Genomic DNA, 56,948 nt, shown 5'->3' on the forward strand with positions numbered 1-56,948 from the left:
GCGATCGTGATGCCCTGCGTGGATGCCTCGCGGCTCGCGCGCCCTTGGGGGTCCACACCACCGACAACGAGGACACCGGGGATCGTCGCCGGCGCACCGACAACTCCCGTTCCACTCCCCCGGTTTCCTGCCGCTGCCACGACGACAACGTCGTGCTCGAAGGCGTACATGAACGCGTCGTCCCAGCTGCGATCCCAGTCCGGGGTGTTCGTCGTGAACGACAGATTGATGATGTCGGCGCCATTGTCGACAGCCCAATAGATCGCCTGCGCGATCTGCTCGGTGAAGGGGACGGATGCCGAGACGCCGAATCCCACGGAGATCGAGAGGAGCTCGGCATCCGGTGCCACACCGAGCATGCCCGTCACCGGGCTCGTACCGCGGGAGGCGGCGAGGGACGCCACCCAGCTGCCGTGATCGGGATCGCGGGCTCCCACGGGCGTGCGTCCATCTGGTGATCCGAGACCGGAGACATCCGTGCCGCCGACGACTCCCGAGAACTCCACGGGGCCCTTGCCTATCCCGGTGTCGATGATGGCGATCTTGACGCCGGCGCCCGTGGAGGTCTGCCAAGCGTCCCGGATGCCGTAATCGTCGAGCCAATACTCGGCTGCCCGCAGTGGGTCGGAATCAGATGGCGACGGCGAGGGCGTGACGGTGAACCCGGGCAGAGCGATCATGCCCGCGATCGCGAGCGCAACTGCAGCGAGTCGACCGAGCTGGCGGCGGCGATCCGTCGCCACCGCGGCACTCACGCCAGCTCCTCGGATACGGCATCCACCGCGCGCGTCGCAGCTCCCGGGTCGGCGCACACGCAACGATCCGGCGACCAGTCCGACAGCGCGAGCGCCCGGTCCCCGATCGGATTCACCCCCGGGCCCGCCGCGAGGGAGTGCGCCAGCACGGCGTGCAGGCACTTCACCCGCGTCGGCATCCCGCCCGCCGAGATCCCCGCGATTTCCTCCGGGTCTCCGTAGCGAGCTCTGTCGTCGAGGTAGCTCTGGTGCGCGAGGCGGTACGCGTCCGCGATCTCTTCATCTGCCGCGAGCTGATCGGCAAGCTCATGCATGGTGTGGTCAGCCTCGAGCACTGACATCGCCGCCGTCGCACCCGGATGCGTCAGGTAGTAGAACGTCGGGAACGGGGTGCCGTCGGGGAGCCGCGGGGCGGTGGCGACAACCGTGGGGTTTCCGCACGCGCAGCGAGCGGCGATCCCGAGCACTCCCCGAGCCGGGCGACCCAGTTGCTCGCGCAGGACGGCGAGCTCAGCCTCGGTGACGGGAGCAAACGGGGGCCTGGACACTCCTCCAGGCTACCGACCCGCTCCTGAAGTCCCGCTGCGCGTCACGGGGCGACAGCCGACTCCGAGGAAGACGGCTGCGGATCGGGAACCCCGATGACTGGAAGGGCCGCGGTCTTCGCAAGCCCCGCTGCGGTCACCGACCGCACCAGTTGCGACATCCAGTCGGTCGTGGTTTGCACCACCTCGTCGCTCACCGGCGCCTGCTCGGCGGGTATCGCCGAATCGGGCAGGTCGTTGTCGACGAGGTACACGACCTCACCGGGGCGCACGTAGTAGAGCCGCTCACGGGCCTGGGTTGTGATGTAGGCCGGGTCCTGCCACCGGTCCTTCTCGGTCTCGAGGGCAGCGATCTGGTCCTCGGTCACCTTCACTGCCTGCTCGAGCGCAGCAATCCGTTGTCGCTGCTCCAGGTAGGTGCCGACGGTGGGAACCAACACGAAGGCTGCGAGGACCACGAGTCCCAGCATGATCACCATGAAGCCCGAGAGCCGGATGCCGCCAAGCCAGCCCCTTACGTCGACGCGGCGAGGCGAGCGGGACCGGGGGGAACGAGAACGGGGAGCCGGACTGGTCATCACGGCTCCCCTCTCGTCAGGTCAGTTCGAGCGCATCAGCCCTTGAAACGGGGGAAGGCTCCACGACCGGCGAAGACTGCCGCGTCGCCGAGCTCTTCTTCGATGCGCAGAAGCTGATTGTATTTCGCGACGCGCTCGCTGCGAGCAGGCGCACCGGTCTTGATCTGACCGCAGTTCACGGCGACCGCGAGGTCGGCGATCGTGGTGTCTTCGGTCTCGCCCGAGCGGTGCGAGAGCATCGACCGGTAACCGTTCGAGGTGGCCAGAGCCACGGCATCCAGGGTCTCGGACAGCGTGCCGATCTGGTTGACCTTCACGAGCAGAGCGTTGGCGACGCCCAGGTCGATGCCGCGCTGCAGGCGGCTCGGGTTGGTGACGAACAGGTCGTCGCCCACGAGCTGCACCTTCGAGCCGATCGCGTCGGTGAGCGCCTTCCAGGCGTCCCAGTCGTCTTCGGCCAGCGCATCCTCGATCGTGACGATCGGGTAGTTCGCGACGAGGTCGGCGAAGTAGTCGGTGAGCTCAGCCGCCGTCCACGGCTTGCCCTCGACGGTGTACACGCCGTCGGAGAAGAACTCCGTGGCCGCGACATCCAGACCCACGGCGATGTCTTTGCCGGGGGTGAAGCCGGCCTTCTCGATCGCCTTCATGAGGAAGTCCAGGCCCTCGCGGTTGCTCGGCAGGTCGGGAGCGAAGCCACCCTCGTCACCGAGGCCGGTAGCGAAGCCCGCGGCCTTCAGCTCCCCCTTGAGGACGTGGTAGGTCTCGGTGCCCCAGCGCAGCGACTCGGCGTAGGTCTCGGCGCCGATGGGGGCCAGGAAGAACTCCTGGAAGTCGATGCCGTTGTCGGCGTGCTCACCGCCGTTGATGACGTTGAACAGCGGAACGGGCAGCACGTGCGCGTTGGGTCCGCCGAGGTAGCGGAACAGCGGCAGGTCTGCGCTGTCGGCCGCGGCCTTGGCAACGGCCAGGCTCACGCCGAGGATCGCGTTGGCGCCGCAGCGCGACTTGTTGTCGGTGCCGTCGGTCTCGATGAGAATCTCGTCGACGATGCGCTGCTCGCTGGCATCGACACCCTCGAGCGCCGGCCCGAGCTCGTCGATGACGGCAGCGACGGCCTTGAGCACGCCCTTGCCGCCGTACCGGCTCTTGTCGCCGTCACGCAGTTCATACGCCTCGAATGCGCCGGTGGATGCGCCGGACGGGACGGCCGCCCGCTGAACGGTGCCGTCTTCGAGGAGGACTTCCACCTCGACGGTCGGGTTGCCGCGCGAATCGAGAATCTCGCGCGCGCCTACAGCCTCAATCAATGCCACGAAAGGACTCCTTGTTTGGGAGGGTTGTGTCGGAGCGTCGTCGGTCCACGTCGAGTCTAGTGACGACGGATGCCGCGCCACAGGCCCGCTCGGGCGGAGAAAAGCTCAGACCACCACCGCGAGCGCGATCCCATCCCATCCTTTGCGGTCCAGGGTCTGTAGGGCTGTCGCATCGAACCGCGGATCATCGCGCAGCATCTCGAGCCCGCGCCGGGTACCGACGACCTGGCTCGTGGTGTCGTGAGGATCGGCGACCTGGCCTGACCGGCCGATGTTGTCGACGACCACGACGGTTCCCGCACGCCCGAGGCGCGCAGCCCAGTCGAGGTAGACCGTGTTGGATTCCTTGTCGGCGTCGATGAAGACGAGATCGAAGGGGTCCTCCCCCACCAGGGTCGGCAGGACGTCTGCGGCCCGCCCGACGCGAACGTCGACGCGATCCCCGATACCCGCTCGGTCGAGGTTGGCCCGCGCGATGGAGGCGTTGACCGGCTCCGCCTCGATCGTGACCACTGTTCCGGCGCTCGGCACAGCGCGGGCCAGCCAGATCGTCGAATAGCCGCCGAGAGTGCCGATCTCAAGGATCCTGCGGGCGCCGGCGATCCGGGCGAGCAGGTGCAAGAACTTCGCGTTCACGGGAGCCACCTCGATGGCTGGCAGCCCCGCGCGGCCCTGCTCTGCCAGCGCGGCATCAAGCGCAGCATCCTGGTCGACGAGCGTGTCGGTCAGGTAGTGATCGACTCGGGTCCACGCGTCCGGGGTGGGATCTGGCATGGCATCAGCCAACCGTGCCCGGCTTGTGCGGTCAACGGGTCAGCGCGCTGGATCTGATTTCCCCGTCGGATGCCGGGTCGCAGCGCTTGTTTTCCCGTAGCCCAGGGCTCCCGCAACCGCCGGGAGGAGAGCCTCGGCGGTGCGCCGGTAGCCGAGCGGGCTCGGGTGGAAGCGGTCCAGGCTGAACATCTCGTCCGGCTGGGAGATGAAGAACGGTCCCACCGCGTGACGTAGCGACACGGCGTAGGCCCCGGCGCCGACCGCGGCCTCCTCCTGCGCGTCGGCGAGTTGGCGCGACATCCGCGAGCCCAGCGATCGGAGCGGTTGCGGCACCGGTCGCAGCGCCCCGAGGTCTGGGCAACTTCCCACCACGACCTGCACGCCGCGGGCTCGCAGCCGTTCGATCGCCACGACAAGGTGCCGCACGGCGGTGGAGACGGCGACGCGGTGCGTGATGTCGTTGCCGCCGACGATGATGACGGCGACATCCGGCCGATAGTCATCAGCGAGCTCGTCGAGCTGGGCACCCAAGGCCGAAGATTCCGACCCGACGACCGCCGCGGTGCGTAGTCGCACGGGGCGCTTCGCCTTCTTCGCGAGTCCGATCGCCAGACGCGCACCGAGCGTTTCCTTGCGCCGCTGCGCGCCAAGACCCGCCGCGATCGAGTCCCCCAGCACAAGAAGCTCGATCGGGTCACCTTCAAGCTTGCGGCGCCACACCCGATCTGCCTCGAGCGCGTCCTCACCAAGCGGTTTGCCGATCAGTCGCCGTGCCTGCGCGGCCTGGCGGTCGATCAGCGTGCGTGCGGCGAGCGCCGTCGTCGCCACAGCGCCCACCACGGCAGCTCCCCAGAGCACTCCGGTCGTGATCCGGCTCATACGGCGATTTGACCCTCTCGAGCTGAATCGCCGTTGACGCGCCGGTGAACGGATGAGCGCCGAACGAATCAGCCGAGCGGCTTGATCTCGAGAGTGTCGACCGTCGCGCCCGGGCGGACTGCAGCGAAGTGGGTGTACCCATCGGCGGTCGCCCGCTCCAGCAGCGGTTTGAGGTTCTTCGGGCGCTGCTCCAGCCGCACGCGGCTCCCCCGGGCCACCAGCGCTGACTTCAGGGCGATCAGCTCGGCAACCTCGACCTCGCGATCGTGAACGAGCACGACGGCGTGGATGTCGTCATCGGCCGCATCGGTGACAAGGTCGACGATCCGCTCGAAGCCGAGCGAGAATCCGACGGCGGGAACGTCCTGGCCGAGGAACCGGCCGATCATGCCGTCGTAGCGTCCCCCGCCACCGAGCGAGTAGGACACCAGCGGGTGGGCGATCTCGAAGATCGTGCCGGTGTAGTAGCCCATGCCGCGCACCAGGAACGGGTCGAACACCAGCGGAGCCTCTCCCCCGCGCGCTGCCGCGACTGCCTCGCCGATCGCGGCGAGCGCGCCGATCGCATCACCCGCCAGCCCGTCGGGCAGCGCAGCGCGGATCTGCTCGTCGTCGAAACGGCTCACCGTGCCCTTCTCACGCGCCAGGAACTCCGCAAAGGCGTCAACAGCCTCGGGCGCCGCCGAGCGTTCGCGCAGCTCGGTGGCGACACCGGCGGCGCCGATCTTGTCGAGCTTGTCGATCGTGATGAGCACGCCCGGGCGCTCTGCCTCGGGAAAGCCGAAGTGATCGAGCATCGCATCCAACAGGCGACGGTCATTCACGCGAACGATGCCGCCCTCGAGCCCGAGGGCATCCAGCGCGTCGAGGGTCGCGGTGATCAGCTCGGCTTCGGCGCGCGAGGAAGCATCGCCGATGATGTCGATGTCACACTGCACGAACTGCCGGTATCGACCCTTCTGGGGGCGTTCTGCCCGCCACACCGGCGCGATCTGCACGGCACGGAAGACGCCCGGAAGCTCGGCCCGGTGGCTCGCATAGAAGCGCGCGAGCGGCACCGTCAGGTCGTATCGCAAACCCAGATCGGAGAGTGCCGCGGGATCGTCGGCTGCCGCACGGATGCCGTCGGCATCCAGTCCGCGCCGCAGGACGTTATAGGCGAGCTTCTCGTTGTCGCCACCGATACCGGCGTGTAGCCGCTCGTAGTCCTCGACCACCGGAGTTTCGATCTCGTCGAAGCCGTGGGCGCGATAGCGCTGACGGATGACGGCGAGCACGCGCTCACGGCGAGCCTTGTCGGCGGGGAGAAAATCGCGCATGCCGCGCGGCGGGGTGACGGGTGGCACCGGCCTATTCTTCCAGGTCGGCAGGCGCAGCTTCCGCAGCCCGGATCTCTTCCGAGAGTGTGCGCAGTCGCTGGCGCAGTGCGCGCTCCGCATCCCAACCGCGGGCCCGGGCGGCCGCGACGAGGGCGAGGAGCGCGTCGCCCAGTTCGGCTTCGGAGGCAGGCGTGGCGGGATCATCCGAACCGGCCTCACGCGCCGGTGGCACTACGGCTGCCGGCAGCAAGGAGGCCTTCCCCACCAGCTTTTGCGCGAGCGCTAGCGTCGGCATCCGTTCGCTTACGCCATCGAGCACACTCGTGCGGCTGCGCTTCTCTTCGGCCTTCGCAGCGTTCCACAGGACCAGAACCTGCTCGGGCGTGTCGGCGGTCTCGCCGGCGAAGACATGCGGATGCCGACGCACCATCTTGTCGGTGAGGGTGCGGGCAACATCATCGATGTCGAACGGATCGTCGCTGTCGCGCGAGGCGATCTCGGCATGGAAGAGCACCTGCCAGAGCAGATCGCCCAGTTCCTCGCGCAGGTCGGCACGCGTCCCCACCTCGACTGCGTCGATGAGTTCGGCACTCTCTTCGACGAGGTAAGGAACGAGTGCCCGATGATCGATCTGCTGCGTCCAGACGCACCGGTCGCGCACCACTCGCATCGTGTCTGCAGCGCGGCGCAACGGGTCTGCCGACGTCGGCTCGATGGGGTCTGTCATGACGTTGCTGCTTCGCTGGATTCGGTGACGGCGCTTGCCCGCCTGCGGTAGTGACGGGCACGCGCAGACACGAGGATGCCGGCGATGATGACCGAGATCAGCGAGCCCGAGAGCACGCCGAGCACTGCTTCGTCGGTGAGGAGGTCGTTGCCTTCGAACGCGAGCTCGGACAGCAGCAGCGACACGGTGAACCCGATGCCGCCGAGCGCGCCGGCGGCAAGGAGGTCAGCCATCGGCAGTCGCGGCATCGCGGGGTCGTGCGCGACGCGTTGCGAGATCCACCCGAACAGCGATATTCCGATGATCTTTCCGACGGGGAGCGCAATCAGGATGCCGTAGAAGGCCGGCGTGAGTTCCTCGATCGACACCGCCGGAATGATGACAAGCGCCGACGAGAAGGCGAACAGCGGAAGCACGATGACGTTGACCCACGGCTCCATCGCATGCCGGGTGTGAAGAGCCGGCTGCTGCGCCATCGCAAGCCCCAGGGCGACGCCGGCGATCGTGGCGTGGACGCCCGAGAGGTAGACCAGAACCCAGGTAGCGAGGGCGAGCACGAGGAGGATCGGGATGACCGCGGCGCGCGCCCGCGTGTCGAGCTTGCGGCTGAGGTACCCGAAGATCACGACGAGCACTGCCGCTGCCGCAAGGAGCGCGATGTTCACGCCGTCGGTGAAGAGCACAGCGATGAAGATGATGCCGACGATGTCATCGAGGATCGCGAGGGCGAGCAGGAAGATCCGCACGCCCGAGGGAAGGCCTCGGCCGAAGACGGCGAGAACCCCGAGGGCGAACGCGATGTCTGTCGCGGTTGGGATCGGCCATCCGTCAGCAGACTCCGTGCCCCACGCGAACGCGAGGTAGACGACTATCGGAACGATCACCCCGCCTGCCGCGGCGATCGCCGGCTGAAGCGCTTTCCGAGCAGAGTTGAGCTGACCGTTGGTGAGCTCGAACTGCAGCTCGACCGCGACGACGAAGAAGAACAGCGCAAGCAGACCGTCCGCGATCCAGTGACCCACCGAGAGCTCGAAGACACCGGGGATGCCGACATACGTGTGCTGCAGATCTTGCACACTGTGGCCGATCGGGGAATTCGCGATGATGAGTCCCGCGGCGGCTGCAACAAGCAGCATGATGGCGGGAAAGCGCGCAGAGCGAAGCAACGACATGGAGTCCTTTCGGGGATGCGGCAGCCGATGCCGACCAGACTTCCCGGCTCTCCACCCCCTATCCTACCGGCGGGGCTCTTGCGCCTCGAAGACGACTCGGATCGCACCCTGTCAAGAGTCGTCACACGTCACCTTGATGAAACACCTGGCCGTTACGGTGGACTGCATGTACGAACTGACCCGGACCGAAGCCATCGACCTCGTCGGCCGATACGAAGCGGGTCAAGAGATCCCCGAACAGATGCGCGCCGACGTGCGCCTGCTCGGCTCCCTCCTCGGCGAGGTGCTCCGCGAGAGCGGGTCGCCCGGCTTGTTTGAGGATGTCGAGCGCCTGCGCCTCGCGACGATCCAGGCCTACACGGATGAAACACCCGAGGCCTTTGCACATGCCACCGAGGTTGCCGAGTCGTTCTCGATCGAGCGTGCCCACGAGGTGGCCCGCGCCTTCACCGCATACTTCCACCTCGTGAACCTGGTCGAAGAGCACCAGCGGGTGCGGATCGTGCGCGAGCGCGACGGCCGCCCCGACAGCGAGGGCGCAGCCGACTCGATCGAGGCTGCCTACGCGCGCCTTGCCGACGAAATCGGTGAGGATGCCGCGCTCGCCCGCCTGCAGACGCTGCGCTTCCACCCCGTCTTCACGGCGCACCCCACCGAAGCGCGTCGCCGGGCGATCTCATCGAGCATCCGTCGCCTCGCGGGGCTGCTGCAGGAGCACGACGATCGCCTGCGCGACGGCAACGACCCGACGCGTCTGGAACGGCGCATGGTCGAAGAGATCGACACCCTGTGGCGCACCGCCCCGCTTCGCCCCGAGAAGCCGTCGCCGGTCGACGAGGTGCGCTCGGTCATGGCGATCTTCGACGAGACCCTCTACACCGTGGTCCCGGCGGTGTATCGGCGCCTGGATGACATGCTGCAGGGCACGAACGCGGGTGGTCGCGCACCACTGGTGAGCCCCTTCGTGCGTGTGGGGTCGTGGGTCGGCGGTGACCGTGATGGGAACCCGTTCGTGACGGCATCCGTGACGCGCAAGGCCGCGGGCATCGCCGCCGAGCACATCCTGCTGGGACTCGAGCGCACGACGCAGCGCATCGGGCGGACGCTCACCCTGGATGCCGACACGACGCCGCCCTCCGACGCGCTGCTTGCCCTCTGGAAGCGCCTGAAGGCTGCGGACGAAGAGGCGGCTACCGAGATCGCGAAGCGGTCGCCGAATGAGCCGCACCGCCGCATCCTGCTGATGCTCGCACGCAAGATCGACGCGACCCGCCTGCGGGATGCCGACCTTGCCTATCGCGAGCCGAGCGAGTTCCTCGCCGACCTGCGCACGGTTCAGGACTCGCTCGTCGCGGCAGGGGCTGCCCGCCAGGCCTATGGGCACCTGCAGCAGTTGATCTGGCAGGTCGAGACCTACGGCTTCCACCTTGCCGAGCTCGAGGTGCGGCAGCACTCGGCAGTGCACGCGAAGGTACTGGCCGAACTCGATGCGGCTGCCGGATCGACCGGCGAGCTTTCCGAGCAGGCCGACGACGTGCTCGAGGTGTTCCGCACGATCGCCTTCCTGCAGGAGCGGTACGGACCTGCAGCAGCGGGCCGCTACATCGTGTCGTTCACGCAGTCCGCCGAGGACCTCGCGAACGTTCATCGCCTGGCCCGCTACGCGGTCGGCGAGGGCGGGCGGATGCCGGTGCTCGACGTGATCCCGCTGTTCGAGACCTTCGCCGACCTGCAGGCTGCGCCCGGGATCCTCGCCGAGATCGTGCAGCACCCGGAGTTCGCGGATCGCCTGGAGCGCACCGGTCGACGCCTGGAGGTCATGCTCGGCTACTCCGACTCGTCGAAGGATGTCGGCCCCGTCGCTGCCACCCTCGCGCTCTATGAGGCACAGGCCGACATCGCCGCCTGGGCGAAGGACGAAGGCATCGAACTCACGCTCTTCCACGGTCGCGGCGGTGCGCTCGGTCGTGGTGGCGGGCCCGCGAACTCCGCGATCCTCGCGCAGCCGCCGCACTCGGTCGACGGCCGCTTCAAGCTCACCGAACAGGGCGAGGTGATCTTCGCCCGGTACGGCGACCCCGAGATCGCGATGCGCCACATCGATCAGGTTGCCGCCGCCGTGCTGCTGGCATCCGCACCCTCAATCGAGCGGCGCAACAGCGGGGCCGCTCGAAAGTTCGCTGAGGTTGCGGCGACGCTGGATGCGGCATCCCGTCAGCGCTTCTTCGATCTGGTCAAAGCCCCCGGATTCGCGCCGTGGTTCGCGCAGGTCACCCCGATGGAAGAGATCGGGCTGCTGGCCCTCGGCTCACGTCCCGCGCGGCGCGGCCTGTCGGTCGAATCCCTCGCTGACCTCCGCGCCATCCCGTGGGTGTTCGCCTGGGCTCAGGCGCGCATCAACCTCGCGGGCTGGTTCGGCCTGGGGACCGCGCTGGATGCCGTCGGTGATGAAGAGCTGCTGCGCGAGGCCTATGAGCAGTGGCCGCTCTTCAGGACGATGATCGACAACGTCGGGATGAGTCTTGCCAAGACCGACCCACGGATCGCGCGCCGCTATCTCGAACTCGGTGACCGTGACGACCTCGCCGGGCTCGTGCTCGATGAGATGACGTTGACGCGCTCCTGGGTCGTCAGGCTCACCGGCGGCGACGAGGTGCTCGCCAACAAGCCCGTCCTGCAGCGTGCCGTGAAGCTCCGCAGTCCCTATGTTGACGCGCTGTCGCTGCTTCAGCTGCGGGCGCTGCGCGGGCTTCGGGATGCCGCGGCATCGGACGCACCCGCCGATCCCGATCAGCAGCGTCTGCTGTTGCTTTCGGTGAGCGGTGTCGCGGCGGGCCTGCAGAACACGGGATGATCCTGCACGGATCGCGCGTCGCTGCCATCCGTGTCGGTGGGCAGGGTTAGCGTCTGGGCATGGCGATCACGACCACGGAGACCTGCCCGTTGTGCGGCACCGACGACGTCCGCGTCGACGACGTGGCATGGTTTGCTGTCGCGTTCGAGCGCCGCGCCGAGCTGCTGAGTGATGTCGACGTGCAGGATGCCGTGGTGTTCCTGTGCCGCGAATGCGGGGTGACCTGGGACTGAAGTCTCAGTCGAGGCGAACGTCGTCAGCGTGCCTCGCAAGACTCCGTCCGTAGCGCTCCGTGAGTTGAACCATCAGATCCGGCGTCTCACGGTCGAGCCCGAACACGTAGCCCGGGAAGTCCAACTCCTTCTGCGCTTCCCAGATGTCGTCGTGCCGGTCCGGCGAGTACAGGTGCGCCGGATTTCCGACAGCAACCCACGCGATCGGCACGACTGTTTCTGGGGGAAGAACGGTGCGCAGGTGAACGACCGCGTTGATGCGAACCTCGCTGCGCTCGCCGATTCGCGCACCGTTGAAGACGCGCGTGCCCGTGGCGAGGAACACCTCATCAGCCACGGTGGCTCCCGAAATACTCGCCATCGGTCCGACCAGCACGTGGTCGCCGATATGGACGGGATCTGTCGCGCTCGCCCGGATCAGCGCGTTCTCCATCACGATGACGCTCTCACCGATCGTGATCGCACCGCCCTCGGCCGTGATGACCGCGCCGTGCAGGACCTGCGAATGCGCGCCGATCGTGACGTCCCCCGAAATCACCGCGCTCGGCGCGATGACGGCCGTGGGATGGATGCGGGGCTGCGCCCCGAGGTGCTCGAACCGCATCGTTCCTCCTCGATCGGTGTCAGCGTACCGCGTCGGTGCACATCCCAGGCTTGCGCGTTTCGTACATTTGTTCTATACTAATGAGTAGCAGCGCACGTGCCCATGGAGCGCTTCCGGCGGAGCCGTCTGGCTTCACGATTCTCGGAGCAGCATGGGCACCCCCGCATCCCCCGACCGACACCGCGGTCCTTCCGTGTCGTCGCGGGTGCACGGTCGGGTGACCGCTTTGGTGGATGATCTGGTTGCGACGCGGCGGAAGATCGCAGCGTTGCAGGCCCGTGAAGCTCGGTTGCTCGCATACGGAGTTGATCTGGCCCTAGAACGGGCCGCGGAGCTCGGATCCTCCCGGTCCGGGTCAGACCTCGGCATCCGCGAGATCGCTGCCGAACTGGGCGCCGCAATGCGGGTCAGCGACCGCACCGTGCAGAACCGCATGGGCGACGCATCCGCCCTCGTCGGCCGCTTCGCGGGAACCCACACCACCCTCGAACGCGGCGAGATCGACACCGCCCACGTACGGGTCATCGTGGACGCCGGTGCCGGCATCAGTGATGACACGGCGCGGGCCCACTACGAACAGCTTGCGCTCGAGATCGCCCGCCACGAGAGCCCCAACCGACTCCGGGCTGCCGCCCGCGCGATCGCCGCGAGTATCGACCCCGACTCCCCCACCCGACTCAAGCGCCTCGCAACCGACGCCCGCACCGTTCGTATCCAGGACCTCGACGACGGACTCGCCCGCCTGGTCGCCGACCTCCCCGCACCGCTCGCGTACGCCATCCACGATCGCCTCACCCAAACCGCCCGCCACGTCCGCGACACCCGCGACGCGGTGCCCGGCGACGAACAGAACCCGGCCGAACCGGCATCAGATGACCGAACAATGGATCAGCTGCGCGCAGACGTGCTCGCCGACCTTCTGCTGACCGCCACCCCCACAGCCCACGGCGACGCTGATGTCACAACCCGGATCACCGGACGGGTGCAGGTCACCATCCCCCTCCGGTCCCTGGCCGGAGCCACCGACGAACCCGGCATCCTCGCTGGCTATGGTCCTGTCGACCCCGCCCTGATCCGCGACCTCGCCGCCGCTGCGCCCGGCTGGGACCGCGTCTTCACCGACGCCGACACCGGACTCCCCGTCGCCGTCGACCGCTACCGACCCGACGCCGCGCTGAAACGGTACCTGTCAGCCCGAGACGAACACTGCCGCTTCCCCGGATGCCGACGCCCCGCCCACACCTGCGACATCGACCACACCATCGACGCCGCCCGCGGCGGGCCCACCGACCCGTGCAACCTCGCCCACTTCTGCAAACGACACCACACCCTCAAACACGACACCGCCTGGACCGCAAAGCAGCTCCCCGGCGGAATCCTGGAATGGACCAGCCCCACCGGCAGGACCTACAACGACAACCCGGCACCTACTGTGCGGTTCATACCCGATCCCGAACCGACACCTGCACCCGCGCCCTTCTAGAGGCGATCTCGCACGCCGTTCCAGAGGCGATCTCGCACGCCCTTGCGCACGCAACGCCGCAGGCGCGGGGCCGATTCGGCGCAGCGCTGCCCTGCACTGCTGCGAGCGGGCTACCGTGGATGCGATGGCACTTTCCTCCCGAACCACGACACGCGCACCCCGACCGACGATCGAGTTCACCGTGCTCGAGACGACCTGGCTGAACCCGCACCTGGTACGCGTCCGCCTCGGCGGGTCCGGTTTCACTCAGTTCCAGAACCGGCCCGAAACCGACAAGTACGTGAAGCTGAAGTTCACGACTCCCGAACCCGAGCCACACGCCGTGACGCGCACGTACACGGTGCGCCGCGTCGACCATGCCGCGCAGGCGATCGACATCGACTTCGTCATCCACGGCGACGAGGGTCTCGCAGGGCCCTGGGCAGCGACGGTGAAGCCTGGCGCGACGATCAGCCTCATGGGGCCCGGCGGTGGCTACTCCCCTGATCCGGACAGCGACTGGCACCTGTTCGCGGGTGACATGTCAGCGGTTCCCGCCATCGCGGCGGCGCTCGAAGCGCTCCCCGCACATGCAACGGGCGTGGCGGTCATCGAAGTCGACACCGAGGCGGACATCCTCGACCTCGAACACCCCGCCGGCATTGACGTCGTGTGGATCAGCAACCCGGATCATGCCGTTTCGGCGCTCGCCGACGCCGTCCGGACGATCCACTGGCGCGACGGGCGTGTCCACGTCTTCGCTCACGGCGAGCGCGAAGCGATGAAAGAACTGCGGCGCGTGTTCTTCGAGGAGCACACCCTCGAGCGCGGACAGGTGTCCCTGTCGGGTTACTGGGCGCGCGGCCGTACCGAAGACCGGTTCCAAGCCGAGAAGCGCGAGCCGATCGGCCAGATCCTCCCGCCCGCCTAGTCCTGGGCTGCCGGAGCGCCAGCGTCAGCGGCGACAGGCTCGGGCCACAACTGACCGAGGAGCGTGTCGACCCACGCGATGAGGTCGGCATCCGCCACCGCTTCGCCGCCCACCCGTGGCAGCGGCACGACGACAGCCTCGCCACCGGCCAACAGCTTCGCCGCGGGATACAGCCGCTGCAGGCGCACGCGCATCGAATCCGCCAGGCGCGCCGGGGCGATCCGCAGGTTCGGGCCCATCGCCACGACATCCGTCAGGCCTGCGCGCGCAGCGCGGCGACGGAGCCTGGCCATCGACAGCAGCCCGGCGACATCCGCAGGGGGCTCGCCGTAGCGGTCGGTGAGCTCCTCGATGACGGCGTCGATCGCGTCATCCTTCGCGGTCGCGGATGCCGCCGCCGAGAGTTTCTGATACGCCTCGAGTCGGAGCCGCTCGCTGTCGATGTAGTCCTCGGGAATCCGCGCCTGCACGGGCAGTTCGAGTCGCAACTCGGCCGGACCCTCGACGTCCTCGCCACGGAAGGCCGCGACAGCCTCACCGATCATCCGCAGATACAGGTCGAACCCGACGCCGGCGATATGCCCGGCCTGCTCGGCGCCGAGGAGGTTTCCGGCACCGCGCAGTTCGAGGTCCTTGAGCGCGACCTGCATACCGCTGCCGAGATCGTTGTTCACCGCGATCGTCTCGAGCCGGTCTGCAGCGGTCTCCGAGAGTGGCTTCGCGTCGTCGTAGAGGAAGTACGCGTAGGCGCGCTCACGACCACGGCCCACGCGGCCACGCAGCTGATGCAGCTGCGAGAGTCCATACTTGTCGGCCCGGTCGATGATGATCGTGTTGGCGTTGGCGATATCGAGGCCCGTCTCGATAATCGTCGTCGAGACGAGCACGTCGGCCTTGCGCTCCCAGAAGTCGTCGACGACCTGCTCGAGCTGGTGCTCGCCCATCTGGCCGTGAGCAACCACGACCCGGGCCTCGGGCACGAGCTCTGCCAGCTCGCTCGCTACGCGCTGGATGGAACTCACGCGGTTATGGACGTAGAAGACCTGCCCCTCGCGCAGCAGCTCCCGACGAATCGCAGCTGCGATCTGCTTGTCATTGCGGGCGCCGACATAGGTGAGGATCGGATGCCTGTCTTCGGGCGGTGTCTGCAGCGTCGACATCTCGCGGATGCCTGTCACCGCCATCTCGAGTGTTCGAGGGATAGGCGTCGCGCTCATCGCCAGGATGTCGACATTGGTCTTGAGCTTCTTCAGCGCATCCTTGTGCTCGACACCGAAGCGCTGCTCCTCATCGATGATCATGAGACCGAGGTCTTTGAAGATCACCTTCTCGGTCAAGATCCGGTGCGTGCCGATCACCATGTCGACGGTGCCGTCGGTGAGGCCCGCAAGAGTCTCCCTCGCCTCCTTGTCGGTCTGGAATCGCGAGAGCGCCTTGACCTTCACGGGGAAACCGGCGAAGCGCTCCGTGAACGTCTCGAGGTGTTGCTTCACCAGGAGCGTTGTCGGGACGAGCATCGCGACCTGCTTGCCGTCCTGGATCGCCTTGAACGCCGCGCGGACGGCGACCTCGGTCTTGCCGAAGCCGACGTCTCCCGACAGCAGCCGGTCCATCGGGATCGGCCGCTCCATGTCGGCCTTGATCTCGTCGATCGTCTGCAGCTGATCCATCGTCTCGGCAAACGGGAATGCTTCTTCCAACTCTCGCTGCCACGGGGTATCGGGGCCGAAGGCGTGTCCCTTAGCGGCCATCCGCGCCGAATACAGCTTCACCAGCTCGACGGCGATGTCGCGTACCGCCTTGCGTGCCCGCCCCTTTGCCTGCGCCCAGTCGCTGCCGCCCATCTTCGAGAGGGTCGGCGCCTCACCGCCGACGTAGCGCGACAGAAGGTCGAGCTGATCGGTCGGCACCATGAGCTTGTCGCCGGGGTACCCACGCTTGGATGGTGCGTACTCGAGCACGACGTATTCGCGCACGCTCTTGACCGGGTTCCGACCGCCTGACGACACCTCGCGCTTCGCAAGCTCGACGAACCGCCCGATCCCGTGCGTGGCGTGCACGACGTGATCACCGGGCGTCAGCTGAAGAGGATCGACGACATTCCGGCGCTTGGACGCGAGCTTCTTAACGACCCGACTGTCACCACCGATCGTGCGCCCGTAGAACTCGGACTCCGTCAGCACCGCCAGGCGTGCGTCCTCGAGTTCGAAGCCACGCTCGAGCTGGGCCACCGCGAGCAAGACGCGGCCGGGCTCGGGCGCGGCATCCGCATCATCCACGATGACCGCGGCAATCTCGCGGTCGGCGAGCACGTCGCGGGCGCGTTCGACCAGTCCCGTGCCGGATGCCGTGACGACAACGCTCCAGCCTGCGGCAACGCGTTCGCCGACATAGGCGGTGGCTCCGTCGACGTTGCCGTGGAAGGACGGCACCGACCGGGCGGGAATCCGCACGGGTACATCGCCGAGCAGGTCGTCAAGGTCGTCAGCGAGCAGCCCCTCGGCTGCCGCGTCGGCAGCTCCCGAATCGAAGGGACTCAGCGTCCACCACACACCGGCGCGATCGTGAACCGTCTCCCGCAACTGGGCGATCGTCAGGAAGTCGCCTGCGCCGAGATCGACGGGTGTGCTCGCACCAGCCGTGGCGGCGCTCCAAGCCGCTTCCAGGAACTCGTGGTTGGTCTCGGCGAGGGTCCGTGCCCGCGTGCGGGAGCGCTCGGGGTCCACGAGGGCAACGGCGGATCCTTCGGGCAAGTAGTCGACGAGGGTCGCCATCTGCGGCACGAGTGCCGGCATCAAGGACTCCATACCCTCGGCAGGTATACCTTCGGCCATCTTCTCGAGCATCCCCTGCAGGCCCGCGAACTCCCCGGCCAGCTGGCGTGCACGAGCGCGAACGTCGGCAGTGAGCAAGAGCTCGCGACCAGGAAGGAGGTCGACGGCGTCCACCGCGCCAGGCAGGGAACGCTGATCTGCAACTGAGAACGTACGGATCTGGTCGACCTCGTCGCCGAAGAACTCGACACGATACGGATGGTCGGCCACGGTGGGGAACACATCCAGGATCCCGCCGCGCACCGCGAACTCGCCGCGGCGCGAAACCATGTCGACGCGGTGGTAGGCGAGTTCAACCAGGCGCTCGACGATCACCGCAAGATCATGGCCGCGTTCACCGGCACGCAGCCGCACCGGTTCGACCTCGGCAAGCCCCGCCGCGAGCGGCTGCAGCGCCGCACGGACTGACGCCACGACAACGACCGGCTCCGTACCAGAAGAGGCTGCGACGCGCGCGAGCGTCTCCAGCCGCCGTCCCACCGTCTCAGGACTAGGGCTGAGCCGCTCGTGCGGCAGGGTCTCCCACGCAGGGAAGGGCAGCACCGCCGCGTCGGGAAGAAGTGCTCGCAGCGCCGGGATCAGAGACTCAACGCGGCGGCCGGTCGGAGCGATCGCCAGCAACACAGGCGGCTTGCCTGTGTCCCGGCGGCGACGAACGAGAGCGCTCAGCAGCGGGGCATCGAGGCCGTCGACCACCGAGACGTCGGCATCCACGGCAGCCGCCGCAACCACATCCCGGAAATGCTCGGAGCGGTCGAGGGCGCGCGAGATCCCGGGAAAAGCCACCGGACGATTCTAGGCCGCCCGCCAGCCGTCCCGGATCAGGGGCGAGGAGCGTGGTGCACCTGTTGAGCCGCGAGCAGACCCTCATCAACGAGTCGCTCGACAGCATCGGCTGCATCCGAGACAGCGAGAGCGAGTTCCTCCCGGGTAGAAGCAGGGAACTGCTGCAGCACCCAGTCTGCCGGGTCCTGCCGGCCCGGTGGACGACCGATTCCGACGCGCACCCGTGGAAAGTCCGGGGTACCCAGGGCCTTCGCGACATCCCGCACCCCGTTGTGACCGCCGTGCCCGCCGCCGATCTTGAGCCGCACGGCGTCGAAGGGGATGTCGAGCTCGTCGTGCACGACGACCACACGCTCGGGGGGGATCCCGTAGAACTGCACGAGTCCCGCGACGGGTCCCCCCGAGACGTTCATAAAGGTGTTCAGTTTGGCGAGCACGAGCTTCGGTCCGCCCGGACGCAGCCACGCTTCGGCGACGCGAGCGTTTGCCTTGTGGGAGCGAAAACCCTGTCCACGCCGACGAGCGAGTTCATCGACGACGAGCTGCCCGATGTTGTGCCGGGTGCGCTCGTACTGTGGACCGGGGTTGCCCAGGCCCACGATGAGCCATGCGTCGCTCACGGCAGCGCCCCTCCGGCTCGTTCAGCCCGCCGGATTACTCCGAGTCGGTCGCAGCGTCCTCGGCAGCGTCGCCGGCGTCAGCGCCAGCCTCGCCGTCCGCGGCAGACTCATCAGCAGCTGCAGCGGCAGGAACCGAGATGGCAACGACAAGCACCTCGGGGTCGGTGACCAGCACCGCACCCTGCGGAAGGGCCAGTTCGCCAGCGGTGATACGGGCACCCTCTTCGAGGCCCTCGACGTCGACCTCGACGTGCTGCGGGATGTCGGTGGCCGCGACGGCGAGGGAAATGCTCGTGGCGTCCTGGTTGACGATCGTGCCCGAGAAGGACTCGCCGACGACGAGGACCGGAACGTCGACCTGGACCTTCTCACCCTTGTTGATGACGACGAGGTCGATGTGCTCGATGATCTGGTGCACCGGGTCCCTCTGCACGTCCTTGACCAGCGCGAGCTGCGGCTTGCCAGCGATGTCGAGCTCGATCAGCGCGTTTGCGTGGCGCACGAGCAGCAGCATCTGGTGACCGGGCAGCGCCACGTGGACGGGGTCAGTGCCGTGGCCGTACAGCACGGCAGGAATCTTGCCTGCAGCACGCAGGCGGCGGGCGAAACCCTTACCGAAGTTCTCACGAATCTCGGCGTGGACGATGGTCTGTTCGGACATGTGCTCTCTCCTTGGGCGGACACCGGGATGTGTTCTCAGCCCGGACGTAGTGGGACTCGACTCGAACGCGAGCGCGTGAGGAACCCGTGAGGCCGCACACCCTCGTCGATAACGGATGCTTACTGCGGCGCGCTGGGCGCCAGCGAGCATCCCTCGCCGAAGTACAGTCCGCAAGTCTACCAGCGGCCCCGGTACGATGGTGACGGGCCGCGACGGGCCCGCTTTCCCGAGAGCAAGGACGAATGATGGACGCCCAGGTCACCTCGAACATTCTCGTCGCCGTGATCGGCATCCTCACCCTCGGCACCCTCGTCGGTGTCGTTGCGGCCTTCTGGTCGATGGGCCGCTCGGCATACCGCAAGGAGTAAGCCGCGACGTTCCCTTAGGCTGACTGCGGCAACCACCCGCAGACGCCCAGGGAGTGAACGTGACGGATCAGGCAGCGACGAGCACCGCGACAGCGAACATCGGAGTCGTGGGGCTCGCGGTCATGGGGTCCAACCTCGCCCGAAACCTCGCCAGCCGCGAGGGCAACACCGTCGCGATCTACAACCGCAGCGCTGAGAAGACCGAGCACCTCGTCGCGGAGCATCCCGAAGCGGGCTTCGTCGCCACCTTCTCGTACGAGCAGTTCGCTGCCTCGCTCACCGCACCCCGCACCGCGATCATCATGGTCAAGGCCGGTGCCGGCACGGATGCCGTCATCGACGAGCTTCTGCGCGTCTTCGAGCCCGGCGACATCATCGTCGACGGCGGGAACGCCCTGTTCACCGACACCATCCGTCGCGAGAAGGCTGTGCGTGAGACCGGAATCAACTTCGTCGGCATGGGCGTATCCGGTGGCGAGGAAGGGGCCCTCCTCGGACCCTCGCTGATGCCCGGTGGATCAGATGAGTCGTGGATCACACTCGGCCCCATCCTGAAGAGCATCGCCGCGGTCGCCGAGGGCGAGCCGTGCGTCACCCACATCGGCCACGACGGCGCCGGCCACTTCGTCAAGATGGTGCACAACGGCATCGAGTACGCCGACATGCAGGTGATCGCCGAGGCCTACGACATCATCCGTCACGCGACCGGGTACTCCCCCGCACAGATCGCCGACGTGTTCGCCGAGTGGAACCGCGGCGAACTCGAGTCCTACCTGATCGAGATCACCGCAGAGGTGCTGCGCCAGGTCGACAGCGAGACCAACCTGCCGCTCGTCGACATCGTCCTCGACCAGGCCGGGGCGAAGGGCACGGGAGGGTGGACGGCCCAGACCGCCATCGATCTCGGCGTTCCGGCATCCGGCATCGCCGAGGCCGTTTTCGCCCGCTCTCTCTCGTCGCACCCCGAGCAGCGGGCCACCGCCGGCGTTCTGCCCGGACCCGACACAAGCGACGGGGTCGCGCTCATGGACGAGCCCGAGGAGTTCATCGAGCAGGTCCGTCGCGCCCTCTACGCATCCAAGATCGTGGCGTACTCGCAGGGTTTCGACATCATCCGCGCTGGCGCTGCGCACTACGGCTGGAACATCGACCTCGGCCGGGTGGCTGCGATCTGGCGGGGCGGCTGCATCATCCGGGCGCGGTTCCTGAACCGCATCACCGAGGCGTACGCCGAGGCCCCGGATCTGCCGGTCTTGATGACCGCCCCGTTCTTCGTGGATGCCCTCACCGGCGCTCAGAACGCGTGGCGGAACATCGTCGCACTGTCGGCAGCGGCGGGCATCCCCGCGCCGGTGTTCTCGTCTTCGCTCGCCTATTACGACGGGCTGCGCGCGGGGCGGCTGCCGGCTGCCCTCATCCAGGGTCAGCGTGACTTCTTCGGTGCACACACGTACAAGCGCATCGACCGCGAGGGCACCTTCCACACGCTGTGGTCGGGCGACCGCAGCGAGATCGAAGCCGTCGACACCCACTGACCTCACCCGACGCCGAAGGGCCGTGACCGACTCAGCCTCGGTCACGGCCCTTCGTTCGCGCAGTACCGTCAGATCTCGCGGACGCTCCCCTTCTCGAGGCGCAGGCGCCGATGAGCGCGGCGGGCGACTGCCGAGTCGTGGGTCACCACGATGAGGGTCAGTCCGTCCCGGTTGAGCCCTTCGAGCAGCTCCAGGATCTCGTCGCGCATGTGCTCATCGAGGTTTCCCGTCGGCTCGTCGGCCAGGAGCACCCGCGGGCGCTTGGCGATCGCGCGGGCGATCGCGACGCGCTGCTGCTGCCCACCCGAGAGCTCGCCCGGCAGATGGTCGGCGCGCTCGGCCAGGCCGACCTGGGCAAGAGCCTCGGTGACTCGGCTGGCACGTTCGGCGCTGGAGAGCCCCAGGGGTTCCAGGCCCATGTCGACGTTTTCGTGCGCGGTGAGTGTCGGGATCAGGTTGAACCCCTGGAAGACGAAGCCCACCTCGGTCGCTCGGACACGTCCGAGTTTCGCGCTCGAGGCGTTTGCCAGATCGACATCCCCGAGTTTGACGGCACCCGAGGTCGGACGGTCGAGTGCACCCAGCATCTGGAGGAGGGTGGACTTCCCCCCGCCCGTCGGACCCTGGATGGTGACGAACTCGCCCTCGCGGATCTCGAGATCGACGCCCGCCAGGGCACGGATCTTGCGGTTCTTCTGCTGGTACTCACGGATGACCGCCTGCAAGGCATAGATCGGCGAGGGTGTGGCTCCTTCGACTGATGCCGTGGCGGGGTGTGCCATGCTCATGGGGTTCTCCTGTTCGGTCGTGACGGTTTCGTTCGTGACGGTGTTCATGTGCTTGGCGTTCATGCGCCTAGCCCACTGACCGCAGCGCTTCGGCGGGACTCAGCCGGGCTGCACGCCAGCCACCGAAGGCGCCGGCGATCAGGCCTCCGGCGATGGCGATGCCGACCGCCGCAGCGACCACCCAGAGGGTGACGGGCGCGTGAAGAACGACATCCGTCGCCGTTTGCTGCGCCATCCCTCCGAAGCCTCCGCCCATCGGACCGCCTCCTTGGCCGGATCCGCCCTGACCGGTGGTCGAGGACGTCGAGGAGATCGTCGGCGAGATCAGGTTGATGATCCCGATCCCCGCAAGTCCGACAGCCAAGCCGATCGCGCCACCGATCAAGCCCTGGATCACCGATTCACCGGCTACCTGGCCGACGACGCGGCCGTTGGACCATCCGATTGCCTTGAGAGTGCCGAACTCCCGCGTGCGCCGTGTCACGCCCGAGATCGTGAAGAGCACCGCCAGCGCCAGCGCAACGGCGAGCACGAGGATCGACAGCCACGTTCCGAGGTTGGTGATCAGCGACGAGGCGCTCGACAGGGACGACGAGACGGTCGATGCTAGATCGGACTGGGAGCTGACGGTGACGTCCGCGACGCTGCCCTCGATTTCTGCCTGGACCGCCTCGATCTGGTCGGCCGAGGTCGCCTGGACGTAGACCGTCGATACGACGTCCTCGAGACCAGCCAATGACTGTGCGACGTCGAGCGGGATGTACACGTTGGCCGCAGTGTCGGCATCGCTGGATGTCGAGGTGATGATCCCGACGACCTCGACGTCAGAGCCGCCCACATTGATGGTGTCGCCAACCGCGATCTCGTTCGTGGTCGCGTAGGTCGCGTCGACGACCGCCACCAAGGCTCCCGCGTCTGAAGCGTCGAGCGCACGACCCTCAGATACCTCGACCGCCGACAGCGGTCCGACCGCGGTGTCCTCGGGGTCGATCCCGAGGACGGTGAACGAGTTGAGATCGAAGGCGCTGCCCCCGGCGCCGTCGGGACCGCCCGACGGCGGCTCGCCGCCTGCTTCGCCCTGGCCCCCCTGCTGCATCTCTGACCTGTCGGGCATCTCACCGCTGAACGTGATGTTCGTGAGCGATAGCGCGCCAGATGCTGCAGCAACCCCGTGGAGGGATGCGACGCTCTCGATTGTCGAGGCATCCAGTGTGCCCCGCATGAAGTCTGCGGTCAGCCGCGACTGCGACACCGAGGTCGTGCCGTCGGTGGTTTCGCCGGCCTCGCTGTCGAACTCGAAGCGCTGGCCACCGCCCTCGCCCGGCTCTGCGGCGGCCCCCGTGACCGTCAGGTCGGTGCCGACGCCGTACACGGACTCGAGCGCTTGCGCTTGCGCGTCGCGCACTCCCGCAGAGAGGGAGTTGACGACGATGACGAGAGCGATCGCGACGGCGAGGCCCACCGCCACGATGATCGTCTGCTTCTTGCGTCCCGCGAGTTCGCGTCGCAAATAGGTCCAATACATGGGTCTCCTTCAGCTCCTGATTGCAGCCATCGGCACGACGGTAGGGACGGCGCTGATGAGCCCTAAAAGGGATCGCTATGGCGAACCTATGGATCACGCTCCTCACGAGAAGGAGCAGGGAGCGCGATTTTCACAGACGGCGCATAACTTCCTCCATAGGAAACCCATAGCTGGAGCATCACAATGAGTCCATGACATCTCCGGCCCCCGCCCTGCGCCGACCCGACGGCGCGGCTGTCCGCATCCTCGTCGTCGATGACGAGCAGATGCTCACCGACCTGCTCTCGATGGCTCTGCGCATGGAGGGCTGGGATGTTCGCACCGCGGCATCCGGATTCGAAGCTCTGCAGGCCGTCCGAGACTTCGAACCCGACGCGATGGTGCTCGACATCATGATGCCTGACCTCGACGGAATGGCAGTGCTGCATCGGCTGCGACAGTCCGGGAACGACGTGCCGGTGCTGTTCCTGACAGCGAAGGATGCCGTCGCCGACCGGGTCGCGGGACTCACCGCAGGCGGCGACGACTACGTGACGAAGCCGTTCAGTCTCGAGGAGGTCGTCGCACGACTTCGCGGTCTCATGCGCCGCGCCGGAACGGCGACGCAGAGCGAGGACGAGCCGATCCTGCGCGTTGCCGATCTGTCTCTGAACGAAGACAGCCACGAAGTCGAGCGCGGCGGCGACGAGATCGAGCTGACGGCAACGGAGTTCGAACTTCTGCGTTACCTGATGCGCAACCAGCGCCGCGTCGTGTCGAAGGCGCAGATCCTGGACCGCGTCTGGAACTACGACTTCGGCGGCAGGTCCAGCGTCGTGGAGCTCTACATCTCCTACCTGCGCAAGAAGATCGATCAGGGCAAGGAGCCGCTCATCCATACCGTGCGTGGCGTCGGCTACATGATCAAGGCGCCAACACAGTGAGTGATTCTCACCGGGGCGGGTGGCGACCGTGGGGCCTGGAGGGGCGCCTGGTCGTCACGATCGTCGCGGTCGTGGCGCTGATCTTCGCGACGGTCAGCATCGCCACGGGAGCGATCCTCGGCTCGATTCTGCAGTCGAACCTCGACAACGAGGTCACCGAGGCCACCGCGAAGGCGCTGAGAACCGTCCACGATGCGCCCCAGGTTGCCGCGGGCACCGAGGATGCCGCCGCGCTCCTAGCGTCCGGGCCGTTCGAGCCGGGCTTTCTGATCGTCATCGAGTCAGCCTTCGGATCCGTCACGGGCGGGTATGTCGATGCGGCCGGAACCGTGACAACGCTCGAGGATTCGCAGGTCGACCAGATCGTGCAGCAGCTGATCCAGCCGGGCGAGGGTGGCCCCGTCCGCGAGATCACCATCGACGGCGTCGGCACCTACCGAATGGTCGCGCTCGGTGGCGGTAGCTTCGCGATCGCCTCGGGGCTTCCGGTCAGCCAGGTGACGGCGACGCTCGCGCAGATCGCGACGACCGTCGCCCTGCTGACAGCGGGGGGTCTTGTGCTTCTGGGGCTCGCTGTCACGGTCATCGTGCGGCGGAGTCTGCGGCCACTTCGCGTGGTAGCCGACACCGCCGAGCGCGTCGCGAGTGTCCCCATGGCCGAGGGCGAGGTCTCGATCGCTGATCGCGTCCCGGCATCCGAAACCGATGAACGTACCGAGATCGGCAGGGTCGGTCACGCGCTGAACACACTCCTGGATCACGTCGACGCGTCGCTGGAAGCCCGCCAGCGCAACGAGGAGCGGATGCGTAGGTTCGTCGCCGACGCGAGCCACGAGCTGCGCACGCCGCTGGCCTCGATCCGCGGATATTCGGAACTGTCGCTGCGCGATCCGCAGCTGAGCGAGACCACCGAGTCGGCCCTGTCCAGAATCCAGGCGCAGTCGCTGCGGATGACGCGTCTCGTCGAAGACCTCCTGCTTCTCGCACGACTCGACGAGGGCCAAGAGCTCGTCTACGGGGTCGTGGATCTCACACAGCTGGCCGTTGAAGCGCTCGGCGATGCGCAAGTCGCAGGTCCTGAACACGTCTGGCTGCTCGATGTCGACGAAGAGCCGGTGACAGTGCCCGGCGACTCCGCCCGGCTGCAGCAGGTGGTCGTGAACATGCTCGCAAACGCGCGCACCCACACGCCAGCGGGAACCGAGGTCACCCTCTCGGTCGGCCGCGAGGCCTCGCCCACCGAGAGCGAGTCAGGGGCGGATGACGCAGTCATCCGTGTCCATGACAACGGTCCGGGGATCGAGCCTGCCATCGCCGACGAATTGTTCGAGAGGTTCTCGCGCGCCGACCGATCACGCGCCCGGCAAACCGGTGGCACCGGGCTGGGTCTGTCGATCGCGCGGGCGATCGTTCACGCTCACCACGGTGAAATCTCGGTGGAGAGCAGGCCCGGAGACACGACATTCACGGTGCGACTTCCGCTTCCGACACACGCCGACCGGAGTGACCCCGCAACGGGTGCGGTTCAGTAGCCGCTGAAAGCGTCGGTGGTGACCGACTTCGCCCGCTCGAGAGCCGGCGCGAGGTCGGCGATCAGCCGGGGCGGGCCCGAGATTGCAGCATGCCGGGCATGCAGGTCGGGCACGACCTGCAGCAGGCCGGGCGCGTCCAGGCGCACACCGCGCGCCCACTGCCAGTTCGCGGGCAGCGGTCCCGGGTCATCACGCGTGAAGACGATCACGGGCACCCCGGATGCCGCGATGTCGTCACGGAAGGCGAGCTCGGCGGCTTCGGAGGCGACGTAGACCAGAACGATGTCACGCCTCTGCCCGCTCGCGTGAAGATGGCGCAGCTGCGACACGAACGGCGTGACACCGATTCCCGCGGCGACCATGAGGAGAGGGGCCTCGGGCCGGTTCGGCAGGACGAAGTCGCCCCAGATTCCGGTGACAGCCAGGGATGCTCCGGCGTCGACCTCCGCGAGCGCGCGCTTGTAGGAGCTCGGCGCAGGGCCGCCGGAGCCCTCCGGGTACTCCCGGAAGGCGATACGGATCGCGGGAAGATCCTCCGGGGCGGAGGCGATGCTGAACTCGCGGCGCGTACCGCGTGCGTCGGGCCTGCGGTGCGGCACGTCGAGCTCGAGGTACTGCCCGGGAAGGAAGCTTATGCGGCGTTTGGCGGTGAAGGTCAGCATCCGCACCGTCGGGGTGATCATCTCGCGCGACTCAAGAGTCAGCCGGACAGCAGCACGCACCGAGAACGCGAAGGCAACGAGGTTCCCCACCAACAGAGCGCGCTCTTGGCCGAGGGTGATCTCACCGAGCGAGATCGGCCACCCGGCAAAAACGCCGACGACACCCGCGACGAGGAACTGCTGCCAGCGCCGGGGAGGCAGGGTGAGCGGCTCGGACAGCATGAACACACCCAGGAACAGGAACGGCGAGGACCACAACAGCGACCAGAAGATCGTCAGCGCATCGACCGCGAGACCAGCCGTCTGGTACTGGATCGTCGTGCGCACGAATCCGACGGCGACGGCGATCAGCAGGAACACGAGGACGACGCGGATCTTCTCGGTACGCCACAGCACCGCCAGACCGAGAACGACGACGGGGGCCGCGAGCACCGGCGTTCCCACCCACCACGCCGACGCACCGAGCGCCGGAACCCAGATACTCACGATCGTGAGAACCGCAGCCCCGACTGCTGCCGGGTTGAAGATGTGACGGCCACGCCAGGCCAACAGGTACTTGGATGCGGCTGCCACGGCGCCTGCCAGCGCGACGCCCGCCAACGCGACCGGATCCAGTGTGGGTCGCAGGACGAACAGCAAGATGAAGGCCGTGATCACCGAGGACTCGAGCCGGAGCGATTGCCCGATGATCCGGTGCGCGACGATATCAACGACACCGCACGCGACGGCTAGCACCGCAAGGGTGGCGAGCAACTCCAGCGGGCTGGGGGCAACCAGTCCGAAGAACGAGACTCCGAACGCGACGACGGTCAGGGCAAGGAGTGCCAGGAAGACCATGCGATACATCGAGACCTTGCCGAGCACCGCGAACACACGATTCCACCCTGCGGTCAACCATCCGATCATGTGAACAACTCTGCCCTACACCGCTCTGTCCCGAAGCCGGGAGACCACTCGACACGTCCAGCCGTCGTCATCCGCACCCACTCGATGCCCCACCGATGAGCGAGTTCCGCGCCGCCATCGAAGAACAGCGCCGTAGCCGCCGCGTCAGCCATCATCGCGGTGGGGGCAACCGCCCACGTCGCTGCGACGGTTCGCACCGGCATGCCGGTCCGGGCATCGAGGACGTGGTGCAGACCGTCGCCCCACGCACGCCGGTTGGTCGCCGAAGCGCAGAGCGCAGCATCCGTAAGGTCGACCACGCCGATGATCCGCGTCGGATCGTACGGATGCTCGAGTCCGATCCGCTCACGCACCCCCGAGCAGCGGATGTCGCCGCCGGCATCGACAGTAAGGGAGTCCTGCCCGGCACCCTCGAGATACTCGAGGACGAGATCGACGAGGCGACCCTTTCCGATCGCGCCGACATCGATGAGAGCCGGTTGCGAGACCGCTAGAGCGCCCATTCCGGTTGAGACGACTCGACGCCAGTCGCGCGGGGCGCTGATGGGGTCCCCCGGGCGCAGTGAGTACGACGTGTCGTACCCGAGGGCTTCGAGCGAGACCCCCACGAGCGGGTTCACCGCCCCATCCGTTGCCGCGCCGAGGTCGTCGTAGACAGCGAACATCGCGTCCGCATCAGCGGGAAGGGCACGCGAGCCACCCGAAGCCAGCGCGCTCACCGTGGAGTCCTCGCGAAAGCGCGACCACTCCCGATCGAAGTCCTCGATCAGTGCGAGCACGGCGGCGCGCTCCCCGTCCGTGAGCGGATCGTGAGTATCGATCGTCCATTGCGTGCCGATCGCCTCGAAGCGCCAACGCCCCGCCGGCTCTTCGTTCGCGCGGGCCTCGTCGCTCATCACGTCGACAAGGTCAGGCGGCAGCCTCGGACTTGATGAGTTCGACCGCCTGCATGAACCCGCCGCTGGTCAGCGAGGATCCCGACACGCGGCTCACCGAGACGTCGTCAAGGCTCTTGCCCACGACCTCGTCACTGATCCCGCCGATGAACTGAGACTGGTACTGCTCGGACTCGCGCGCCTGCGGGTTACCCGTGACTTCGACATCCGTCACGATGTCGTCGGCGATCGTCAGCGTCACCGTGACCGTTTCCACCGACTCAGGCGTCGCGTAAGACCCCTCCGCCGTGTACGTCCCGTCGGCGTAGCCGCCAGAAGAGCTCGATCCCGAGCCCGCGTCGGCTGTTCCGGCATCCGTTTGCGTGGAGCCGGTGTCGGCTGCCGTGCTGGCTGCGCCGCAGCCCGCAAGGCTCAGAGCCCCGGCGACACCGACGAGGGCGACACCGACGCGTACGGGGCGGGAGGGGGTGCGAATCATGAGCAGTCCTTCCTGGGGATCGTCTCTGCCATCTTCGCTTTCATGCCTATGCATAGGCTTTGAGGCGGCGGCGAAAGCGTGAGGATGTCTGCTCAGGCCGCACCGTCGAACATGCTGGTGACCGAGCCGTCCTCGAACACTTCGCGGATCGCGCGCGCCAGCAGCGGTGCGATCGGAAGCACGGTGAGGGAGTCCCAGCGCTTGCGGTCGGGAATCGGAATCGTATCGGTCACGACGACCTCGTCGATCGACGCATCCTGGAGCCGCTCGCTGGCCGGATCACTGAACACGGCGTGGGTGGCCGCGACGATGACGCGCTCGGCGCCGTTCTTCTTCAGAGCCTGCGCCGCCTTGACGATCGTGCCGCCGGTGTCGATCATGTCGTCGACGAGGAGGCAGACGCGGCCGTCGACCTGACCGACGATCTCGCTGACCGTGACCTGGTTCGCCACATTCGGGTCGCGCCGCTTGTGGATGATCGCGAGCGGCGCACCGAGGCTGTCCGACCACGTGTCGGCGACGCGGACGCGGCCGGTATCCGGCGAGACCACCGTCAGCTTGGCGCGGTCCTCGGGCGAGAGGTTCTCTTCGAAGTACTCCAAGAGCACCGGCTTGGCGAAGAGGTGGTCAACAGGACCGTCGAAGAATCCCTGGATCTGCGCGGCGTGCAGATCGACGCTCATGACGCGGTCGGCGCCCGCTGTTTTGACCAGGTCGGCAACGAGGCGAGCACTGATCGGCTCACGCCCGCGCCCTTTCTTGTCCTGCCGGGAGTACGGGAAGTAGGGCGCGACAACGGTGATCCGCTTCGCGGATGCCCGCTTGGCGGCATCCAGCATGATCAGCAGCTCCATCATCCATTCGTTCACGGGCGGACCGAAGGACTGAATGAGGAACAGGTCGCAGCCTCGGATCGAGACCTCGAAGCGGGTCAGGATCTCGCCGGAAGCAAACGTTCGGTACTCGGTCGGAACGAGATTCGTGCCGAGCGCTGTAGCGACGTCATCGGCAAGGCTCGGGTGCGAGCGGCCGGATGCAACAACCAGGCGCTTCTTGGTCTTGGCGACCAGTCCGGGAGCGATACCGCTATCCCTGTCGAGATCAACCGTCTTGTTCTTGCTCGCCATCGTCCGCTTCCTGTGCGGACCGGGCCCGCGCGGCGACCTCGGCGGCGGCTGTTCCCGGTCTGTTGTTCTCGACCCACCCCTCGATGTTGCGCTGGGGGGCAACGCTCAGAGCCAGCGCACCGGGAGGGACATCCTTGCGGATGACGGCACCGGCGCCGGTCTTCGCACCGTCTCCGATCCTAACGGGCGCGACAAAGACGTTGTGCGACCCGGAGTGGACCTCGTCGCCGATCTCGGTGCGATGTTTGGCGAGATCGTCGTAGTTGGCAGTGATTGCTCCGGCGCCCAGGTTGACGCCGCGCCCGATCGTGGTGTCGCCGATGTAGGACAGGTGCGGAACCTTGCTGCGCTCACCGATCGTGGAGTTCTTGATCTCGACGAACGTGCCGACCTTGCTCTGCGCGTCCAGGGTCGCGCCGGGGCGAAGATACGCGAACGGACCCACCGTTGCGCCTCGTCCGATAACAGCAAGCGTCGCGTCGGTGCGGGTGACCGTCGCGTTCTCTCCCACCTCGCAGTCAACGAGTGAGGTGTCAGGGCCGATCGTCGCCCCGCGCTCGACGGTCGTGGCGCGCAGGACGTACGTGTTCGGCAGCACCGTGACGTCAGGGGCAAGGGTGGCCGTCACATCGATCCAGGTCGTCGCTGGGTCGAGTATCGTCGCGCCTTCAAGCTGCCAGCGACGCACGGTTCGTGCGTTGAGTGTGCGCGCAGCCTCCGACAGCTGTACTCGGTCGTTCACGCCGAGCGCATCCTGTGCCGCAGGGGCCTCGGATGCCGCAACGATCTCACCGGCTCCGCGGAGGATCCCGATGACATCAGTGAGGTACTTCTCGCCCTGGGCGTTGGCCATACCGACCGAGGCAAGGCTCGCCCGCAACTGCGCGGCGCGGAACACATAAATGCCGGTGTTGATCTCGCGCACCGAGAGTTCGTCGGGTGACGCATCCTTCTGCTCGACGATGCGTTCGACAGCACCGTCGGCGCCGCGGATGACGCGACCGTAGCCCGTGGCATCATCGAGCGTCGCGCACAGGAGCGTCGCACACGCCGCCGCGGCACGATGGCGGGCGAGCAACCCCTCGACGACGCTGACTTCGACCAGGGGCACATCGGCGCTCAGCACCAGCACATCCCCGTCGAAGCCGTCGAGTGCCGCGAGGGCCAGCTCCACGGCACGGCCGGTGCCGGGAATCTCGTCCTGGTCGACCACGTCGACTCCCGGGAGCAGGCCAGTGACGGCATCCGCGACAAGATCCCGCTCGTGACGGACCACGACGACAGCGCGCGTCGGGGCCAGCGCCGAGGCAGTACGCAGCACATGGCCGATTAGCGGAAGACCACCGATCTGGTGCAGGACCTTAGGCGTGGCGGACTTCATCCGGGTCCCCTGGCCTGCCGCCAGAATGATGACGGCGACGGGGGTTGGGTTCTCAGCCATGCTCCGCCGCCAGGACTCGAACCTAGACTTCACAGCTCCAAAGGCTGTCGTGCTGCCATTACACCACGGCGGACCGGCGCGTAACGCGGCCGCGTTCCAGTCTGCCAGAGGACGCGTCGCCCGGGAGAATGGCCGCGGCAGTCGAGATAATGGCTCAGTGCCCGCTGAATCCGACGAAGTCGACCGTATCGTCGGTGCCTGGAGCGCCCAACGACCCGACTTGGACTTCTCGCCCCTCGAAGTGCTCTCGCGAGTCGACCGCCTTTCGCGCCACCTGGACCGGGCTCGGCGCGAAGCCTTCCGCCGCTCGGAGCTCGAGCCCTGGGAGTGGGATGTCTTGTCGGCACTGCGACGGGCGGGCGAGCCGTTCCAGCTGAGCCCGAAGCAGTTGCTGCAGCAGACACTCGTGTCCTCGGGCACGATGACCAACCGCATCGACAGGCTCGTGGGCCGGCGGCTCGTGCGCCGCGAGTCCGACCCGGGCGACGGGCGCGGCATCCTGGTGACACTCACCGAGGAGGGACGGACACGGGTGGATGCCGCGATCACGCGCCTCGTGGATGCCGAAGCAGTGCTCCTCGACAGCCTCTCCCGCGCCGACCGCGACCGCCTCGCAGCCCTGCTGCGCAAACTCTCCCTGGGATTCGACACATGACAGACACCGAACGAGCACCTGAGCCGATCGACGAACACCCCCGGTGGCACGCGTGGTTCGACGCGCGGTTCCGCTCCCCCGCAGCGATCTACGGCCTGATCGTGTTCTCAGCGCTGCTGATGATCAGCGCAGACCACGAGGATGACGTGCCGACCGTGGTCCTCACGGCGTCGAGCACTCTCGTCATCTTTTTCATTGCGCACGTGTTCGCCCATACTCTCGCCGACCACGGCAAGCACCGCCTGGGCGTCGCGATCCGCTACGCGCTCTCGCACTCGGCTGGCATGCTCTGGGCGGCTGTCCTGCCGGCGATCGCCATGCTGGTTGCCGGCGCACAGGGGCAGCCGGCCGTCGATGCTGCCGACTACGCCGTGTGGGCAACCATGGCGGTGCTGGCGTTTCTCGGTTACATCGCCTTCTCGCGCACCGGTGCCCACTGGAGCATCCGGATACTTGGTGCGATCGGCACCGCCTTCCTCGGTGTTTTCGTGGCGATCCTGGAGTACGCCTTCCACTGAGCCGCCTGTTCTGCTGCGCTGAGGGATGTCCTCCGCTCCGCGTAGCGTGGAGGCATGACGAGTGACCATGTGAAGTCCTTCCACAATGCGCCCCTCGATGCGGCACTATCGGAGTCTCTTGCGCAGCACGGCCTGACGGTGGCCGCTGTCGACAGCACCTCCCGAGCACAGAACGATCCGTGGTTGTCTGCGGTTGCGCGAGGATTTCTCGAGGAGGAGCCGGGCGAGGTGCGCCGCGAAGCCTTCGTCGGACACACGGCTCACCGCCGTAAGCTCGGCGTCTACGACGCCAGCTCGCCGCAGCCCGAGACTCCGGTCGCGACCTTTGCGTCGTGGCCAACCGAACTCACCGTGCCGGGCGGCACCGTAGCCGCCAGCGCGATCAGCTCGGTGACCGTCGCTCCGACCCATCGGCGGCGCGGCATCCTTCGTTCGCTCATGGCGGGAGAGTTGCGCACCGCCGCTTCGCTCGGCCTGCCCGTTGCCGTACTGACCGTCAGCGAATCGACCATCTACGGCAGGTTCGGGTTCGGTGCGGCAGCAGCGGTGGCGAACTGGGAGATTCGTACGCGCCGGGCCGGGTGGATCGGGCCCGACGCACCTGGACGCGTGGACTTCGTATCCCGCGAACAGGCGCGGGAGGTAGCGGAAGCCCTCCACGAGCGGGTGCGCGTCTTATCGCCCGGTGAGATCTCGCTGCCGGGCGGACACCTCAATCGGTTCTTCGGCACGAGCCCCGATGCCGAGAAGGCGGAGCGCCTGCGCGCTATCCAGTACCGCTCGCCTGCGGGTGAGGTCGACGGCCTGGCGGTCTACCGGGTGGTCGAGAATCACGATGACTTCAGCGAATCCACGCTCGAGCTGTCGTGGCTGCTCGCCGCGACCGACGAGGCCTACGCGGGCCTCTGGCGCTTCCTGCTCGAGATGGATCTCATCGCGCTTCTGCGTGCGTCAGAACTTGGCCTCGACGAGCCGCTGTGGTGGATGATCGCAGACCAGCGGGCAGCGAAGATTACCGTCACCGACCACCAATACGTGCGCATCCTCGACGTGCCGGCGGCGCTCGCGAGTCGCCGCTTCGGCGCCGCCGACACGATCGCTCTCGAGGTGGACGATCCACTGGGGATCGCCGGGGGCACGTTCGTGCTGACGACGGATGCCGAGGGTCGCGCGTCAGTTGAGGCTGTCGATGCTTCTCCGGCCGAGCTTCCGTCGGTACGGCTCGGCGTGCGTGAGCTGTCGTCGCTGTTCCTCGGTGGCGTGTCAGCCGTGACGCTGGCGAGAGCCGGTCGCATCGTGACCGACGATCCGACCCGGATTGCACGCGTGTTCCAGACCGTGGAGGCTCCGCGGTTGAGCTTCTGGTACTGACGCGCGGCTGAACTCCGCGCGGCGCCTAGCCTGGAGGGGATGGCACATCTTCTCGGCGCTGAGGCGCTGCACCTTGAGTTCCCCACGAAAGTGGTCTTCGACTCCGTCACGCTCGGCATCGCGGAGGGCGACCGGATCGGGATCGTCGGCCGCAACGGCGACGGCAAGTCGAGCCTGCTCGCCATGATCGCGGGCCGCCTGCAACCGGATGCCGGCAAGGTCACCGTCCGCGGCGGGACTCGCATCGGTGTCGTCGACCAGCAGGACACGCTCGATGACGACCAGACGGTGGGACGAGCGATCGTCGGCGACCTCGACGAGCACGAATGGGCGGGCGACGCCCGCATCCGTGACGTCCTTGCCGGGCTGGTCACCGACCTCGACTGGGATGCTCCCCTCTCGAGGCTGTCGGGTGGTCAGCGCCGGCGTGTCGCCCTGGCCGCCGTGCTCATCGGCGACTGGGACATCCTGATCCTCGACGAGCCGACCAACCACCTCGATGTCGAGGGGATCGCGTGGCTTGCCGCACACCTCAAGAAGCGGTGGGCGGCGAACTCAGGGGCATTGCTGGTCGTGACACACGACCGGTGGTTCCTCGACGAGGTATGCACCCTGACGTGGGAGGTGCACGACCGGATCGTCGAACCGTTCGAGGGAGGGTATGCGGCCTACATCCTGCAGCGCGTCGAACGCGATCGCCAGGCTGCCGCGATCGAGGCCCGTCGGCAGAACCTTGCACGCAAGGAGCTCGCATGGCTCCGTCGCGGCGCCCCGGCACGGACCTCGAAGCCGAAGTTCCGCATCGACGCGGCCAACGCGCTCATCGCTGACGTCCCCGAGATCCGCAACTCCACCGAACTGCAGTCGCTGGCGGTCACGCGCCTGGGCAAGGATGTCGTCGATCTGCTGGATGCCTCGGTGAGCTTCGACGGCCGCGAGATCCTGCATGACATCGAGTGGCGCATCGCACCGGGCGAGAGAACCGGCATCCTCGGCGTCAACGGTGCCGGAAAGTCAACTCTCCTGGGACTGGTCGACGGCAGCGTCTCACCCACGGGCGGCCGGGTCAAGCGCGGCAAGACCGTGCGCGTTGCGACCCTGACGCAGCGCCTTGACGAACTTGAGGAACACCTGGCCGACCCCGTGCGTGTCGTGATCGGACGACTCCGAACGAGCTACACGATCGGTTCCGGCTCGAAAGCTCAAGAACTCACTCCCGGCCAGTTGCTCGAACGCCTCGGGTTCTCCTCCGCGCAGCTGTCGACTCCGGTGCGCGACCTCTCGGGAGGCCAAAAACGCAGGCTTCAGTTGCTGCTGATCCTCCTCGACCAGCCGAATGTCCTCATCCTGGATGAGCCGACCAACGACCTCGACACCGACATGCTCGCCGCGATGGAGGACCTGCTCGACTCGTGGCCCGGCACGCTGCTGGTCGTCTCGCACGACCGGTACTTCCTGGAGCGCGTCACCGATCAGCAGTACGCGATCCTTCCCGGCCCCGGCGGCGCCGGCCGGTTGCGTCACCTCCCCGGTGGGGTGGACGAGTACCTGCGGGTGCGCGAGCAGACCACGGATGCCGGAACGGAGCGACCGGGCAGCGCGTCGGAAGCACCGGCCTCGTCGGAACCCGGACTATCGGGCGCCGACCTGCGCGCCGCGCAGAAGGAACTGAACGCGATCGAACGCAAGTTGGAGCGGCTGACGCAGCGCACCGCCGACATCCACGAGCGGATGGCGGCGCACGACCAGAGCGACTTCGCGGGTCTGACGCGACTGGGTGATGAGCTCCGCGACGTGGAGACAGAGATCGCATCTCTCGAGGAGCGCTGGTTCGAGCTCACCGAGCTCGCAACCTAGCAGCGAGTTTGCCCACGTTATACCCCCTGGGGTATAGTCTCACTATCTTCTCCCCAAGAAAGTGAGTGCTCCATGCGCATCGTCATCGTGGGCGGCGTGGCCGCTGGGATGAGCGCGGCCGCCCGCGCCCGACGTCACGACGAGTCAGCCGAGATCATCGTTCTCGAGCGCGGCCCGGAGGTGTCGTTCGCGAACTGTGGCCTTCCCTACCACGTCGGCGGCGAGATTCCCCACGAGGGGTCGCTTCTGCTCCACACGCCCGAGACGCTGCGCGCGAGCCTCAACCTCGACGTGCGGACAGGGCACGACGTGACCGCGATCGACACGGCAGCGAAGACCGTCACTGTCGCCTCAGCATCCGGTGTCGACGAACTGGCCTACGACGCGCTCATCCTCGCACCGGGCGCCGTAGCCATTCGGCCACCGCTCCCCGGGCTCGACTCCCCGCGCGTCCGAACCCTCCGCACCGTCTCCGACGCTGTGACCCTCAAGAAGTGGGTCGATGAGGGCGCTCGACGCGGGGTGGTGCTCGGCGCCGGCTTCATCGGCCTCGAAGCTGCCGAAGCCCTCCGCCACCGCGGACTCGAGGTCGACGTCGTGGAGCTTGCCCCGCACGTTCTTCCGCCACTCGAGCGCGAGATGGCATCCGTCGTAACGACGCAGCTGCGAAACCTCGGCATCCGGGTTCACGCGGGAGTTGCCGCTGAAAGCGTCGAGGTCGGAGACGACTCAGATGTCGTCATCCTCGCGGACGGCACGCGCATCCCGACCGACCTCGTCGTCCTCTCGGTCGGCGTTCGCCCCGACACCGCGTTCGTCGAAGCGGCAGGAATCGAGACCTCTCGCGGCGCCATTGTCGTCGACGACCGCGGTCGCACCTCCGCCGATGGCGTGTGGGCCGCCGGTGACGCCGTCATCAGTACGGATGCCGTCACCGGCGTCCAGCGTCCCGTGCCGCTCGCGGGCCCAGCCAACCGCGCCGGCAGGCTCATCGCCGACGACATCTTCGGTATGGCTGGCGGCCGTCCCATCCCGCAACCCGTGGGGACAGCTATCGTGCGGGTCGGCGAGATCACAGCGGCGATGACCGGCGCGAACCGCGCGAGCCTGGACGCGGCAGGGATCGACTATACGACAATCCACCTGCACCCGATGCAGCACGCCGGCTACTTTCCCGGCGCCTCGACCGTACACCTGATCGTCCACATCTCGAAGCGCGATGGGCGGATCCTCGGCGCACAGGCAGTCGGTTATGAAGGAGTCGACAAGCGCATCGACGTTCTCGCGACGGCGATCCGTGCCGGCCTGCCCGCCACCGACCTCATGGATCTCGACCTTGCCTACTCCCCGCCGTACGGTCAGGCCAAAGACGCCGTGAACCTCGTCGGGATGGTCGCTGAAAACGTCGAAAACGGCAGGCTGAAACTCTGGTACGCCGACGAGCTTGACCGGATGCGGGACACCGCGCTGATCCTCGATGTCCGCACGCCCCGCGAATACAACGGCGGCCACATCGAGGGGTCGCTGAACATTCCACACACCGAACTGCGCGAACGCCTCGACGAGGTGCGCAAGGCCGCGCAGGGCCGCCCGGTCGCGGCTCTGTGCGCGGCGGGTGTCCGATCGAACATCGCCTACCGCATTCTGGTGGGTAACGGATTCGAAGCAGCATCGCTCTCCGGGGGCACGCAGACCCTCCGCCAGTGGTGGGGCGATCAGGCCGCCAGCATCCTTGTCAGAGAAGAGGTCCACGCATGATGATCACCGGCACCCCCGAGGAGCAGGCGGCAACGCGCAAGCGCATCACGAACCGGCTCAAGCGTGCACAGGGTCAGCTGAACGCTGTCATCGCGTCGGTTGAGGCTGGCGACACGTGCCGCGACATCGTGACACAGCTCTCCGCCGTCACGAGTGCGCTCGACCGCGCCGGATTCGCCATCATCTCGGCCGCGATGCGTGACTGCGTCGCCGACCCGGACGGCACCGCAGAGGCTGAAGGCCTGACGCAGGAGGAGCTGGAGAAGCTCTTCCTCTCGCTCGCCTGAACCACCTCCCCTGACAGTCATCACCCGGACCGTCGCCGTGACGGACCGCTACTTGTGCTGCCCTGCGCAGCCATCGAAGGAGACATCATGTGTTATCAGACGACGTGCCGGAAGTGCGGCAAAGTGACGTGGGGCGGGTGCGGTCAGCACGTGCAGCAGGCCCTCGCCGGGGTCCCGAAAGCCCAGCGCTGCGCCGGACATGAGAACGAGCCGTCGAAGGGGTTCTTCGCGAGCCTGTTCGGCCGCTGAACCACCGCCCCCGAACTCGGAAGCGGCTGCCACCCTCTCTCGGGCGGCAGCCGCTTCGTTGTCGTCGTGTTGGCTAGCTCAGGCCGTTCTCCTGCAGCCACTGCGACGCGATGTCGGCGGGCGACATCTCGTCAACGGTGCTCTGCACGTTCAGTGCGACCAGACCCTCAGGGGTGAGGGCGGCGCTGACTGCGTTGATGACGTCGGCGATCCCGTCGGCGACATCCGCGTTCACAACGGGGACGACGTTCGAGGCGAGGAAGAGCCCCTCGGGGTCCTCGAGAACCACGAGGCCCGCCGTCTGGATGCGCGGGTCGGCCGTGTAGATGTTGGCGAGGTTGATGGTGCCCGCCTCGAGGTCCTCGAACGTGGTGTCACCCGTGGCCGAGAACCCGACGTCGATCCCGTAGACATCAGCCAGCCCCGTCGGCCCGTAGGGACGCTCGGCGAGCTCCGGCGGACCGCCGAGCGTCAGGGGTTCGGTGACGTTAGCGAGATCGGCGATCGAGACGAGACTGTACTGGTCGGCGAACGCCGACGTGACGGTGTACGAGTCCTGATCGGTCGCGCTGGACTGGTCGAGCACGACGAGCCCTTCGGGAAGCGCATCCGGGAGCGCGGCGTAGACCTCGTCAGCGGTGCGGGCAGTCGTCTCGGGGTCGAAGTACTGCAGGAGGTTTCCGCTGTACTCCGGGAACAGCGTCACCTCGCCGCTCTCGAGCGCCGGGATGTAGGCATCCCGCTGGCCGATGTTGAACTGGCGCTCGACATCGAAGCCGGCGTTCTCGAGAGCCTGCGCGTAGATCTCGGCGATGATCTCGTTGGAGTAATACGCCTGCGAGCCGACCACGATCGTGTCGGACATCATCTCGCCGCTTCCGCTACCGTCGGTGGGCTCTTCGAACGGGTTGCCCGAAGCGCAGCCAGCCAGCAGCAGCGCGGCAGCGCCGGCGAGCGCGGCGGCGCGGAGGGTGCGTGTGGTGGTCATGGTGCCTCTTTCTTTTCTGGTGGTGCGGGGCCTGTGGTGGTGCAGTCAGGAGGATGGGCTAGATGCCGCGGCGCTTGCCACGGGAGCGGGCGTGTCGTCGGACCGGGACTCGGTATCGGCTGGCGGGCGCCGGGTCTTGGTGGCACGCTGCCCGCGCGGCACTGCAGCGCGCTGCAGCAGCGCGAGCAGTCCGTCGAGGATCAGCGCGAGGAGGGCAACGAGAATCGATCCGGCAAGAACCTGATCGAACGCCCGCAGCGGAAGGCCCTGGATGATCGGGAATCCCAGACCGCCGAGGTTCACGTAGGCGGCGATCGTGACGGTTGCGACAACCTGCAGCGTTGCGGTGCGAAGGCCCCCGACCAACAGCGGGAGACCCAGCGGAACCTCGACGCGCCACAGGATCTGCCAGCGAGTCATCCCCATGGCGCGTGCCGCGTCGATCGTGGCCCGATCGATCGCCTGGAGGCCGGTATAGGCGCCGGCCAACAGAGACGGGATGGCAAGGAGGACGAACGTGATCAGCGCAGCTTCCGCACGACGCGTCACGCCGATGACCAGGACGAGAAGAATCAGCAGTCCGAACGAGGGGATGGCGCGAGCCGCGCCCGAGACGGCAACAGCGACCTCGCGCCCCTTGCCGGTATGTCCGATCGCCCAGCCGATCGGCACGGCGATGAGAGCCGCGATTCCAACGGCGGCGAAGGTGTACCCGAGCTGCTCCAGCAGCAGCGTCGGAAGGCTGTATCGGCCGGACCATTGTTCTGGCGCGACGATCCAGGCCCAGGCGTCGATGAGAAGATTCACGCGCTCACCTCCGCCGGAACAGCGGATGAGGCTGAGCGGGGCCGCACTCGCGTTCGGCGTGTCCACGGCATCAGCATCCGCCCGATCAGAACCAGCACGAGATCGATCACGAGGGCGAGAACGACGACGGCGACAACCCCCGCGAGGACCTCGGGGATGATGCGCCGCTGGAGGCCATTGGTAAACAGGTATCCCAGATTCGAGACGCCGACGAGAATTCCCACGGGGGCCAGCGCGATGGTGCTGACGGCTGCAACGCGCAGGCCCGCGAGGATGACGGGGCCGGCCAACGGTAGCTCAACGGCGAAGAACCGGCGCGCACCGGAGAAGCCCATGGCAGTGGACGCGCCACGTACCCCCTCGTCAACCGAGTTGAGTCCGTCAACGACCGACCGCACGAGAAGCGCGATCGCGTAGAGGGTCAACGCGAGAATGAGGTTCAGATCGCTGAACGCGACGTAGCCGAAGACCGCGGGAAGCAGAAACAACAGCGCGAGCGAGGGGATGGTGTACATCAATCCCGTAATCGTGACGACGGTGCCACGAAGAAATCGGAACCGCCAGGCGAGAAAGCCCAGCGGAATCGACAGGACGAACCCGAGCAGGATCGCGATCAGACACTGGCGGAGATGTTCCACCGACAGCTGAAGGATCAGATCGAGGTTGTCCAGAACCCAGGTCACGACGGTACGCCTCGCGCGCTCTCATCCGGATCACGGAGCATCCCCTGCGTGCGCCCCTGCCCGTCAATCACAGCCGTACCGGTCGCGGTCTTCTTCAGGTGCAGCGAGCGCTTCCCTTGGTCGGCGCCGATGAACGACGCCACGAACTCGGATGCCGGGTTCTCGAGAATCTCGCTCGGCGTGCCGACCTGGGCGATGTGTGCACCTTTTTCCAGGATGACGACCTGATCCCCCAGCAGAAACGCCTCGTCGATGTCGTGAGTGACGAACACGATGGTCTTGTCGACCTCGTCTTGCAGCCGCAGCAACTCCTGCTGCAGTTCGGCGCGCACGATCGGGTCCACTGCGCCGAAGGGCTCGTCCATCAGGAGAATGTTGGGATCGGCCGCAAGTCCGCGCGCGACCCCCACCCGCTGTTGCTGGCCGCCGGAGAGCTGGCTCGGATATCGCTTGGCGAACGAGCGATCCAGCCCCACCGTGTCCATGAGCTCGAGACCGCGGCTGCGCGCGGCAGAGCGAGACATCCCCTGGAGCACGGGAACCGTCGCGATGTTGTCGATCACGGTGTAGTGCGGCAACAGGCCGGAATTCTGCATGACGTAGCCGATGCTGCGGCGCAGCTTGACCGGGTCCTTGCCAGCGATGTCCTCACCGTCGATCGTGACGACGCCCTGCGACGGCTCCACCATGCGGTTGATCATGCGCAACAGGGTCGTCTTGCCGCATCCGGATGAGCCGACGAAGACCGTCGTCTTGTGCGCGGGGAGGGTCAGACTGAACCCGTCGACAGCGCGAGTTCCGTCGGGGAACTGTTTCGTGACGTCGTCGAAGATGATCACGGCGGCACCGAGTCAGTCGATGACCGACACGTCCTTCCCGAAGGCGACATAGCCCGAGAAGTCGGCCCCGACGCGATCAAACGCGCTCGGGTACGGCGTCGGGTAGGCCCACGCCCCATCGGAGTGCGTGACTCCATCGGCGACGATGTCGTAGTACTGGCACACACCCTTCCACGGGCACGTGTACGGCGTCGGACTCTCGGCCAGCGCGCCGTCGGCGATGCTGCTCGGCGGGAAGTACCAGTTCCCCTCGATCGAGAGGAGATCATCGCGAGACGCCTCTGCAATGACAACGTTGTCGATGACAGCCTTCATGGTTCTCCGTTCGTCGGGGACCGCCGATTCGGCTTCGAATCACGCTACCGGAGGCCTGGGACACTGGGGCGGTTCTGGCCGAAGCGGAAAGCCGGCGGTAATATCCGCGGCGCGCATCAGGGGCGCCAGCGGCTCGGTCAGATCAGACGCGCGCCGGGCACGGGTCCGTGCGCGTGGAGGGCCGTGTACCCGGCGGCGGACAACGTCACCTGGAGTTCTAAGGCCGACTCGAGATCTTCCGCGAGGAATGCGGTGGTCGGTCCCGACCCCGACACGATCCCGGCGAGGGCTCCCGCCCGCTCCCCCAGCTCGAGCACCTCGCCCAGCTCTGGTCGCAGCGACAGCGTCGCCTCCTGCAGGTCGTTGTGCAGGTGAGCCGCGAGTTCCTCAGGGTTACCTGCCCGAAGGGCGTGCAGCACCCCCGTTGCTACCGCCGGGTCTTCGTCATCGTCGCGGCCCCCAGAAATGCGGTCCAGCGGAATCGCGCCCGTCGACGGATGCCCGGCCGACGCGGTCCGCGCCCGAAGCCTGTCGAGTTCGCCATACACCGCGGGGGTGGACAGTCCGCCATCGGCGAGCGCGATGACCCACTCGAAGCGACCGGTCGCGAGCGCGGGACTGAGCCGGTCCCCCCGGCCGAGGCCCACCGCGGTTCCACCCATGAGGGCGAACGGGACGTCGGCACCGAGTCTGGCAGCAAGCCGCTGCAGTTCGCCAGATCCCACGTCGGTGCCCCACAGCGCATCGCAGGCGACCAGTGCCGCAGCAGCATCCGCCGAACCACCACCCATTCCGCCGGCGACGGGGACGTGCTTGTCGATCGTGAGGTGAACGCCGCCGTCGTAGCCGGTGTGTTGCGCGAGGATACGTGCAGCCCGCAGCGCAAGGTTTCGGTCATCGAGTGGGACCCCTGAGACATCCACCGAGCCGGTGACCTCGAGCCGAAAGTCATCCGCCGCTACGGCCCACACCTCCTCGAACAGCGAGACCGCCTGGTATGCCGAAGCGACGGCGTGGTAGCCATCGTCGAGCAGCGGGCCGACCTCGAAGAACACGTTGAGCTTGCCCGGTGCCCTCACCCGGACGACGTCGGAGCGAAGCGGTGCGGTCACGATGCCGCAGAGCCCGCCCAGATGGGACCGGACGGCGACAGGTCAATCCCGTCGGTGAGTGCATCGATCTGCTCGAGCTCCTCGGTGTCGAATGCCGGCCCTGCGAGCGCCGCGAGGTTCTCGTCGAGCTGGGACGGGCGCGACGCTCCGATGAGCGCCGAGGTGACGACCGGGTCCCGCAGCACCCACTGGATTGCCATCTGCGCGAGGCTCTGTCCCCGCTGCCGGGCGATCTCGTTCAAGCTGCCCAGGAGCGAGCTGCCATGCTCTGACACCCGGTCGGCAGGAACCGAGTTGCGGTTTTGCGCGCGATCAGCGGCCGCACCACTGAGGTACTTGTCGGTGAGCAGGCCCTGCGCGAGCGGGGTGAATGCGATAGCCCCCAGACCCTCCTGACGCAGCACGCCGGTCAAACCGTCCTCGACCCAGCGGTTGAGCATCGAATACGACGGCTGGTGGATAACCAGGGGCGTCCCGAGGCTCCGGGCCACGGCCGCGGCGATCGCGGTCTGCTCTGCCGAGTACGACGAGATCCCGACGTAGAGCGCCTTGCCCTGGCGCACGAGGGTGTCAAGAGCTGCGATCGTCTCTTCGACGGGGGTGACCGGATCCATGCGGTGCGAGTAGAAGATGTCGACGTAGTCGAGACCCATGCGAGCCAGCGATTGGTCGGCGCTCGCCAGGATGTACTTGCGCGAGCCATAGTCGCCGTACGGCCCCGGCCACATGTCGTAGCCGGCCTTAGACGAGATGATCAGCTCATCGCGGTAGCGCGCGAAGTCTTCGCGCATCATCCGTCCGAAGTTCGTCTCGGCAGATCCGTAGGGCGGCCCGTAGTTGTTGGCCAGATCGAAGTGCGTGATCCCGGAGTCGAAGGCGTGCCGCAGCAGCGCCCGCTGGTTGTCGAACGGGATGTTGTCACCGAAGTTCCACCACAGTCCGAGCGAGATCGGCGGGAGGTACAGACCCGACGTACCCACCTGCCGGTAGTCGGTGCTGGAGTAGCGGCTCTCGGATGCCGAGTAGGGGCGGTGGATGTCGTTTCGGCTGCGCGAGAATCGCTGCTCTTCGGTCATGCTTCGAGGCTATCGCGCAGCCGTGGGGGTTGCTCTGGCGATGCGCAGGAACTGCTCGGCCGTCAGCTCCTCGCCGCGGGCAGTCGGCGCGATCCCGGCGCGTTCGAGCGCGACGGATGCCTCGAGCGCGCTTCCGCCGAGCACCGCGGCAAGCGCCTGACGGAGCATCTTGCGGCGCTGCTGGAACGCGGCGTCGATGATGCGAAAGGTCAGGATCCGCTCCTCCTCCGAGCCCAACGGTTCGGAGCGTTCGAAACCGACGAGGACGCTATCGACGTTGGGAACGGGCCAGAAGACCTGACGTGACACCGTCCCGGCAAGTCGCCACGCTCCCCACCATGCAGCCTTGACGCTCGGCGCCCCGTACACCTTCGACCCGGGCGGGGCGGCGAGCCGCTCCCCTACCTCGGCCTGAACCATCACGACCCCCCGGGCGATCGACCGGAAGGTCTCGAGGAAGTGCAACAGCACCGGAACCGACACGTTGTAGGGCAGATTGGCCACGAGCACTGCCGGGTCGCCCGGAAGCTCGGTCACCCGCAGGGCATCCTGATCGATGACCCGCAACGCACCCTCGGGAACGCCGTGAGCGGATGCCGTGGCGGGCAGACGCTCGGCGAGGCGGTGATCGATCTCGACGGCGGTGACCTCGGCTCCGGTCTCCAGAATTGCGAGCGTCAAAGAGCCGAGCCCGGGGCCGACCTCGACGACGTGCTCCCCGGCCTGAACGCCGGCAAGGTGCACGATCTTGCGCACAGTGTTGGCGTCGACGACGAAGTTCTGTCCGAGTTTTTTGGTCGGGGTGACGTCGAGATCTGCGGCCAGCGCCCGCACTTCCGCGGCGCCCATGAGGGTGACGGGCATGGGTTCACTGTAGTTCGCCTCACGCGCGGACTTCGCGAATCGGGTAACCGGAATCCGTCACGCGCCGCCGCGGCGGGAGTACGGTGAGTCGCGTGACATCCTCATCTGACGCGCTCCCCACGGGGACGTTCTCCCTCAATAGTCCCTATGGTCGCCGCGCCGTCGGCCTGTCCATCGCCGCTGCTGTCGGTGGATTCCTCTTCGGCTTCGACTCCTCGGTCGTCAACGGTGCTGTCGAGTCGATCCAGAGCGACTTCGCCCTCAACGACTTCGTCACCGGGTTCATCGTCGCCATCGCGCTGCTCGGTTGTGCAGTCGGCGCGCTCATGGCAGGCAACCTCGCCGACCGCTGGGGGCGCCTCCGGGTCATGTTCCTCGGCGCGATCATGTTCTTCGTCAGCGCGATCGGAACCGGTCTCGCCTTCTCGGTCTGGGACCTCGGTTTGTGGCGCGTGGTCGGCGGTATCGGCATCGGTATCGCGTCAGTTGTCGCGCCCGCCTACATCGCTGAAGTCGCGCCCCGGCAGATCCGCGGCTCGCTCGCCTCTTTGCAGCAGCTCGCGATCACGATCGGTATCTTCGCGGCGCTCCTGTCGGATGCCTGGCTCGAGGGCATCGCGGGCGGCGCCGACAACGTGCTGTGGTTGGGCCTGGAAGCGTGGCGCTGGATGTTCCTGGTCGCCGTCGTGCCCGCGGCCGTGTACGGCATCCTCTCGTTCACCGTGCCCGAGTCACCGCGCTACCTGATCAGCAAGGGCCGCACTGACGAGGCGCGGGCGATCTTCGCGCGCCTGGTGCCCGCCGTCGACCTCGACAAGACGATGAACGAGCTGACGCTTGCCATCGAGACCGACAAGAAGAACGCGGGAGTATCGATTCGGGGCAAGGCCCTGGGTCTTCAGCCGATCGTCTGGATCGGCATCATCCTGTCGGTGTTCCAGCAGTTCGTCGGCATCAACGTGATCTTCTACTACTCGACGAGCCTGTGGAACTCGGTCGGCATGACCAACGCTCCCCTGATCAGCGTGATCACGAGCGTGACAAATGTGCTCGTCACGCTGATCGCGATCTTCCTGGTCGACCGGGTCGGCCGAAAGCCGATCCTGCTCACGGGTTCCGTGCTCATGGCCCTGTCGCTCGGCACGATGGCGCTGGCCTTCTCGTTCGCCACCGGTACCGGCAAGGACGTCCACCTCGACGGCGCATGGGGTCCGATCGCGCTGGTCGCGGCGAACCTCTTCGTCATCGGATTCGGCGCCTCGTGGGGCCCGCTCGTGTGGGTGCTCCTCGGCGAGATCTTCCCGAGCCGTATCCGCGGCAAGGCGCTCGGTGTCGCTGCCGGCGCTCAGTGGATCGCGAACTTCCTGATCACCATGACCTTCCCCGTGATGTCGAGCTGGTCACTGCCGCTGACGTACGGCATGTACGCGACGTTCGCGGCACTGTCGTTCTTCTTCGTGCTGTGGCGCATCCCCGAGACCAAGGGCATGGAGCTCGAACAGACCGAGACGCTGTTCACCTTCAGGGAGAGAGCGACACCTTCTTCGTCGGCTGGCTCGGAGCTCGGCCCCGAGACCGCGCCGATCGGCTCGAAGACAAACACCCTCGCGGTTGTCTCTCTGATCTCCTCGATTCTCGGCGTCCTGATCGTCCCGGTGATCGGCCAAATCATCGGAATCATCACAGGACACATCGCGCTTCAAGAGATTAGGCGAACTCGAGAACCCGGCCACGGGCTTGCGCTTGCTGGCGTCGTCATCGGTTGGGTCTCGATCGCGCTTGCTGCGATCGGAATCGTTATCCTCGTAGCTTGGTGGTCGAGTCTCGCCGGGGCCTTAGGCTAGCCCGTCGCGCCAGCCTGATTGGGCCGCATCAGCGGAAGGCGCGGGCTGCAGCGGCAGCTCGCGCCGCGGTGGGCAGAGCAGCGATGATGCGCTCGAGCGCCCCGTCGTCGTGCGAGGCAGTGAGGAACCACGCCTCGAACGCAGACGGCGGGAGCGAGACACCGGCATCGAGCATCGCGTGGAAGAACGCGCGATACCGGAACGCCTCCTGCCGGACGGCGCTCTCGTAGTCGGACACGCCGGCCGCGACATCCTCGCCCCAGAACACGCTGAAAAGGTTCCCCGCCCGCTGGATGCCGTGAGCGACGCCCTCGCGTGCCAGAGCGTCCCCCACCGCGGCCGAAAGCTCGTCGGCAGCACTGTCGAGCCGCGCATAGACGGCGGCATCCGCGAGTCGGAGCGTCGTGAGCCCCGCCGCCACAGCGACCGGATTCCCCGAGAGCGTGCCGGCTTGGTACACCGGGCCGAGGGGGGCGAGGAGCTCCATGACCTCGGCGCGCCCGGCGACCGCTGCGACGGGGAGGCCGCCGCCGACCACCTTGCCGAACGTGAACAAGTCGGGAGTGTAGGTCTCGCCCGCGGCATCCTGCAGCCCCCAGAAACCCGCGGGGCCGACACGGAAGCCCGTGAGCACCTCGTCGAGAATGAGCAGCGCTCCGTTGTCGTGGCAGGCCCGCGCGAGCAGGGCGTTAAAGCCCGGATGCGGAGAAACGACACCCATGTTGGCGGCTGCGGCTTCGGTGATCACGGCAGCGATACGCCCCGGATGCTGCGCAAATACCGCAGCGAGCGCATCCGGGTCGTTGTACGGAACGACGATCGTGTGGGCGGCAATCGCCTCGGGAACGCCGGCCGAGCCCGGCAGCGCAAGAGTGGCAAGGCCGGAGCCTGCCTGGGCGAGAAGCCCGTCGGAGTGCCCGTGGTAGTGACCCGAGAACTTCACCACGAGTTCGCGGCCGGTGAAGCCGCGCGCCAGTCGCACTGCCGTCATGGTCGCCTCGGTGCCGGTCGACACGAGGCGGACACGCTCGACCGCACCCACCCGGGCGGCGATCTGTTCGGCGAGTTCGGTCTCAGCCGGTGTGCTCGCACCGAATGAGAGGCCGCGGGCAGCGGCATCCTGAACGGCCGCAACGACCTCCGGATGCGCGTGACCGAGGATCGCCGGCCCCCAGCTGGCGACGAGGTCCACGTACTCGCGGCCGTCGGCATCCGTCACGTACGGCCCGCGGGCGGACACGAAGAACCGGGGTGTGCCGCCGACCGAGCCGAAGGCGCGCACCGGCGAATTGACGCCCCCGGGCATCGCTATCTGAGCCCGGGCGAAGAGTTCGTCGTTGTGGGTCATCGCGCACCTCCAGCGCCGTGCCCGTCGCGCAGCAGTTGCCCGACCTCCAGCGCCCAGTAGGTCAGGATCGCGTCGGCTCCTGCTCGACGGATGCCGATCAGGGACTCGATGATCGCGCGATCGCGGTCGATCGCCCCGGCTGCCGCGGCGAGCTCGACCATCGCGTACTCCCCCGACACCTGATAGGCCCACACCGGGATCGACGAGCGCTCCGCAACCGCTGCGAGGACGTCGAGGTAGGGCCCTGCGGGCTTCACCATGACGATGTCGGCGCCCTCATCGATGTCGCGGGATGCCTCCAGCAGCCCCTCGCGACCGTTTGCCGGGTCGAGCTGGTAGGTCTTTCGGTCGCCGACGAGAGTGGATTCGACGGCGTCCCGGAACGGCCCGTAGAACGCCGACGCATACTTGGCCGAGTAGGCCAGGAGCACGACATCCGATCGCCCCGCCGCGTCGAGGGCTTCGCGAACCGCGGCGACCTGGCCGTCCATCATTCCCGACAGGCCCAGGATCTCGGCTCCAGCGTCTGCCTGCGCGAGCGCCATCGCCGTGTAGCGCTCGAGCGTCGCATCGTTGTCGACCCGTCCGTGCGCATCGAGCACCCCGCAGTGCCCGTGGTCGGTGAATTCGTCCAGGCACAGGTCGGCCTGCACGGTGAGCCGGCCCGCAGCTGCCGTGCGGGCGACGCGGATGGCCCGGTTGAGGATGCCGTCGGGGTCGGTGGACCCGGATCCGACGGCATCCCGGGCGAGGGGCACGCCGAACAGCATGATGCCGCCGAGGCCCGCGTCGGCTGCGGCATCCACGACCTGCGGCAGCGTCTCGAGGGTCTCTTGCCGAACGCCCGGCATCGTTGCGATCGGTTGCGGTTCTTCTCGCTCGGTCACGAACACGGGGAGCACGAGGGCGGATGCCGACAGCGCGTTTTCGGTGACCAGGCGCCGCATCGCGGAGCTTTGGCGCAACCGACGCGGGCGGTGGGCAGGAAGGGTCGTCATGCGCGGGTCTCCAAAGATGTGTGGGGAAGGGCAGCGATGAGCGCCTCGATGCTCTGTTCGGGCGAGGTCAGCGACACGATGAGCCCGCGACGCTCGGCGTCCCGGGTCGTGCCAGGGCCGAGCGAGGCGAGGAGAGTGTGCTCGGGGAGCGCGCCGACCTGATGGCTGAGCTCTCGAACGACACTTGTCGAGGTCAGAAGAACGGTGTCGATCCGCCCCGATCGAAGATCATCGACGATCGCCTCAGCGAGGTCGACACCGACGGTGCGGTAGGCGATGCAGACGTCTACCGCGTAGCCGCGAATCTCCAGTTCGTCGCTGACCACCGCCATGGCGAGGTCAGAGCGCAAGACAAGGCACCGCCCGACGCCCGCAGGATCATGGGCCGAGCACCACTGCTGGGTGAGACTGAGCGCCGAGGAACGTCCGGCGGGAATGAAGTCGACGTCGAACCCGGCATCCACGACGGCGCGGGCCGTCGCACGCCCGACCGCTGCGACTTTCGTTGCAGCAGGAATCTCGACACCCGCCGCCCGCAGGTGTTCGAGCGCGGCGGCGCTGGTGATGAACACCCAGTCGTACTCGCCCGCGGCAAGCGCTGCGAAGGAGCGGTCGCGGGCCTCCACGTCACGCGGTGGTGTGGTCTCGATCAGCGGCGCAATCACAGCCACCGCGCCGCGGTCCGTGAGCAGGCGCGCGACGCGCTCCCCCCATGCTCCGCCGCGCGGCACAAGCACGGTGCGTCCATCGAATGGTTCAGTCATCGAGCTCATCGACCCCGCGGTCTCGGAGCGTCCGCACGACCCGTTCAGCAAGCGCCGCCCGGCCCGCCGGCTCGGCAACGACGGCGACCGGCGCGGCATCCTCGACACGGATGCTGCGCGACCCATCACTCCGGTAGACCGTCGCGGCGACCTCGACGCTCTCGCCGCTCTGGACCGCGGAGATACCGACCGGGGCAGCGCACCCGGCTTCGAGCTCGGCGAGCACGGCACGCTCCACGAGCGCGGGGATCGCGGCGGCGGGATCGTTCAGTCCCCGGAGCGCACGCCCCAGCTCGGTCGTCGTGTCGGCGGTGCGGATCTCGACAGCCAGCGCCCCTTGTCCGGCCGAGGTCGGCCAGGACTGCAGGTCGAACAGCTCCGCGATCTCGGCGTCCCGGCCGATCCGGCGAAGGCCGGCTTCGGCGAGGACGACCGCGTCGTACTCGCCGTCCGCGACCTTGCGCAGGCGCGTGTCCACGTTGCCGCGAATGTCGGCGACCTCGAGATCGGGGCGGCGCTGCAGAACCTGTGCAGCCCGGCGTGGGGATCCGGTTCCCACGCGCGCACCGGTGGGGAGCTCGGCGAGGGTCACGCCGCCGCGCGAGCACAGCGCGTCGCGCTGACCCTCGCGCTCAGGAATTGCGATCAGCGTCAGGCCCGGGTAAGCGGCGTTCGGCAGGTCCTTGAGGGAGTGAACGATCAGGTCGCACTCCCCCGCGAGCAGCGCTTCGCGCAGGGCCGTCGCGAACACACCCGTGCCGCCCAGCGACGCGAGAGAACCGGTGGCGACATCGCCGTGGGTGGTCAGCGGCACGAGGTCGACCTCGAGGCCCGAGGATGCTGTCAGCATCCGTGCCACCGTCCCAGACTGCGTCATCGCCAGCGTGCTGGCCCGGGTACCCAAGCGCACGGTCATGGCGTCAACCCCGCGAGTGCCGGGCGGAAGCCCAGCCTGGCGTTCTCGCAGCATCCGGGCCGGCACACGTCGAACCACGGACCGAGGGAGGTCACCCGCGGGCGCTGCGATGCCGGGGTCCCGTTCAGCCGCTCCTCGATGAGGTCAACGAGGCCCGCGACGTAGGTGGGCGATGTTCCCGGGGTCGCGGTGCGTACGGCGACAAGACCGAGCTCGGTGGCGGTCTCGATGGCTTCGGTGTCGAGGTCCCACATGACTTCCATGTGGTCGCTGACGAACCCGAGAGGAACAATGATGACGCCGCGCCGCCCCTGGTCAGGCAGCTGCGCAATCGCATCGTTGACGTCGGGCTCAAGCCACGGCACCGACGGCGGGCCAGAGCGGCTCTGGTAGACGAGCTGCCAGGGGCTCGTGGATCCGAGCTCACGCATGATCTGCGTAGCGACGGCGGCGTGCTGCGCGGCATAGGCACCACCCGGCCCGAAGTCCCGGTCGCGGGGCCCGGAGCGCTCGGCATCGGCGACGGGAATCGAGTGGGTGGAGAAGAGCACCTCGATCTCGTTCGGATTCTCGATGCCCCGCTCCCGCAGCTCTGCGAACCCTGCGCGGATGCCGGCGACGAAGGGTGCCACAAAGCCGGGGTGATCGAAGAACTGCGCGATCTTGTCGATCTCGAGCTGCGCGCCGAGACCCGTAGCCTCGAGCGCGTCGGCGAGGTCCTCACGGTACTGCCGGCATGACGAATAGGAGCTGTAGGCGCTCGTTGCCAGCGCCAGGACGCGGCGGTGTCCGTCGGCGTGCAGCTGCCGCACGGCGTCGGCGACATACGGCATCCAGTTGCGGTTGCCCCAGTAGACCGGCAGATCGATGCCGCGTGCGCGAAGCTCGGCATCCAGGGCAGCGACCAGATCGCGGTTCTGCTGGTTGATCGGCGAGACGCCGCCGAAGTGGCGGTAATGGTGCGCGACCTCTTCGAGACGTTCGTCGGGGATGCCGCGACCGGCGGTGACGTTGCGCAGGAACGGGATGACGTCATCCTGCCCCTCGGGTCCACCGAACCCGAGCAGCAGCAGCGCGTCGTACGCGACGGGTTCTTCCACGTGTGCCGGGCCGGATGCCGCCGCGGGCGTCGCACCGCACACCGCAGCCCCCGGCGCGCAGTAGGCACCGGTCGCGTGCGGGGGCTTGGGTCGGAAGTTCTCGGCGGTCACGACAGGACGTCCTCGAGCTCGCCGACCTCGACGCGTCTCCCGGTGAAGAACGGGACTTCCTCACGGACATGACGGCGGGCATCCGTCGCGCGAAGATCGCGCATCATGTCGACAAGGCTCAGCAGGTTGTCGCTTTCCAGCGGCAGCAGCCACTCGTAGTCGCTGAGCGCGAAAGTCGAGACCGTGTTGGCCACGACATCACGGAAAGCGCTGCCCTTGCGGCCGTGCTCGGCGAGCATCGCTGAGCGCTCCTGCTCGGGCAGCAGGTACCACTCGTAGCTGCGCACGAACGGGTAGAGGCAGAGCCATTCGCGGGGCGTTTCCCCGCGCAGGTACCCGGGAACGTGACGCTTGTTGAATTCGGCCTCGCGGTGAACGCCCATGGCACTCCACGTGATGCTCGACGCGTGCAGCGCCGCGGTGCGACGAAGCCGGCGAAGCGCTGCCTGCAAAGCCGCGGGGTCCTCACCGTGCAGCCACACCATGAGGTCGGCATCCGCGCGCATGCCGGTGACGTCGTAGAGACCGCGCAAGGTCACACCGGCGCCGGGGAGCTCTGCGATCTCGGCCTCGAGGTCACCGAACTTCGGTGCCGCTACGCGCGGGACGGCGAGCACGGTGAACAGGGTGTAGCCCGCGGGCGTCGACTCGGGCTCGGGGCCCGAGGCGGCGGGGGTTACGGGATCGGTCACGATTCCTCCAGTCAGAAGCGGCGGTGCGGGTCAAGAAGCGGCGGATGCGAGCGGGGGTGCCGCGAGCGCGTGGATCAGGGTTGCGGCGACCTCGCGCGCATGCGGCACCACCGAGGCAAGCCCGGTGCCTGCCACCGCGGCGCCGGCGAGGTGCAGGCGGGGGTCAGCGGCGACAAGGGGCATCGAGGACGACGACGAGGAAGCATCCCAGTGGCGCACGTGCAGCTCGCGCACGTCCTGCGGCGCAACCGACACTCCCGTAACGATGCTGATCGCCGTGGCGACGGATGCCTCATCGAACGTTCCCGTGACACCATCGCGCGCCGAGAGCCGGATGACGTGGTGGTGAGGCTCGAGCTGCTGATCGAGCCATCCCCACTTCGCGTTAGCGTGCGTGAGCGCCTTTGCGTCGATGGGTGCAGCGTCGGCGATCAGCGCTCCCGTGCCCACCGGGTGAGCATCAAGACCCGGGGAGCGCACGAGCGCGATCGCCAGTTCGACGGGCGTTCCGTCACCGTCGCCGTGTTCCCCGAGCAGCCGCAGCGCCTGGTCGCGCCCGGTGGCGATGACAACGGTTCGGGCGCGGATCGCGACGCTCCCTGCATCCACGCTCAGCACCTCGCCGCGTGCCCCGTCGCCCATGCTCTCGAACGCGCTTTCGGCACCATGGATGCGACGAACCGGGGTGTGGAGCAGGATGGTCGCCCCGGCGGCGCGGGAGCGGGCTGCCAGCTCGACGGGTAGCCGCCACATGCCGCCGACGATCCCCGCGACAGCGCTGCCGGGGCGAGGCCCCGCGGCAAGCTCGGCGACGGCGTCCGTCAGCGCGCCGGTCTGCACGAACCGCTGCCACAGCTGCGGGTGCACCACCGAGAGCTTCAGGTCGCCGGCAGAGCGCGAGTAGACGCCGCGGCACACGGTGTCGACCACCGCGCTTGCCAGGTCATCACCGAGTCGTGAGGCCACAAGGTCGTAGAGCGAAGGCTCCTCGGCGGGCACGGGCAGCACCTGCTCGGCGCGGGGCGGAACGAGCGCCAGGATGTCGGCAGCGCTGGGATCGGCGGGGATCCCCAGGACGCTCTGCCGCGGAAGCGGAGCGCGACGGATGCCGGACTCACCCCCGGCGACCAGCCACGCCCCGGCGGGGTTCGGGGCCGTGACAGCGACGGGAAGCTGCCATCGGTCGATGAGATCTGTCACGCCAGCCGTTCGGGTTGCGAACGACTCGGCACCGGCATCCACAGCGACCTGCCCCGCACCGTCGATGATGACCGGCGCGAGCATGCCGCCCACACGGTCCGAGGCGTCCACGACGACGGTCCGGAGCCCCGCGGCGGCGGTCTCAGCGGCAACGACCAGGCCCGCCATCCCCGCGCCGACGATGCAGACATCGACGATCTCGTCCGTCTCAGCGGGCATCGTGCACCATCGCGACAAGATCCGTCAGCACGTCAGGATCGGTCTCGGGCGGAACCCCATGCCCGAGGTTGAAGACGTGAGCGGGCGCAGCCGCGCCCGCGGCGATGATCCGAGAGACCTCTGCGGCGCGGACCTCGACAGGGGCAAACAGCATCGCGGGATCCAGGTTCCCCTGCACGGTGACCTCTCTCCCGATCCGCTTGACTGCCTCGTCGAGATCGATCCGGTGGTCGATGCCCACGACGTCGAGATCCAGGCTCGCGAGGTCGGCGAGAAGGTCGGAGGTGCCGACGCCGAAGTGCGAGAGCGGAATGCGCGGCATCCCCGAGCCCGCAGGCGGTTCGATCCGCCGGGCGTGAGCGAGGGCCTTTTCGGATGCCGGGAGTGCTGCCTGCCGGTACAGGCGCGGCGAGAGGGATCCGGCCCAGGAGTCGAACAACTGCGCGGCGCTGGCGCCGGCCTCGATCTGGAGGGCGAGGAACCGCCCGCTGATCTCCGCGAGCCACTGCGTGAGCGCAGCCCATCCTGCCGGGTCCTCGTGGATCAGGCGGCGCGCGGCGAGGTGGTCCTTGGAGGGCCCGCCCTCCACGAGGTAGGCCGCGAGCGTGAACGGGGCCCCCGCGAAACCGATGAGCGGGAGGGGCGTGTCGCGGGCTGCAGACTCGTCCCCCAGCATCTCGGTCGTGCGGCGCACGGCGTCGATGATCGGCGCGCCCCGCTCGGTGACGGTCTTCGGGTCGATCGCGGTGACCCGCGCGATATCGGCGGCCGTGCGGACGGGCTCGGTGAAGACGGGGCCACGGCCGGCTACGATGCGAACATCGACCCCGGCCAGCACCAGCGGCACAACGATGTCGCTGAAGAAGATGGCGGCGTCCACGCCGTGACGGCGCACCGGCTGCAGCGTGATTTCGCTGGCAAGAGCGGGGTTCAAGCAGGCGTCGAGCATCGAGCCGGTCTCACGCAGCGCGCGGTATTCGGGAAGGGAACGGCCGGCCTGCCGCATGAACCACACGGGGGTGGTGGCGGGTCGGTGTCCGAGGAAGGCGCGGATGAGGTGCGAGTCCTTCGTCGCGTGCGCAACGAGCGGATGCTGATCGGAGAGCTGCATAGTTAATCGATATACTAACCAGTCGACGCGAGGAGGAAGCGATGCTGGTCTGCCTATCGGCCAACCACCGGGCTACCCCGTTCGCCTCCCTCGAGCGCCTCGCGGCGGTGGGCGACCACGTCCGCCGCGACATCCCCCTGGCCCACGAGTCGATCGGCGGCGCCGTGGTGCTCGCAACCTGCAATCGGTTCGAGGCCTACCTCGATATCGACCCCGACGAGGGCCACTCGGCCGAATCCGCCGTCACTGCCGCGCTCGGCGAACTGGCCGACGCCTCGGGAATCGCCTACCGAGAGCTGCGCGAGACACTCGATGTCACTGTCGGAAATCGCGTCGCTCATCATCTGTTCGCCGTCGCGTCGGGCCTGGATTCGGTCGTCGTCGGCGAAGACGAGATTGCAGGTCAGGTCACCCGCGCCTACGAAGACGCCCGCGGCGAAGGGATGACGACCCGCGCCCTCGAGCATCTCTTCGAGCGCGCGAAAGAAACGTCACGGACGGTCAAGAACTCGGCGCGGGTGGGCGAATCCGGGCGTTCCCTGGTTCGCCTGGCCCTCGAACTCGCCTCCTCGCGGATCACCGACTGGTCGAGCGCCCGTGTGCTCCTCATCGGCACCGGTCGGTATGCCGCGGCGGCGTTGGCGGCGCTGCGCGTGCGCGGTGCGCGCGGCATCCGTGTTCATTCGGCATCCGGTCGTAGTCCGGAGTTCGCCCAGCGACACGGCCTGATCCCGGTCGACCCTGATTCGTATCACGCCGAGATCGCGTCAGCTGATGTCATCGTGACCTGCACGACCCGGGTCGTGCTCGGCGGCGACGAACTGGATGCGGGTCGCGCCGCGGTGACGGCCGCAGCGGAGCGGCTCCTGGTGATCGACCTCGGCATGCCCCGGAACGTCTCGGCCGACGTGCAGTCACGTCACGGCGTCGAGGTACTCGACCTCGAGACGATTCGCCTACACGCACCGCTCGACGAGTTCGCCTCGCTCGCCGACGCGAAGGCGATCGTCGCCGATGCAGCACTACGCCACGCAGGAGCGGGGAGGGTCCACGATGTCGCGCCCGCTGTTCGGGCCGCGCGGGCGTGGGTACAGACGCTCTTGGATGCCGAGATCTCCCGCCTCCCCGAGAACTCGTCCGAGAGTTCCCTGAAGACCGAACGGGCGCTCCGGCATTTTGCCGGCGTGATCATGCATCACGTCGTTGCGCGCGGCCATACACTGGCCTCCTCCGGGGAGGGCGAACGCTGGTCAGCGGCGGTCGAAGCAGTTTTCTCGGAGGCGCCGAATCCCGGCACGTGAGTGAGCATGACCCAGCATCCCGACCAGACACCGATCCCGTTGCCGCGCGCGCGGGTCACGGTGAAGGATGTCGCGGCCAAAGCCGGCGTATCCACGGCGGCGGTCAGTCAGGCACTCAACGGCCGGGGTGCGCTCAGCGCCGACACGAGGAAGCGGATCGTCGATGCCGCGTCCGACCTCGGGTACTCCCCCGACCGGTACGCAGCGGCGCTCCGGCGCGGGCGAACGCTTTCGATCGGGTACGTCGCGTCGCCGCCGCTTGACCCGGTGCGCGAGGCGGCTCAGGCGCAGTACGCCATGCGGCAGCTCAGCGCTCTCGTCGACGCTGCGGCCGCGCACCAGTTCACGGTCACCGTCATCCCCTCAGCACGCCCGGAGCTGCTGCGCAGCGCCCGGGTCGACGCCGTGTACGCACCCGATGCTCGCGAGAGTGATCCGCTTCTCGCGATCGCGGCAGCGCAGAGCATCCCGGTCATCACCAACGACCTGCCCCTTCCGCCGGATGCGGGGATGTGGATCCGCACCGGATACGAGGATGCCGCGACCGCAGCCCTGGACCTCCTCGCTGCCAGTGGCGCGACGAACATCGGGCTTCTCACCGGTGAACCAGGGCTCCCCCGCCTGGAGATCGGCGAGACCGTCTACGCGCAATGGTGTGCCGACCGCGGTCAGGCGCCGATCGTCGCACGGGTGGATGCCTCGAGCCTGGAGCTTGCCGGGAGCATCCGTGAACT

Annotated in this window: 53 protein-coding genes, 1 tRNA gene and 1 pseudogene (2 of these 55 cut by a window edge); 18 read left to right on the forward strand and 37 right to left on the reverse strand. The window is 67.6% G+C overall.

The window, feature by feature from the left end:
* The 9 genes from AB0O89_RS09545 to nhaA all read right to left on the reverse strand — a co-directional run.
* Positions 1–680 carry the 5' portion of a S8 family serine peptidase gene (locus AB0O89_RS09545; protein ID WP_363496898.1) on the reverse strand. 547 nt of this gene lie to the left of the window's left edge, so only the first 680 of its 1,227 coding nucleotides appear in the window; the start codon lies at positions 678–680; the stop codon falls past the left edge of the window.
* Between the two features lie 71 nt (positions 681–751).
* On the reverse strand, positions 752–1,303 hold the full coding sequence (locus tag AB0O89_RS09550; RefSeq protein WP_363496761.1) for a DUF501 domain-containing protein: 552 nt from the start codon (positions 1,301–1,303) through the stop codon (positions 752–754).
* Between the two features lie 41 nt (positions 1,304–1,344).
* On the reverse strand, positions 1,345–1,878 hold the full coding sequence (locus AB0O89_RS09555; protein ID WP_363496764.1) for a septum formation initiator family protein: 534 nt from the start codon (positions 1,876–1,878) through the stop codon (positions 1,345–1,347).
* Positions 1,879–1,913: 35 nt separating this feature from the next.
* On the reverse strand, positions 1,914–3,194 hold the full coding sequence (eno, locus tag AB0O89_RS09560; RefSeq protein ID WP_300591612.1) for a phosphopyruvate hydratase: 1,281 nt from the start codon (positions 3,192–3,194) through the stop codon (positions 1,914–1,916).
* A 105-nt stretch (positions 3,195–3,299) separates the two neighbouring features.
* A complete protein-coding gene (locus AB0O89_RS09565; protein ID WP_363496768.1) occupies positions 3,300–3,968 on the reverse strand; it encodes an O-methyltransferase in 669 nt (222 codons plus the stop codon).
* Between the two features lie 39 nt (positions 3,969–4,007).
* The gene (locus tag AB0O89_RS09570; protein ID WP_363496771.1) at positions 4,008–4,847 is read right to left on the reverse strand and encodes an SGNH/GDSL hydrolase family protein; all 840 of its coding nucleotides are present in this window, start codon (positions 4,845–4,847) and stop codon (positions 4,008–4,010) included.
* 68 nt (positions 4,848–4,915) lie between these two features.
* Positions 4,916–6,166 (reverse strand): histidine--tRNA ligase, encoded by a 1,251-nt coding sequence (gene hisS, locus AB0O89_RS09575; protein ID WP_363496901.1) that lies wholly within the window; start codon positions 6,164–6,166, stop codon positions 4,916–4,918.
* Between the two features lie 31 nt (positions 6,167–6,197).
* Positions 6,198–6,893, reverse strand: a complete 696-nt coding sequence (locus AB0O89_RS09580) for a MazG nucleotide pyrophosphohydrolase domain-containing protein (RefSeq protein WP_363496774.1) — start codon at positions 6,891–6,893, stop codon at positions 6,198–6,200.
* Positions 6,890–8,065: a Na+/H+ antiporter NhaA gene (nhaA, locus tag AB0O89_RS09585; RefSeq protein ID WP_363496777.1), complete on the reverse strand. Its 1,176-nt coding sequence runs from the start codon at positions 8,063–8,065 to the stop codon at positions 6,890–6,892. The genes AB0O89_RS09580 and nhaA overlap by 4 nt, the downstream gene beginning before the upstream one ends.
* A gap of 166 nt (positions 8,066–8,231) precedes the next feature.
* On the opposite strand from nhaA, the gene AB0O89_RS09590 reads away from it, so the two are divergent.
* Positions 8,232–10,919 carry a phosphoenolpyruvate carboxylase gene (locus tag AB0O89_RS09590; protein WP_363496780.1) on the forward strand — a complete coding sequence of 896 codons (2,688 nt, stop codon included), beginning with the start codon at positions 8,232–8,234 and terminating at the stop codon, positions 10,917–10,919.
* 59 nt (positions 10,920–10,978) lie between these two features.
* On the forward strand, positions 10,979–11,152 hold the full coding sequence (locus AB0O89_RS09595) for a hypothetical protein (RefSeq protein ID WP_300591604.1): 174 nt from the start codon (positions 10,979–10,981) through the stop codon (positions 11,150–11,152).
* Positions 11,153–11,156: 4 nt separating this feature from the next.
* Here the strand turns inward: AB0O89_RS09595 and AB0O89_RS09600 are convergent, their stop codons facing one another.
* Positions 11,157–11,756, reverse strand: a complete 600-nt coding sequence (locus AB0O89_RS09600; RefSeq protein ID WP_300591602.1) for a gamma carbonic anhydrase family protein — start codon at positions 11,754–11,756, stop codon at positions 11,157–11,159.
* A gap of 217 nt (positions 11,757–11,973) precedes the next feature.
* On the opposite strand from AB0O89_RS09600, the gene AB0O89_RS09605 reads away from it, so the two are divergent.
* Positions 11,974–13,239 (forward strand): DUF222 domain-containing protein, encoded by a 1,266-nt coding sequence (locus AB0O89_RS09605; protein ID WP_363496784.1) that lies wholly within the window; start codon positions 11,974–11,976, stop codon positions 13,237–13,239.
* Positions 13,240–13,363: 124 nt separating this feature from the next.
* Entirely contained in the window at positions 13,364–14,149 is a 786-nt protein-coding gene (locus tag AB0O89_RS09610; protein WP_363496787.1) for a siderophore-interacting protein, read from the forward strand.
* On the opposite strand, the gene mfd is transcribed toward AB0O89_RS09610, so the two are convergent.
* Genes mfd through AB0O89_RS09625 form a run of 3 tightly spaced genes read right to left on the reverse strand, consistent with a single transcriptional unit; the run spans position 14,146 to position 19,050 of the window.
* Positions 14,146–17,769, reverse strand: coding sequence for a transcription-repair coupling factor (gene mfd / locus AB0O89_RS09615; RefSeq protein WP_363496790.1), 3,624 nt, complete (start codon positions 17,767–17,769; stop codon positions 14,146–14,148). The two genes, AB0O89_RS09610 and mfd, sit on opposite strands and share 4 nt — an antisense overlap.
* A 35-nt stretch (positions 17,770–17,804) precedes the next feature.
* On the reverse strand, positions 17,805–18,389 hold the full coding sequence (gene pth, locus AB0O89_RS09620; protein WP_363496793.1) for an aminoacyl-tRNA hydrolase: 585 nt from the start codon (positions 18,387–18,389) through the stop codon (positions 17,805–17,807).
* A 34-nt stretch (positions 18,390–18,423) separates the two neighbouring features.
* On the reverse strand, positions 18,424–19,050 hold the full coding sequence (locus AB0O89_RS09625) for a 50S ribosomal protein L25/general stress protein Ctc (RefSeq protein WP_300593820.1): 627 nt from the start codon (positions 19,048–19,050) through the stop codon (positions 18,424–18,426).
* Positions 19,051–19,295: 245 nt separating this feature from the next.
* On the opposite strand from AB0O89_RS09625, the gene AB0O89_RS09630 reads away from it, so the two are divergent.
* Positions 19,296–19,418 (forward strand): hypothetical protein, encoded by a 123-nt coding sequence (locus tag AB0O89_RS09630; protein WP_267490521.1) that lies wholly within the window; start codon positions 19,296–19,298, stop codon positions 19,416–19,418.
* A 59-nt stretch (positions 19,419–19,477) separates the two neighbouring features.
* Complete coding sequence (gndA, locus tag AB0O89_RS09635) at positions 19,478–20,953, forward strand: NADP-dependent phosphogluconate dehydrogenase (protein ID WP_363496797.1); 1,476 nt, start codon at positions 19,478–19,480, stop codon at positions 20,951–20,953.
* 68 nt (positions 20,954–21,021) lie between these two features.
* Here the strand turns inward: gndA and AB0O89_RS09640 are convergent, their stop codons facing one another.
* Both AB0O89_RS09640 and AB0O89_RS09645 read right to left on the reverse strand, forming a co-directional pair.
* Positions 21,022–21,735 carry an ABC transporter ATP-binding protein gene (locus tag AB0O89_RS09640; RefSeq protein WP_363496904.1) on the reverse strand — a complete coding sequence of 238 codons (714 nt, stop codon included), beginning with the start codon at positions 21,733–21,735 and terminating at the stop codon, positions 21,022–21,024.
* A 73-nt stretch (positions 21,736–21,808) separates the two neighbouring features.
* Positions 21,809–23,266, reverse strand: coding sequence for an ABC transporter permease (locus tag AB0O89_RS09645; protein ID WP_363496800.1), 1,458 nt, complete (start codon positions 23,264–23,266; stop codon positions 21,809–21,811).
* A 191-nt stretch (positions 23,267–23,457) separates the two neighbouring features.
* On the opposite strand from AB0O89_RS09645, the gene AB0O89_RS09650 reads away from it, so the two are divergent.
* Complete coding sequence (locus AB0O89_RS09650; RefSeq protein ID WP_300593831.1) at positions 23,458–24,189, forward strand: response regulator transcription factor; 732 nt, start codon at positions 23,458–23,460, stop codon at positions 24,187–24,189.
* Positions 24,186–25,721, forward strand: a complete 1,536-nt coding sequence (locus AB0O89_RS09655) for an ATP-binding protein (protein ID WP_363496804.1) — start codon at positions 24,186–24,188, stop codon at positions 25,719–25,721. The genes AB0O89_RS09650 and AB0O89_RS09655 overlap by 4 nt, the downstream gene beginning before the upstream one ends.
* On the opposite strand, the gene AB0O89_RS09660 is transcribed toward AB0O89_RS09655, so the two are convergent.
* The 6 genes from AB0O89_RS09660 to AB0O89_RS09685 form a co-directional block, all read right to left on the reverse strand.
* Complete coding sequence (locus AB0O89_RS09660) at positions 25,715–27,289, reverse strand: flavodoxin reductase (RefSeq protein WP_363496807.1); 1,575 nt, start codon at positions 27,287–27,289, stop codon at positions 25,715–25,717. The two genes, AB0O89_RS09655 and AB0O89_RS09660, sit on opposite strands and share 7 nt — an antisense overlap.
* Positions 27,286–28,185, reverse strand: coding sequence for an FAD:protein FMN transferase (locus tag AB0O89_RS09665; protein WP_363496907.1), 900 nt, complete (start codon positions 28,183–28,185; stop codon positions 27,286–27,288). The genes AB0O89_RS09660 and AB0O89_RS09665 overlap by 4 nt, the downstream gene beginning before the upstream one ends.
* Before the next feature lie 13 nt (positions 28,186–28,198).
* Entirely contained in the window at positions 28,199–28,663 is a 465-nt protein-coding gene (locus AB0O89_RS09670; RefSeq protein WP_363496810.1) for an FMN-binding protein, read from the reverse strand.
* Between the two features lie 92 nt (positions 28,664–28,755).
* Positions 28,756–29,790, reverse strand: a complete 1,035-nt coding sequence (locus AB0O89_RS09675) for a ribose-phosphate diphosphokinase (RefSeq protein WP_300593842.1) — start codon at positions 29,788–29,790, stop codon at positions 28,756–28,758.
* Positions 29,765–31,231, reverse strand: coding sequence for a bifunctional UDP-N-acetylglucosamine diphosphorylase/glucosamine-1-phosphate N-acetyltransferase GlmU (glmU, locus tag AB0O89_RS09680; RefSeq protein WP_363496813.1), 1,467 nt, complete (start codon positions 31,229–31,231; stop codon positions 29,765–29,767). Before glmU ends, AB0O89_RS09675 begins: the two co-directional genes overlap by 26 nt.
* 1 nt (position 31,232) lies before the next feature.
* A tRNA-Gln gene (locus AB0O89_RS09685) sits at positions 31,233–31,304 on the reverse strand.
* Between the two features lie 84 nt (positions 31,305–31,388).
* Here AB0O89_RS09685 and AB0O89_RS09690 point away from each other — a divergent pair.
* The 6 genes from AB0O89_RS09690 (at position 31,389) to AB0O89_RS09715 (ending at position 37,677) form a co-directional block, all read left to right on the forward strand.
* Positions 31,389–31,886 carry a MarR family transcriptional regulator gene (locus AB0O89_RS09690; RefSeq protein WP_300593848.1) on the forward strand — a complete coding sequence of 166 codons (498 nt, stop codon included), beginning with the start codon at positions 31,389–31,391 and terminating at the stop codon, positions 31,884–31,886.
* The gene (locus AB0O89_RS09695; protein ID WP_363496816.1) at positions 31,883–32,404 is read left to right on the forward strand and encodes a hypothetical protein; all 522 of its coding nucleotides are present in this window, start codon (positions 31,883–31,885) and stop codon (positions 32,402–32,404) included. Before AB0O89_RS09690 ends, AB0O89_RS09695 begins: the two co-directional genes overlap by 4 nt.
* 54 nt (positions 32,405–32,458) lie before the next feature.
* Positions 32,459–33,775, forward strand: a complete 1,317-nt coding sequence (locus AB0O89_RS09700) for a GNAT family N-acetyltransferase (RefSeq protein WP_363496819.1) — start codon at positions 32,459–32,461, stop codon at positions 33,773–33,775.
* A gap of 39 nt (positions 33,776–33,814) precedes the next feature.
* Positions 33,815–35,632, forward strand: a complete 1,818-nt coding sequence (locus AB0O89_RS09705) for an ABC-F family ATP-binding cassette domain-containing protein (RefSeq protein ID WP_363496822.1) — start codon at positions 33,815–33,817, stop codon at positions 35,630–35,632.
* A gap of 72 nt (positions 35,633–35,704) precedes the next feature.
* Positions 35,705–37,390 (forward strand): FAD-dependent oxidoreductase, encoded by a 1,686-nt coding sequence (locus AB0O89_RS09710; RefSeq protein ID WP_363496825.1) that lies wholly within the window; start codon positions 35,705–35,707, stop codon positions 37,388–37,390.
* Positions 37,387–37,677, forward strand: coding sequence for a metal-sensitive transcriptional regulator (locus AB0O89_RS09715; protein WP_195691893.1), 291 nt, complete (start codon positions 37,387–37,389; stop codon positions 37,675–37,677). Before AB0O89_RS09710 ends, AB0O89_RS09715 begins: the two co-directional genes overlap by 4 nt.
* 322 nt (positions 37,678–37,999) lie before the next feature.
* Here AB0O89_RS09715 and AB0O89_RS09720 read toward each other — a convergent pair whose 3' ends face one another.
* From AB0O89_RS09720 to rsmA, 8 genes are all read right to left on the reverse strand, one after another.
* A complete protein-coding gene (locus AB0O89_RS09720; RefSeq protein ID WP_363496829.1) occupies positions 38,000–38,914 on the reverse strand; it encodes an ABC transporter substrate-binding protein in 915 nt (304 codons plus the stop codon).
* A gap of 45 nt (positions 38,915–38,959) precedes the next feature.
* A complete protein-coding gene (locus AB0O89_RS09725) occupies positions 38,960–39,721 on the reverse strand; it encodes an ABC transporter permease subunit (protein ID WP_363496832.1) in 762 nt (253 codons plus the stop codon).
* Positions 39,718–40,404 carry an ABC transporter permease gene (locus AB0O89_RS09730; protein WP_363496835.1) on the reverse strand — a complete coding sequence of 229 codons (687 nt, stop codon included), beginning with the start codon at positions 40,402–40,404 and terminating at the stop codon, positions 39,718–39,720. The genes AB0O89_RS09725 and AB0O89_RS09730 overlap by 4 nt, the downstream gene beginning before the upstream one ends.
* On the reverse strand, positions 40,401–41,243 hold the full coding sequence (locus tag AB0O89_RS09735; RefSeq protein WP_363496838.1) for an ATP-binding cassette domain-containing protein: 843 nt from the start codon (positions 41,241–41,243) through the stop codon (positions 40,401–40,403). Before AB0O89_RS09735 ends, AB0O89_RS09730 begins: the two co-directional genes overlap by 4 nt.
* A gap of 12 nt (positions 41,244–41,255) precedes the next feature.
* Positions 41,256–41,558, reverse strand: coding sequence for a DUF427 domain-containing protein (locus AB0O89_RS09740; protein WP_300594675.1), 303 nt, complete (start codon positions 41,556–41,558; stop codon positions 41,256–41,258).
* 137 nt (positions 41,559–41,695) lie between these two features.
* On the reverse strand, positions 41,696–42,670 hold the full coding sequence (locus tag AB0O89_RS09745) for a 4-(cytidine 5'-diphospho)-2-C-methyl-D-erythritol kinase (RefSeq protein ID WP_363496842.1): 975 nt from the start codon (positions 42,668–42,670) through the stop codon (positions 41,696–41,698).
* A complete protein-coding gene (locus AB0O89_RS09750; protein ID WP_363496845.1) occupies positions 42,667–43,746 on the reverse strand; it encodes an aldo/keto reductase in 1,080 nt (359 codons plus the stop codon). Before AB0O89_RS09750 ends, AB0O89_RS09745 begins: the two co-directional genes overlap by 4 nt.
* Before the next feature lie 9 nt (positions 43,747–43,755).
* Positions 43,756–44,610, reverse strand: a complete 855-nt coding sequence (rsmA, locus tag AB0O89_RS09755) for a 16S rRNA (adenine(1518)-N(6)/adenine(1519)-N(6))-dimethyltransferase RsmA (RefSeq protein WP_363496848.1) — start codon at positions 44,608–44,610, stop codon at positions 43,756–43,758.
* Positions 44,611–44,702: 92 nt separating this feature from the next.
* Between rsmA and AB0O89_RS09760 the strand changes: the two are divergent.
* A pseudogene (locus AB0O89_RS09760) lies at positions 44,703–46,127 on the forward strand (sugar porter family MFS transporter); the annotation flags it as partial.
* Between the two features lie 66 nt (positions 46,128–46,193).
* Positions 46,194–46,454 (forward strand): DUF4190 domain-containing protein, encoded by a 261-nt coding sequence (locus AB0O89_RS09765; protein ID WP_363496910.1) that lies wholly within the window; start codon positions 46,194–46,196, stop codon positions 46,452–46,454.
* A 28-nt stretch (positions 46,455–46,482) separates the two neighbouring features.
* On the opposite strand, the gene hemL is transcribed toward AB0O89_RS09765, so the two are convergent.
* From hemL to hemE, 8 genes are read right to left on the reverse strand one after another with little or no spacing between them, the layout of a single operon-like run.
* Positions 46,483–47,802: a glutamate-1-semialdehyde 2,1-aminomutase gene (hemL, locus tag AB0O89_RS09770; RefSeq protein ID WP_363496851.1), complete on the reverse strand. Its 1,320-nt coding sequence runs from the start codon at positions 47,800–47,802 to the stop codon at positions 46,483–46,485.
* Complete coding sequence (gene hemB, locus AB0O89_RS09775; RefSeq protein WP_363496854.1) at positions 47,799–48,800, reverse strand: porphobilinogen synthase; 1,002 nt, start codon at positions 48,798–48,800, stop codon at positions 47,799–47,801. Before hemB ends, hemL begins: the two co-directional genes overlap by 4 nt.
* On the reverse strand, positions 48,797–49,564 hold the full coding sequence (locus tag AB0O89_RS09780; protein ID WP_363496857.1) for a uroporphyrinogen-III synthase: 768 nt from the start codon (positions 49,562–49,564) through the stop codon (positions 48,797–48,799). The genes hemB and AB0O89_RS09780 overlap by 4 nt, the downstream gene beginning before the upstream one ends.
* The gene (hemC, locus tag AB0O89_RS09785; RefSeq protein ID WP_363496860.1) at positions 49,557–50,480 is read right to left on the reverse strand and encodes a hydroxymethylbilane synthase; all 924 of its coding nucleotides are present in this window, start codon (positions 50,478–50,480) and stop codon (positions 49,557–49,559) included. The genes AB0O89_RS09780 and hemC overlap by 8 nt, the downstream gene beginning before the upstream one ends.
* Positions 50,477–51,691 carry a ferrochelatase gene (locus AB0O89_RS09790; protein WP_363496863.1) on the reverse strand — a complete coding sequence of 405 codons (1,215 nt, stop codon included), beginning with the start codon at positions 51,689–51,691 and terminating at the stop codon, positions 50,477–50,479. The genes hemC and AB0O89_RS09790 overlap by 4 nt, the downstream gene beginning before the upstream one ends.
* On the reverse strand, positions 51,688–52,383 hold the full coding sequence (gene hemQ / locus AB0O89_RS09795) for a hydrogen peroxide-dependent heme synthase (RefSeq protein ID WP_363496866.1): 696 nt from the start codon (positions 52,381–52,383) through the stop codon (positions 51,688–51,690). Before hemQ ends, AB0O89_RS09790 begins: the two co-directional genes overlap by 4 nt.
* 30 nt (positions 52,384–52,413) lie before the next feature.
* Entirely contained in the window at positions 52,414–53,802 is a 1,389-nt protein-coding gene (locus AB0O89_RS09800) for an FAD-dependent oxidoreductase (RefSeq protein ID WP_363496869.1), read from the reverse strand.
* Positions 53,792–54,913 (reverse strand): uroporphyrinogen decarboxylase, encoded by a 1,122-nt coding sequence (gene hemE, locus AB0O89_RS09805; RefSeq protein WP_363496872.1) that lies wholly within the window; start codon positions 54,911–54,913, stop codon positions 53,792–53,794. The genes AB0O89_RS09800 and hemE overlap by 11 nt, the downstream gene beginning before the upstream one ends.
* Positions 54,914–54,954: 41 nt before the next feature.
* Here hemE and AB0O89_RS09810 point away from each other — a divergent pair, with 41 nt between their 5' ends.
* Both AB0O89_RS09810 and AB0O89_RS09815 read left to right on the forward strand, forming a co-directional pair.
* The gene (locus AB0O89_RS09810) at positions 54,955–56,214 is read left to right on the forward strand and encodes a glutamyl-tRNA reductase (protein WP_363496875.1); all 1,260 of its coding nucleotides are present in this window, start codon (positions 54,955–54,957) and stop codon (positions 56,212–56,214) included.
* A gap of 6 nt (positions 56,215–56,220) precedes the next feature.
* A protein-coding gene (locus tag AB0O89_RS09815; RefSeq protein ID WP_363496878.1) for a LacI family DNA-binding transcriptional regulator crosses the window boundary here: on the forward strand, positions 56,221–56,948 show its 5' portion. It continues 358 nt past the right edge of the window; 728 of the gene's 1,086 nt are visible here — the first part of the coding sequence; it begins with the start codon at positions 56,221–56,223; its stop codon lies off the right edge, out of view.

This window comes from Microbacterium sp. NPDC076895 (genome assembly GCF_040687115.1).
Taxonomy (GTDB): domain Bacteria; phylum Actinomycetota; class Actinomycetes; order Actinomycetales; family Microbacteriaceae; genus Microbacterium.

Excerpts from the sequence above, each read along its gene's own strand:
- AB0O89_RS09555 (WP_363496764.1), bottom strand. The coding sequence starts at position 1,878 with ATGACCAGTCCGGCTCCCCGTTCTCGTTCCCCCCGGTCCCGCTCGCCT.
- AB0O89_RS09565 (WP_363496768.1), bottom strand. The coding sequence starts at position 3,968 with ATGCCAGATCCCACCCCGGACGCGTGGACCCGAGTCGATCACTACCTG.
- AB0O89_RS09570 (WP_363496771.1), bottom strand. The coding sequence starts at position 4,847 with ATGAGCCGGATCACGACCGGAGTGCTCTGGGGAGCTGCCGTGGTGGGC.
- hisS (WP_363496901.1), bottom strand. The coding sequence starts at position 6,166 with ATGCGCGATTTTCTCCCCGCCGACAAGGCTCGCCGTGAGCGCGTGCTC.
- AB0O89_RS09580 (WP_363496774.1), bottom strand. The coding sequence starts at position 6,893 with ATGACAGACCCCATCGAGCCGACGTCGGCAGACCCGTTGCGCCGCGCT.
- nhaA (WP_363496777.1), bottom strand. The coding sequence starts at position 8,065 with ATGTCGTTGCTTCGCTCTGCGCGCTTTCCCGCCATCATGCTGCTTGTT.
- AB0O89_RS09590 (WP_363496780.1), top strand. The coding sequence starts at position 8,232 with ATGTACGAACTGACCCGGACCGAAGCCATCGACCTCGTCGGCCGATAC.
- AB0O89_RS09595 (WP_300591604.1), top strand. The coding sequence starts at position 10,979 with ATGGCGATCACGACCACGGAGACCTGCCCGTTGTGCGGCACCGACGAC.
- AB0O89_RS09600 (WP_300591602.1), bottom strand. The coding sequence starts at position 11,756 with ATGCGGTTCGAGCACCTCGGGGCGCAGCCCCGCATCCATCCCACGGCC.
- AB0O89_RS09610 (WP_363496787.1), top strand. The coding sequence starts at position 13,364 with ATGGCACTTTCCTCCCGAACCACGACACGCGCACCCCGACCGACGATC.
- AB0O89_RS09625 (WP_300593820.1), bottom strand. The coding sequence starts at position 19,050 with ATGTCCGAACAGACCATCGTCCACGCCGAGATTCGTGAGAACTTCGGT.
- AB0O89_RS09630 (WP_267490521.1), top strand. The coding sequence starts at position 19,296 with ATGGACGCCCAGGTCACCTCGAACATTCTCGTCGCCGTGATCGGCATC.
- AB0O89_RS09640 (WP_363496904.1), bottom strand. The coding sequence starts at position 21,735 with ATGGCACACCCCGCCACGGCATCAGTCGAAGGAGCCACACCCTCGCCG.
- AB0O89_RS09645 (WP_363496800.1), bottom strand. The coding sequence starts at position 23,266 with ATGTATTGGACCTATTTGCGACGCGAACTCGCGGGACGCAAGAAGCAG.
- AB0O89_RS09650 (WP_300593831.1), top strand. The coding sequence starts at position 23,458 with ATGACATCTCCGGCCCCCGCCCTGCGCCGACCCGACGGCGCGGCTGTC.
- AB0O89_RS09660 (WP_363496807.1), bottom strand. The coding sequence starts at position 27,289 with ATGATCGGATGGTTGACCGCAGGGTGGAATCGTGTGTTCGCGGTGCTC.
- AB0O89_RS09665 (WP_363496907.1), bottom strand. The coding sequence starts at position 28,185 with ATGAGCGACGAGGCCCGCGCGAACGAAGAGCCGGCGGGGCGTTGGCGC.
- AB0O89_RS09670 (WP_363496810.1), bottom strand. The coding sequence starts at position 28,663 with ATGATTCGCACCCCCTCCCGCCCCGTACGCGTCGGTGTCGCCCTCGTC.
- AB0O89_RS09675 (WP_300593842.1), bottom strand. The coding sequence starts at position 29,790 with ATGGCGAGCAAGAACAAGACGGTTGATCTCGACAGGGATAGCGGTATC.
- glmU (WP_363496813.1), bottom strand. The coding sequence starts at position 31,231 with ATGGCTGAGAACCCAACCCCCGTCGCCGTCATCATTCTGGCGGCAGGC.
- AB0O89_RS09695 (WP_363496816.1), top strand. The coding sequence starts at position 31,883 with ATGACAGACACCGAACGAGCACCTGAGCCGATCGACGAACACCCCCGG.
- AB0O89_RS09700 (WP_363496819.1), top strand. The coding sequence starts at position 32,459 with ATGACGAGTGACCATGTGAAGTCCTTCCACAATGCGCCCCTCGATGCG.
- AB0O89_RS09705 (WP_363496822.1), top strand. The coding sequence starts at position 33,815 with ATGGCACATCTTCTCGGCGCTGAGGCGCTGCACCTTGAGTTCCCCACG.
- AB0O89_RS09710 (WP_363496825.1), top strand. The coding sequence starts at position 35,705 with ATGCGCATCGTCATCGTGGGCGGCGTGGCCGCTGGGATGAGCGCGGCC.
- AB0O89_RS09715 (WP_195691893.1), top strand. The coding sequence starts at position 37,387 with ATGATGATCACCGGCACCCCCGAGGAGCAGGCGGCAACGCGCAAGCGC.
- AB0O89_RS09720 (WP_363496829.1), bottom strand. The coding sequence starts at position 38,914 with ATGACCACCACACGCACCCTCCGCGCCGCCGCGCTCGCCGGCGCTGCC.
- AB0O89_RS09740 (WP_300594675.1), bottom strand. The coding sequence starts at position 41,558 with ATGAAGGCTGTCATCGACAACGTTGTCATTGCAGAGGCGTCTCGCGAT.
- AB0O89_RS09750 (WP_363496845.1), bottom strand. The coding sequence starts at position 43,746 with ATGACCGAAGAGCAGCGATTCTCGCGCAGCCGAAACGACATCCACCGC.
- rsmA (WP_363496848.1), bottom strand. The coding sequence starts at position 44,610 with ATGCCCGTCACCCTCATGGGCGCCGCGGAAGTGCGGGCGCTGGCCGCA.
- hemL (WP_363496851.1), bottom strand. The coding sequence starts at position 47,802 with ATGACCCACAACGACGAACTCTTCGCCCGGGCTCAGATAGCGATGCCC.
- hemB (WP_363496854.1), bottom strand. The coding sequence starts at position 48,800 with ATGACGACCCTTCCTGCCCACCGCCCGCGTCGGTTGCGCCAAAGCTCC.
- AB0O89_RS09780 (WP_363496857.1), bottom strand. The coding sequence starts at position 49,564 with ATGACTGAACCATTCGATGGACGCACCGTGCTTGTGCCGCGCGGCGGA.
- hemC (WP_363496860.1), bottom strand. The coding sequence starts at position 50,480 with ATGACCGTGCGCTTGGGTACCCGGGCCAGCACGCTGGCGATGACGCAG.
- AB0O89_RS09800 (WP_363496869.1), bottom strand. The coding sequence starts at position 53,802 with ATGCCCGCTGAGACGGACGAGATCGTCGATGTCTGCATCGTCGGCGCG.
- hemE (WP_363496872.1), bottom strand. The coding sequence starts at position 54,913 with ATGCAGCTCTCCGATCAGCATCCGCTCGTTGCGCACGCGACGAAGGAC.
- AB0O89_RS09810 (WP_363496875.1), top strand. The coding sequence starts at position 54,955 with ATGCTGGTCTGCCTATCGGCCAACCACCGGGCTACCCCGTTCGCCTCC.